Annotated in this window: 47 protein-coding genes and 1 tRNA gene (2 of these 48 cut by a window edge); 26 read left to right on the top strand and 22 right to left on the bottom strand. The window is 51.8% G+C overall.

Features of this window, described 5'->3' with window-relative positions; genetic code table 11:
* Window positions 1-548, bottom strand: the 5' portion of a protein-coding gene (locus tag FH871_RS14185; protein WP_138992091.1) for a hypothetical protein. 283 nt of this gene lie to the left of the window's left edge; 548 of the gene's 831 nt are visible here — the first part of the coding sequence; it begins with the start codon at window positions 546-548; the stop codon falls past the left edge of the window.
* 53 nt (window positions 549-601) lie between these two features.
* Window positions 602-1201: a DUF4255 domain-containing protein gene (locus tag FH871_RS14180; RefSeq protein ID WP_138992090.1), complete on the bottom strand. Its 600-nt coding sequence runs from the start codon at window positions 1199-1201 to the stop codon at window positions 602-604.
* A gap of 368 nt (window positions 1202-1569) precedes the next feature.
* Between FH871_RS14180 and FH871_RS14175 the strand changes: the two genes are divergently transcribed.
* The 4 genes from FH871_RS14175 (at window position 1570) to FH871_RS14160 (ending at window position 7880) form a co-directional block, all read left to right on the top strand.
* Window positions 1570-4893: a SusC/RagA family TonB-linked outer membrane protein gene (locus FH871_RS14175; protein WP_138992089.1), complete on the top strand. Its 3324-nt coding sequence runs from the start codon at window positions 1570-1572 to the stop codon at window positions 4891-4893.
* Between the two features lie 166 nt (window positions 4894-5059).
* Window positions 5060-6541 (top strand): SusD/RagB family nutrient-binding outer membrane lipoprotein, encoded by a 1482-nt coding sequence (locus FH871_RS14170; protein ID WP_138992088.1) that lies wholly within the window; start codon window positions 5060-5062, stop codon window positions 6539-6541.
* Between the two features lie 101 nt (window positions 6542-6642).
* On the top strand, window positions 6643-7206 hold the full coding sequence (locus FH871_RS14165; protein WP_138992087.1) for a phosphonate degradation HD-domain oxygenase: 564 nt from the start codon (window positions 6643-6645) through the stop codon (window positions 7204-7206).
* A gap of 53 nt (window positions 7207-7259) precedes the next feature.
* Window positions 7260-7880 carry a response regulator gene (locus FH871_RS14160; RefSeq protein ID WP_138992086.1) on the top strand — a complete coding sequence of 207 codons (621 nt, stop codon included), beginning with the start codon at window positions 7260-7262 and terminating at the stop codon, window positions 7878-7880.
* A gap of 124 nt (window positions 7881-8004) precedes the next feature.
* Here FH871_RS14160 and FH871_RS14155 read toward each other — a convergent pair whose 3' ends face one another.
* Window positions 8005-9057, bottom strand: a complete 1053-nt coding sequence (locus FH871_RS14155) for a hypothetical protein (RefSeq protein WP_229317288.1) — start codon at window positions 9055-9057, stop codon at window positions 8005-8007.
* Window positions 9058-9507: 450 nt separating this feature from the next.
* On the opposite strand from FH871_RS14155, the gene FH871_RS14150 reads away from it, so the two are divergent.
* Window positions 9508-10032 (top strand): POTRA domain-containing protein, encoded by a 525-nt coding sequence (locus tag FH871_RS14150; RefSeq protein ID WP_138992085.1) that lies wholly within the window; start codon window positions 9508-9510, stop codon window positions 10030-10032.
* A 33-nt stretch (window positions 10033-10065) separates the two neighbouring features.
* Here FH871_RS14150 and FH871_RS14145 read toward each other — a convergent pair whose 3' ends face one another.
* Entirely contained in the window at window positions 10066-10932 is an 867-nt protein-coding gene (locus FH871_RS14145) for a DMT family transporter (RefSeq protein WP_138992084.1), read from the bottom strand.
* A gap of 197 nt (window positions 10933-11129) precedes the next feature.
* Between FH871_RS14145 and FH871_RS14140 the strand changes: the two genes are divergently transcribed.
* On the top strand, window positions 11130-12008 hold the full coding sequence (locus tag FH871_RS14140) for an SDR family oxidoreductase (protein ID WP_138992083.1): 879 nt from the start codon (window positions 11130-11132) through the stop codon (window positions 12006-12008).
* A 68-nt stretch (window positions 12009-12076) separates the two neighbouring features.
* Here the strand turns inward: FH871_RS14140 and egtD are convergent, their stop codons facing one another.
* The 5 genes from egtD to FH871_RS33130 form a co-directional block, all read right to left on the bottom strand.
* Complete coding sequence (gene egtD / locus FH871_RS14135) at window positions 12077-13075, bottom strand: L-histidine N(alpha)-methyltransferase (protein ID WP_229317286.1); 999 nt, start codon at window positions 13073-13075, stop codon at window positions 12077-12079.
* 14 nt (window positions 13076-13089) lie between these two features.
* Complete coding sequence (gene egtB / locus FH871_RS14130) at window positions 13090-14292, bottom strand: ergothioneine biosynthesis protein EgtB (RefSeq protein ID WP_138992081.1); 1203 nt, start codon at window positions 14290-14292, stop codon at window positions 13090-13092.
* A 3-nt stretch (window positions 14293-14295) separates the two neighbouring features.
* Window positions 14296-15693: a mercuric reductase gene (locus FH871_RS14125; protein ID WP_138992080.1), complete on the bottom strand. Its 1398-nt coding sequence runs from the start codon at window positions 15691-15693 to the stop codon at window positions 14296-14298.
* 185 nt (window positions 15694-15878) lie between these two features.
* Window positions 15879-17903: an NAD(+) synthase gene (gene nadE, locus FH871_RS14120; RefSeq protein WP_138992079.1), complete on the bottom strand. Its 2025-nt coding sequence runs from the start codon at window positions 17901-17903 to the stop codon at window positions 15879-15881.
* 320 nt (window positions 17904-18223) lie between these two features.
* Window positions 18224-18391, bottom strand: coding sequence for a hypothetical protein (locus tag FH871_RS33130; protein WP_171062846.1), 168 nt, complete (start codon window positions 18389-18391; stop codon window positions 18224-18226).
* Window positions 18392-18828: 437 nt separating this feature from the next.
* On the opposite strand from FH871_RS33130, the gene FH871_RS14115 reads away from it, so the two are divergent.
* A complete protein-coding gene (locus FH871_RS14115) occupies window positions 18829-21279 on the top strand; it encodes an outer membrane beta-barrel protein (protein WP_138992078.1) in 2451 nt (816 codons plus the stop codon).
* 304 nt (window positions 21280-21583) lie between these two features.
* On the opposite strand, the gene pgk is transcribed toward FH871_RS14115, so the two are convergent.
* A complete protein-coding gene (pgk, locus tag FH871_RS14110) occupies window positions 21584-22771 on the bottom strand; it encodes a phosphoglycerate kinase (RefSeq protein ID WP_138992077.1) in 1188 nt (395 codons plus the stop codon).
* A gap of 461 nt (window positions 22772-23232) precedes the next feature.
* On the bottom strand, window positions 23233-25233 hold the full coding sequence (locus FH871_RS14105; protein ID WP_138992076.1) for a S9 family peptidase: 2001 nt from the start codon (window positions 25231-25233) through the stop codon (window positions 23233-23235).
* 111 nt (window positions 25234-25344) lie between these two features.
* Here FH871_RS14105 and FH871_RS14100 point away from each other — a divergent pair, with 111 nt between their 5' ends.
* Window positions 25345-26169, top strand: coding sequence for an alpha/beta hydrolase family protein (locus FH871_RS14100; protein ID WP_138992451.1), 825 nt, complete (start codon window positions 25345-25347; stop codon window positions 26167-26169).
* 77 nt (window positions 26170-26246) lie between these two features.
* Here the strand turns inward: FH871_RS14100 and FH871_RS14095 are convergent, their stop codons facing one another.
* Complete coding sequence (locus tag FH871_RS14095; RefSeq protein WP_138992075.1) at window positions 26247-27014, bottom strand: MerR family transcriptional regulator; 768 nt, start codon at window positions 27012-27014, stop codon at window positions 26247-26249.
* Between the two features lie 118 nt (window positions 27015-27132).
* On the opposite strand from FH871_RS14095, the gene FH871_RS14090 reads away from it, so the two are divergent.
* Together FH871_RS14090 and FH871_RS14085 are read left to right on the top strand one after the other, a co-directional pair.
* A complete protein-coding gene (locus FH871_RS14090; protein WP_171062845.1) occupies window positions 27133-27600 on the top strand; it encodes a GNAT family N-acetyltransferase in 468 nt (155 codons plus the stop codon).
* A gap of 42 nt (window positions 27601-27642) precedes the next feature.
* Window positions 27643-27963, top strand: a complete 321-nt coding sequence (locus FH871_RS14085; RefSeq protein ID WP_138992073.1) for a hypothetical protein — start codon at window positions 27643-27645, stop codon at window positions 27961-27963.
* A gap of 2 nt (window positions 27964-27965) precedes the next feature.
* Here FH871_RS14085 and FH871_RS14080 read toward each other — a convergent pair whose 3' ends face one another.
* Window positions 27966-28418, bottom strand: a complete 453-nt coding sequence (locus tag FH871_RS14080) for a hypothetical protein (protein WP_138992072.1) — start codon at window positions 28416-28418, stop codon at window positions 27966-27968.
* Window positions 28419-28486: 68 nt separating this feature from the next.
* A complete protein-coding gene (locus FH871_RS14075; protein WP_138992071.1) occupies window positions 28487-29203 on the bottom strand; it encodes a hypothetical protein in 717 nt (238 codons plus the stop codon).
* 257 nt (window positions 29204-29460) lie between these two features.
* Here FH871_RS14075 and FH871_RS14070 point away from each other — a divergent pair, with 257 nt between their 5' ends.
* From FH871_RS14070 to FH871_RS14055, 4 genes are all read left to right on the top strand, one after another.
* Window positions 29461-29817, top strand: a complete 357-nt coding sequence (locus tag FH871_RS14070) for a hypothetical protein (RefSeq protein WP_138992070.1) — start codon at window positions 29461-29463, stop codon at window positions 29815-29817.
* A gap of 185 nt (window positions 29818-30002) precedes the next feature.
* A complete protein-coding gene (locus FH871_RS14065) occupies window positions 30003-31205 on the top strand; it encodes an MFS transporter (RefSeq protein ID WP_138992069.1) in 1203 nt (400 codons plus the stop codon).
* A gap of 190 nt (window positions 31206-31395) precedes the next feature.
* On the top strand, window positions 31396-34947 hold the full coding sequence (locus tag FH871_RS14060; protein WP_138992068.1) for a carboxypeptidase-like regulatory domain-containing protein: 3552 nt from the start codon (window positions 31396-31398) through the stop codon (window positions 34945-34947).
* Between the two features lie 261 nt (window positions 34948-35208).
* Window positions 35209-36345 carry a hypothetical protein gene (locus tag FH871_RS14055; RefSeq protein ID WP_138992067.1) on the top strand — a complete coding sequence of 379 codons (1137 nt, stop codon included), beginning with the start codon at window positions 35209-35211 and terminating at the stop codon, window positions 36343-36345.
* Between the two features lie 597 nt (window positions 36346-36942).
* Here FH871_RS14055 and FH871_RS14050 read toward each other — a convergent pair.
* The 3 genes from FH871_RS14050 to FH871_RS14040 all read right to left on the bottom strand — a co-directional run bounded on the left by FH871_RS14050 (window position 36943) and on the right by FH871_RS14040 (window position 39309).
* Window positions 36943-37788, bottom strand: coding sequence for a hypothetical protein (locus FH871_RS14050; protein WP_138992066.1), 846 nt, complete (start codon window positions 37786-37788; stop codon window positions 36943-36945).
* A gap of 647 nt (window positions 37789-38435) precedes the next feature.
* Window positions 38436-38507 (bottom strand) — tRNA-Arg (locus FH871_RS14045).
* A gap of 127 nt (window positions 38508-38634) precedes the next feature.
* Window positions 38635-39309, bottom strand: a complete 675-nt coding sequence (locus FH871_RS14040; protein ID WP_138992065.1) for an NUDIX hydrolase — start codon at window positions 39307-39309, stop codon at window positions 38635-38637.
* A gap of 252 nt (window positions 39310-39561) precedes the next feature.
* Here FH871_RS14040 and FH871_RS14035 point away from each other — a divergent pair, with 252 nt between their 5' ends.
* The 5 genes from FH871_RS14035 (at window position 39562) to FH871_RS14015 (ending at window position 45142) form a co-directional block, all read left to right on the top strand.
* Entirely contained in the window at window positions 39562-40287 is a 726-nt protein-coding gene (locus FH871_RS14035) for a peptidase (RefSeq protein ID WP_114406081.1), read from the top strand.
* Between the two features lie 36 nt (window positions 40288-40323).
* The gene (locus FH871_RS14030; RefSeq protein WP_138992064.1) at window positions 40324-41166 is read left to right on the top strand and encodes a transglutaminase family protein; all 843 of its coding nucleotides are present in this window, start codon (window positions 40324-40326) and stop codon (window positions 41164-41166) included.
* Window positions 41167-41343: 177 nt separating this feature from the next.
* Window positions 41344-42753 carry a phosphoglucosamine mutase gene (gene glmM, locus FH871_RS14025; protein ID WP_138992063.1) on the top strand — a complete coding sequence of 470 codons (1410 nt, stop codon included), beginning with the start codon at window positions 41344-41346 and terminating at the stop codon, window positions 42751-42753.
* An 87-nt stretch (window positions 42754-42840) separates the two neighbouring features.
* The gene (locus FH871_RS14020; RefSeq protein WP_138992062.1) at window positions 42841-44010 is read left to right on the top strand and encodes a cysteine desulfurase family protein; all 1170 of its coding nucleotides are present in this window, start codon (window positions 42841-42843) and stop codon (window positions 44008-44010) included.
* A gap of 271 nt (window positions 44011-44281) precedes the next feature.
* Window positions 44282-45142 (top strand): SDR family oxidoreductase, encoded by an 861-nt coding sequence (locus FH871_RS14015; protein WP_138992061.1) that lies wholly within the window; start codon window positions 44282-44284, stop codon window positions 45140-45142.
* Here FH871_RS14015 and FH871_RS14010 read toward each other — a convergent pair.
* Window positions 45139-46266 (bottom strand): PLP-dependent aspartate aminotransferase family protein, encoded by a 1128-nt coding sequence (locus tag FH871_RS14010; RefSeq protein ID WP_138992060.1) that lies wholly within the window; start codon window positions 46264-46266, stop codon window positions 45139-45141. The genes FH871_RS14015 and FH871_RS14010 overlap by 4 nt on opposite strands.
* A 132-nt stretch (window positions 46267-46398) precedes the next feature.
* Between FH871_RS14010 and FH871_RS14005 the strand changes: the two genes are divergently transcribed.
* Window positions 46399-47283, top strand: a complete 885-nt coding sequence (locus FH871_RS14005; RefSeq protein WP_229317284.1) for an SDR family oxidoreductase — start codon at window positions 46399-46401, stop codon at window positions 47281-47283.
* Between the two features lie 41 nt (window positions 47284-47324).
* Here FH871_RS14005 and FH871_RS14000 read toward each other — a convergent pair whose 3' ends face one another.
* Entirely contained in the window at window positions 47325-48092 is a 768-nt protein-coding gene (locus FH871_RS14000) for a bifunctional 2-polyprenyl-6-hydroxyphenol methylase/3-demethylubiquinol 3-O-methyltransferase UbiG (RefSeq protein ID WP_138992059.1), read from the bottom strand.
* A 209-nt stretch (window positions 48093-48301) separates the two neighbouring features.
* Here FH871_RS14000 and FH871_RS13995 point away from each other — a divergent pair, with 209 nt between their 5' ends.
* From FH871_RS13995 to FH871_RS13985, 3 genes are read left to right on the top strand one after another with little or no spacing between them, the layout of a single operon-like run.
* On the top strand, window positions 48302-49642 hold the full coding sequence (locus tag FH871_RS13995; protein ID WP_138992058.1) for a GWxTD domain-containing protein: 1341 nt from the start codon (window positions 48302-48304) through the stop codon (window positions 49640-49642).
* On the top strand, window positions 49615-50433 hold the full coding sequence (rlmB, locus tag FH871_RS13990) for a 23S rRNA (guanosine(2251)-2'-O)-methyltransferase RlmB (protein ID WP_138992057.1): 819 nt from the start codon (window positions 49615-49617) through the stop codon (window positions 50431-50433). Before FH871_RS13995 ends, rlmB begins: the two co-directional genes overlap by 28 nt.
* Window positions 50434-50452: 19 nt before the next feature.
* A complete protein-coding gene (locus tag FH871_RS13985; RefSeq protein ID WP_138992056.1) occupies window positions 50453-51076 on the top strand; it encodes a Uma2 family endonuclease in 624 nt (207 codons plus the stop codon).
* 132 nt (window positions 51077-51208) lie between these two features.
* On the opposite strand, the gene FH871_RS13980 is transcribed toward FH871_RS13985, so the two are convergent.
* A complete protein-coding gene (locus FH871_RS13980) occupies window positions 51209-51589 on the bottom strand; it encodes a c-type cytochrome (protein WP_138992055.1) in 381 nt (126 codons plus the stop codon).
* A gap of 216 nt (window positions 51590-51805) precedes the next feature.
* On the opposite strand from FH871_RS13980, the gene FH871_RS13975 reads away from it, so the two are divergent.
* Window positions 51806-52546 carry a class I SAM-dependent methyltransferase gene (locus FH871_RS13975; RefSeq protein WP_138992054.1) on the top strand — a complete coding sequence of 247 codons (741 nt, stop codon included), beginning with the start codon at window positions 51806-51808 and terminating at the stop codon, window positions 52544-52546.
* Between the two features lie 79 nt (window positions 52547-52625).
* Here the strand turns inward: FH871_RS13975 and FH871_RS13970 are convergent, their stop codons facing one another.
* Window positions 52626-54317, bottom strand: coding sequence for a VRR-NUC domain-containing protein (locus FH871_RS13970; RefSeq protein ID WP_138992053.1), 1692 nt, complete (start codon window positions 54315-54317; stop codon window positions 52626-52628).
* A 59-nt stretch (window positions 54318-54376) separates the two neighbouring features.
* Here FH871_RS13970 and FH871_RS13965 point away from each other — a divergent pair, with 59 nt between their 5' ends.
* Window positions 54377-55327, top strand: coding sequence for a DUF2157 domain-containing protein (locus FH871_RS13965; protein ID WP_138992052.1), 951 nt, complete (start codon window positions 54377-54379; stop codon window positions 55325-55327).
* Window positions 55328-55361: 34 nt separating this feature from the next.
* The gene (locus FH871_RS13960; RefSeq protein WP_138992051.1) at window positions 55362-56531 is read left to right on the top strand and encodes a hypothetical protein; all 1170 of its coding nucleotides are present in this window, start codon (window positions 55362-55364) and stop codon (window positions 56529-56531) included.
* Window positions 56532-56535: 4 nt separating this feature from the next.
* On the opposite strand, the gene FH871_RS13955 is transcribed toward FH871_RS13960, so the two are convergent.
* A protein-coding gene (locus tag FH871_RS13955; RefSeq protein WP_138992050.1) for a replication-associated recombination protein A crosses the window boundary here: on the bottom strand, window positions 56536-57671 show its 3' portion. It continues 136 nt past the right edge of the window; 1136 of the gene's 1272 nt are visible here — the last part of the coding sequence; the start codon falls outside the window, past its right edge — the gene reads right to left on this strand; it ends in the stop codon at window positions 56536-56538.

Raw genomic sequence — 57671 nt, 5'->3', positions numbered from 1 at the left:
TCTAGCCGCCCGGTCACCGCATGTTCCGGTGGCTGGTCTTCCAGATCGGCCATCCGAATTGTTTCTCCGGTATCCAGCACGTTTCCCGACGGATCTGCCAACGAATTGCGGTTTTTGAGCCGGAAACCGCGACCCGGCCGTTTCAATTCGTTCATGACTTCGGGCGTCAGGTTCGTATAGAGCATGAAAAACGGATCGGTCGGATACACCGCGAAGGCGAACTTCAGACCCGAAGCAATGGGCAGGAAGGGCGTTTGGCTTCGGGGATTTTCGGTAGCTGCCAGCACCGCAAACCCGTCAGCCTGTTTTTTGAAGAGCATCCGCTGGTTTTTCAGGCGTTGGTGGGTCGGGGCATCGGGCAGAAAAGCCAGGAATTGGGCGACGTCATACACCCGCCGGATCAGCCCGATTTTCTTTTGTGCTTCAGCCGATGGCGCAGTCGTGTCGAAAGGCGTGGTGCCAAAATCCAGGAAATACCGGTGCAGCACCCGGACGGTGAACAGAACCTGGTAGCTGATGCCAAACGATTCGGGAAGAAGCGGTTTCATCGGGAAAAGCGTAAAGAGGTGAGGATGAAAGGGAGTCAGGTTGCGAAGGACGTTTACTCCGAAGAAACCGGGATCGGTTTTCGAATGCCTTCAATCGACAGAATCTGGGTTCCGGTGCCAAGTTGCCCTTCGGCCTGTTCTTCCACGACCCGTACTTTATACACGACCGATGGCACCTGCTTGCCGCCGAGGGTTCCCCAAAGTTGATTCAGTTTCTCGAACGAGAGGCTGTACAACTCGACGGTCATGCGCAGCATCAGGGCCCGGGGGTCGTCGAAGATCTTGTCGGTGAGGGTGTTGGCAATTGTAAACTGGTTTTTTTGCTGAAAACACTGAACCGTTCGCGAGAGCAGTTTCAGGGCGGTTTCGTAGTCACCACTTCCCGAATAATTGGCACTGATCAACACGTAGAGATTCAGGAAAACGGGCGGGTTCCGGAGGTCGAAACCACCGGTGAGGCTGTTGCGCTGGTAAGGGCTGGTATTTTTGAGCGTGGCTTCTTCTTCAAGATGGACCAAACCGATCAGAATCGTGTTGGCCTGCGTGCCGGCAACCGCGGCAATGCTGCCCAGATTGACCGTTATGCCATCCGCGAGCGGTTTTACATACGTCTCCAGTTCGGAGCGGATCAATTCCAACGCTTCATAGACCATAGCATGACAGAGGTTTAGGACCGGACAGAAAGGTATTCATCCTGCTGTTCAGAACCCATGAAGCATTTATTTAACGGCAAACCGTTAATTAAGCGGTCATTTTGCGCCGAAGGCTTTTCCGAATTATTCAAATATTTTTTTAAGTAATTCGATATACTATTTTTAATTTTAAAACAGAACCCCTTATTTATGCTGCTAATCAGGGTATATGGCAAATTTTGTATTATTCTTTCCCTGGGTAGTATAAAGTTCATAATTCGGTAACAATTCCGACACAAGTGCCGGGTACTTTTGCGGTTTCGTAAAAGGATCCATCGTTTCTTATCCATCGTTTAACTTTCCGCAAACCGGAACATCCAAACTACACTATGACACAAAAGCTACCTTCTTCGATTCGGTCAGGAAGGGTCAGTTATCGTCGGGCTGTCCTGACACTGGCTATTTTATTGATGGGCCTGCCAATGCTGGCCCAGACCATTAGCGGCAAGGTTGTATCGTCGGAAGGCGGGCAGGCGCTGCCGGGCGTTTCGATTCTGGTGAAAGGCACCACGTCCGGTACGACCACCCGCACCGACGGAACGTATACACTGAACGTTCCGAATCCGTCATCGGTTTTGATTTATTCTTTTATCGGTTTTGAAGCGCAGGAAGTACCGGTCGGTTCTAAAACGACAATCAATGTTACCCTGACGGTTTCTACACAAGCCCTGAACGAAGTAGTCGTAACGGCCTTGGGTATTTCCAAACAGCAACGCAACCTCGGCTATGTAACCCAGAAAATCGACAATTCGGCGCTTTCGCAAGCCCGCGAAACCAACCTGGTGAGCCAGCTGGCGGGAAAGATTGCGGGGGTGACCGTCGTCAACAGTCCATCCGGGATCGGCGGCTCGTCGCGGATCACGATCCGGGGCGAAAAGTCGCTGAACATCAACGCCAACCAGCCGCTGTTTGTGATCGACGGTTTGCCGATCAACAACAACTTCGTCGGTTCATCGGGGCGTAACAACCAGGATGCCGACTACGGAAACGGGGCCGGTTTTATCAATCCGGACGACGTCGAAACGATGACGGTTCTGAAAGGAGCCAGCGCCACGGCCCTCTACGGTTCGCGGGCGGCCAACGGCGTGGTGGTGATCACGACCAAAACCGGCAAGGGCACCAAGGGCATCGGCGTCAGTGTCAACTCCAACGTGACGTTTGAGTCTGTTCTGCGACTGCCTGATTATCAGAATGTTTATGGGCAGGGTTTGAATGGCGAATTCGCCTTCAAAGACGGTTCCGGTGGTGGTTTGCGCGATGGCGTCGATGAAAGCTGGGGACCCAAGATGGACGGTCGGCTGATCGTTCAGCACGATTCGCCCACCGATAAAGGCTACCGGGCCGGTGACACGAAAGTGCCGGGTGGCCCTGGTGTGGCCACACCCACGCCGTTCATTGCCCACCCGAACAGCATCCGCGATTTCTTCGAAACCGGTCGCATCGTAACCAATAACGTTGCCGTAACGGGCAGCAACGACAAGGGCGATTTCCGGATGTCGTTTACCAACCTGGATCAGAAAGGCTTTGTTCCGAACACGGATTTGACGCGGAATACTTTCAACGTCAATGCCGGTTACAAACTGACCGACCGCTTCACGGCGCGGACGAATGTGAGTTACATCCGCAACCACAGCGACAACCGCCCGAACCTGAGCTACGGAACGGAAAACATCATGTATTTGCTCAACTGCTGGTGGGGCCGTCACATCGACATGGCGTCGATGCGGAACTACTGGCAACCGGGTCTGGAAGGCATCCAGCAGTTCAACTTCAACTATAACTACCACGACAACCCGTACTTTAACATGTACGAAAACACCAACGGTCAGGACATCAACCGGGTGATCGGAAACGTCACACTGTCGTATCAACTGACGGATTGGCTGTCGGTGCAGGGCCGGACGCAGGTCGATTACCAGGATGAACTGCGGGTGCGCCAGCGGGCGTTCAGTACGCAGCGGTATCCGTATGGTTCGTACCGGCGCGAAGCCGTGAAAACGATGGAGCGCAACACCGATCTGTTGTTTCTGGTGGACAAACGACTCAATGACGCCTTTACGCTCAGCGGCACATTGGGTGGAAATCAACGGCTGAACAAGTACGATTACATCGACAATTTTGCGCCCCAGTTGACGGTTCCGGGCGTTTATAGCCTGAACAACAGCCGGGTTCCGCTCGAATACTCGCAAAACCGCTCCGATCGCCGGATCAACAGTATGTTTGCATCGGCCCAATTGACGTATCTCGATAAATTAACGCTGGAAATGACGGGCCGGAACGACTGGTCGAGCACGCTGACCTTGCCGCAGGGTGTGGCTGGCATGGCCGATAATTCGTATTTCTACTGGTCGGGAACGCTGAGTGCGGTGGTGAGCGACTGGGTGAAACTGCCGGAATGGGTATCGTTCGCCAAAGTTCGGGCGGGCTATGCGCAGGTTGGAAATGATACCGAACCGTATCAGTTTTCGCAGCCTTTCAACCCGGGAACACCCTGGGGAACAACGCCGACCTTCAGCGAATCGACGCGGATTCCGAACCTGAGCCTGAAACCGGAAATCAGCAGTTCGCAGGAATACGGTTTTGATCTGCGGTTTTTGAAAAACCGGGTGGGTCTGGACTTCACCTACTACAACACGATCAGTAAAAACCAGATCATCTTCCTGCCGCTTTCGGGCACCACGGGTTACAGCCAGATTGTGCAGAATGCGGGCCGGATTCAGAACAACGGGATTGAGGTGATGCTGAACCTGACGCCGATCCGGATGGATAACATTGGTTTCCGCTGGGACATGAACGTCAATTTCTCGCGCAACCGCAGCAAGGTGCTCGAACTGGCCAACGGCGTTTCGACCTATGAACTGGCCAGCCGGTATTTCTCGGTGCAGGCCCGGGTCAACGAGCGCATGGGTGACATGTACGGCTACGCCTACGAGCGCGTCAGCAGCGATCCGAAAAGCCCGTATTATGACCCAACCGGCCAGAATGTGGGCCAGATGGTGATCACCGCCGATGGCCGGCCGATTTCGACGACGACCCTGCAAAAGCTGGGCAATTACAACCCGGACTGGCTGGCGGGGATCAACAACTCGTTCAAATACAAGGGCTTTAACCTGAGCTTCCTGTTCGATATTCGCAAAGGCGGAGAAGTTTATTCACATACGTATGTGGTGGGGCGTGAAGCAGGTCAGTTGGTCGAAACCCTGCAGGGCCGTGAGAATGGCTATTACGACAACTCGGTTGACAGGACGTTTACCAATGCACCGGCCGGGACGTATTATGTGGTGCCGGGTGTGGTGAAAACCGGTGAAGGGCAGTTTGCCACCAATGCCCGCCGGATCTCGGCCCGCGAGTGGCATACGGCCTTTACGCTGGGTCGCCGGGTGCTGGAAGACGCCATTTTCGATGCGTCGTTTACCAAGTTGCGCGAAGTGAAACTGGGCTATTCGCTGCCGAACTCGATCATGGGCAGAAAACTGCCGTTTCGGAACGTAACGGTTTCGCTGGTGGGCCGCAACCTGTTCCTGTGGACCAAAGTGCCGCACATCGATCCGGAAACCGCTTCGGTATCGGGCGGAACCATCATTCCGGGTTCGGAATCGGTCGCCATTCCGTCGGCGCGTAACTACGGTGTTAACCTGTCGTTTAATTTATAATTGCTTGAGGGTTAAACGGTTTTGATGGTTAAAGATGGATAAATGGTTTTAATGGTTAAAAATGGATGGATATTTCCATACCCATCCAGCCATCAGAACCATTTAACCACCCAGCCATCAGAACCATCTGACCATTCAGCCATGCACCTTTTAAGCCATTACTTCGATGAAAAAAACATATCTTAAATTAATCGCCTGCCTGACCCTGCTGATTGCCGGTAGCACGTCCTGCGACAATGAATTTGAAGAGATCAATACCAACCCCAACGTTCCGAATACCGTCACGGCGGATCTGCTTCTGCCGAACATCATCCGGTCGACGGTCAACGAGAACATGGGGACGGCCTGGGGCATTGGCAACAGCGTCATGCAGTATACGGCCAAAATTCAGTTTGTAAACGAAGACCGGTATCTGTGGGGGGAACAGAATGGAATCTGGAACACGACGTATTCGACGCTTCGGGAAGTGCAGAACATGTACAACATCGCGTCCAGTACGACGCCGGTTCAGAAAAACTACCAGGGCATTGCGCTGGTGATGAAGTCATGGATGATGTCGCTGGTGACGGATGCCTACGGCGATGCGCCCTATACGGAAGCCACCAAAGGCAAAGAGATGGCCTATTTCCCGAAATACGATACCCAGGAAACGATTTACAACGGGATATTGAAAGACCTGGCCGATGCCAGTGCGTTGCTGGCCCCCGAAAATGGCGTCGTCAACGGGGATATTCTGTTTGGGGGTGACGTAACGAAATGGAAGAAAATGGCCAATTCGCTCCGGGTACGGTATCTGATGCGGATTTCGAACAAGCGCGATGTCAAAGCGGATTTGCAGGCCATTGTCAGCAACCCAACGACGACGCCGATTTTTACGAGCAACACGGACAATGCGGCTTTGCGATATCTGCCGACGGTTCCGAATCAGTTTCCGCTCTACACCGCGCGGGTGGGTTCGTTCGATGAGTTTCGGTTGAGCAAAACGCTGGGCGATAAACTGATCCAATTGAATGACCCGCGTCTGGCGATTTTTGCCCGCCCAACGGTGGCGTCGGTGACCGCCGGAAAACCCGCCTACGTCGGCGTGCCCAATGGTCTGGACGATAACTCGGCCCTGACCTATAATGGGGGTGCTCAGAACGTTTCGCGGGTGGGAGCCACGTATTACATCGACGGTTTTGGTACGCCGACCGAGGCTAACCTGAACATTGCCAAGGGCATTATCATGACCTACGCCGAACTGCAGTTCATTCTGGCCGAAGCCGCCCAGAAAAAAATGATTACCGGCGATGCCAAAAGCTATTATGAAAAAGGCATTGCAGCCTCCTTCGGCTATTACGGTATGGACGTTCCGGCGGGCTACCTGGCTCAGGCGGATGTGGCTTTCACCGACGCAAAAGCCCTCGAATTGATTGGAACTCAGAAATGGATTGCGTTATTTTACAGCGGTCTGGAAGGGTGGTTCGACTGGCGCCGGACGGGTTTCCCCGCTATCAAACCGGGCCCGTCGAATCTGAACGGCAACAAGGTTCCGGTTCGGTTTCCGTATCCAAGTTCGGAACTGAGCCTCAACAAAGCTTCTGTTGAAGAAGCCATCGCCCGCCAGGGCGTTAACGATATCAACACCGCCGTATGGTGGGACAAATAATTAATTGTGAATGAGTGATTGAGCGATTGAGTGAATAACCTGCCGGCTTCCTGGCACCCTATTCACTCAATCGCTCAATCACTCATTCACTCATTCAAAAAATGAATACCGAGCAGACAATTACTGAAATCACCCAGCTGTTTGATCAGCATGGGTCGGATGATTATTACGGGGAGCCCGTTTCGCAACTGGAACACATGCTGCAATCGGCGATGCTGGCCGAGCGTGCCGGGGCCGACGATGAAACGATCATTGCGGCTTTTCTACACGATATTGGTCATTTGCTGCCGTCAGAGCTGGCGGAAGATCATATGGATGAGTACGGTCGTGTCGATCATGAAAAGCTGGGAGCAGACTGGCTGCGGGAACGCGGTTTTTCGGAAAAAATCGCCCAACTGATTGAGCAACACGTCAATGCAAAGCGGTATTTGACCTTTAAGCATCCGGCCTATTTCGACAAACTCTCGGAAGCCAGTCTGAAAACGCTGGAATTTCAGGGCGGACCGATGTCGGCGGAGGAAGCTCAGGCATTTGAGGCCAATCCGTATTTTCGGGGAATTTTGCAGGTCCGGGGCTGGGATGAACTTGCCAAGGAAACGGAGGTGGAAATGCCGCCGGTTGGTCAGTATCTGGAAAAATGCCGATTGTATCTGGAAAGTAAATAAAATACTTCGTATAAAGGACCCATTTCGGTTAGTTGTGGGGAGATGACGTGAAATTGTCTACCTTTACCCAGATCGCCATCGACATCATGCCTCTAAATCAAACGCATTTAACTCTCATTGTGGAGGAAGATGAAAATTATTCCAGATTGTTGGTGAAAGCCTTTCGTAAAAAAAGTCCTCATTGCCAACTCGAATTTTTTCTCAATGGGCAGGCTCTATTGGACCGGCTGAACCAAATTGGTCGTATTCTTCCCGATTTGATTCTGATGGATTTAAGTGCACGAGACTTAGGCGGTTTGTCGGCTTTGCGACAGGTGAGGCAAGATCAACGACTCAAGTGGATTCCTGCACTAACGTTAAGTGACTCCCATTCTCCTTCGGATATTGCTCTTTCCTACGAGGCAGGGACTAATTCACACGTCATCAAACCGGTCAGATTAAAAGAGCTTTATCAGTTCGTGGAAATGACCCGGCGCTACTGGCTCGAAACCATCAATACTCCTTTTGGTGTCGGGCAGTCGCATCAGAAAAAACATTGCCTCTCTGATCGCGCTTTATTCGACAATTGTATTGACTTCCTGCCGGTTTCAAAACCGTTCTCCCAAAAGAATTGGGCTATGTTTTATGTGTACGGAGCAAAACTGAATGAAGGAGTTTTCGTCTCCATCAACTAAACCGGCTGTTCTTATCGAATGACAATAAAAAATCCCCGACTTTTCAGCCGGGGATTTTTTATTGTCATTCCGTCTCCTGAAAAGGAAGCTAAAAGATAAGCCAGCGAATGAACCAGACACGGTTTTACGCTGCAATCCGAAGTTCCTGTTGTTCTGGCCGCAGCATCGGTTCGATAACCGTGTTTAGCCGATCGCGCAGGAACCCTTCCTGAAGGTAGGAGGGCAGTTTGGCAATCAGGTTTTTATACCCCTGCAAGCCGAGTGCTTTGGTAATGTAGGCTTCGTGAACGGCATTGATGTGCGATACGATGTTGACCAGGCTCTCGTGAAACAACCGAACATCGATCTCCGATTCGACAAACCGCTCGATTTCGCGGTTGCTCGACGAAATCCGCAACCGGCTCAGCGCATCGAAATAGGTGGTGTAGCCAATCTGTTTGCCCAGTTGCTTGTACTGATCAGCGCCAAATTTTTGGAGAATCTTGCCCGTCCGCGCACTCCGCAAGGCGGTTTTGGGATTGTTCTGAATTGCCTGCCGCAGGGCTTTGATGCGCCGGTCGCGGGAGGTTTTCAGAAACTGGGCAATCTCGATCTGGGCCGCCGACTCGCGCGAAGGCAGCGTCAGATCCGGTTTCGCAATGTCGAACTTCGCCAATGGCAACCGCATCGTCCGGTAGCCATTCAACGGGCCGGATGCGTAGAAACCCACCGAAGCCGGATAATAGCCCCGTACAACCATGTTTCCGATGCGTCGGCGAATGATCTCTTCATTGATGACCGGTTCTCCCATCGTGTGGAGAAAAGCCCGTACGCTGAACAAAACGCTGTAATAGGCCTGCGGAAAGGTCCAGTGCAGCGAACTTTGCAGGTACTGGTTGTCATTCACCACGGGTGTGATGCGAAGTGCATATTCGGCACTCCAGCTATTGAGTAGCAACTTTTCCAAAGCCTTGCGCTGCTCGTCGGAAACGGCGGGCGCAAAGTCCTGAAAGAGCGGAAAACGACGCAGATCGAACAGGTCGTTTTGTCGTTGAATGTGAAAATCAATCGCGAAGAAGTGGTTCAGAAACACCTGCGCCGGAATGGATTTCCGCCAGGTTTCGTCCACGGGCTGGGCTGGCACAAACGACACCAGTTTGCCCTCTTGAGTCGTCAATTTTTCTGTGTTCTCGTTCATACAATAAGAACATAAAAGCCGCAGGCAATGTTCACAAAATCAGAATTATTTTATGGGTTTAATTGTTTGTCAGTCAGCGGATTACAATATATTTTTTGATCCTTGGAATGAGCGTTGAAAGGCGGCCCGAAAAGTCGGTTTCCGCTGACAAAAAAACACTTCTTACCAATCCGGTTTTCAGGCCTGTTCGCCCTGGTTTTCCTCTGTTTTCCATCCCGCAACGCCCGGTTTTGAAGCTGTTAACGTATTTTAATGTTGCTGAAACTGACGACGCGGCAATCTGCCAATGCGTTGATCAAGTCGTTTTCAACCAAGCCGGTTTTTCTCCGTATTCAAATGCTCACCCAATCTCCATCCAGTCCCATGCAAAAGCTAAAATTTCTCCTTATTGTGCCTATTCTGGCCCTCACGACGGTTTTGTGTTCTTTTTTATAACCCGCCGAAAACCGGTTGACCGTTCAACCCCAGTCGGAAAAACCGGAAAAAGGGACGCCCATTGGCCGCATGAGCTGGAAAGGCAATACGGTTTATTCGACGGCAGAATTGGCGAAAACGCTGGATTTAAAACCGGGTGATCAGTATGATAAAAGTGATCTGAATGATCGTCTTTTTAACCACATCGGAACGGATGTTTCCTCGCTTTATATGGACAAAGGGTATTTGTTTTTCAGCGTCGATGTTCAGGAAAACCGGGTGGGCAACGTAGTGAATCTGGTTCTGACGGTTTTTGAAGGCAATCCGGCCACCATTGGAAAAATCACCATCAAAGGGAATAAGGACATAACGGAAGCGCAGATTCGTGAATGGATTGCGATCCAGCCGGGCGAGTTGTTTAATCGTTCAAAACTGATAAAATCGCAGCAGAAACTGGCGAAATCCGGCTATTTTAATCCGAAAATGATCGGCATCAATCCTGTTCCAAATCCTGAAATGAAAACCGTTGATCTGGCGTATGTGCTGGATCGGAAACCCTGAGAGGGTCTGCAACCGTACGACGGCCCGGCGCTGTCAGGGGCGCTTGAACTTGTCGCGCTGCCCCAGATACAGGCCCATTAATACCAGCATCGTGCCAATTAAGGTGTAAATCGAGAGGGGTTCGTCCAGCAGAACGGCGGCATAACCGAAACCGAAAATCGGGCAAAGGAAGAGCCACAGCGATGCCTGAACGGCATCCTGCCGGACCAGATAAAACCAGAGTTGCAGGGCAACGACGGAAACCGGAATGATCAGCCAGAAAATGGACCACCAAAACCGGGCGTCGAAATGCGAATGGCCGAAATCGGCAAAAAGAAGCGTGAAGGGCAACAGCAACAAACCGCCAATCAGCACCTGCCAGCCATTGATGACCAGACTCGGGAGCGTCCACGTAAAACGGGCGTAATAGACCGTTGCCGCCGACACCGAAACCATACCGCCCAGCAGAATCAATAAACCCGGAATGGTGGCAAAACTGTTCTGGAGAAGCGGGTAAGTGACCACCCAAACCCCCGCCATGCCAAACACAATACCGGCGACTTCGTACCAGCGGATGGGGCGACTCAGCCAGACCGCAGAAAGCAGCGTGATAAACAGCGGGCTGGTGGCCGTCGACAGGCTCCCAATGCCGGCAGAAACCTGTTTGATGGCCAGAACGAAGGCACCGAGGTAGATGGTGGTGTTCAGGAGGGCAAAGACCGTTAAACGCCCGAATTCAGTGCGGTTGGGGAGCGATTTGCGTTGAAGACCGTGGGCTACGAGTAACATCAGCGGTCCGGCAATCAGGAATCGAACGTTGGCCAGGATGAGCGGGTCGGCAGACAGGACACCAAATTTAGTGGCAGCAGAAGCGGAGGCCCACAAAGCGGCAAACAGCAGGCCGGGCAGGAGAAATTTCATGCCGCAAAGGTACAGTGAAGCATTCGCTTGTACCAGTCCCCCTTTTTAATTTCAGGTAAGAGAAAAAATTGATTCGGATAAGGAGCCGGGAGAGAAAACACTTCAACCCCGGCTTTTTCCGTTTCGTGGGTTTACTGATTGGGATGGCGGGCAAAACCGCCCACCTTTGAAGCCGTAAACAACACAAACCAGACACCATGAAAACCTTAGTCATCGGCGGAACAGGAACCGTCGGAAGCCAGATTGTCAACGAACTCCTGCGCCACCGGCAAGCCGTCCGCGTGTTGGTCACCTCTGCCGAAAAAGCTGCTTTGTTGCCCGAAGGTGTAGAAGCCGCCATCGGTAATCTGGACGAACCCGCCACTTTACCCAAAGCGTTTGACGGCATTGACCACGTCTTTTTGCTCAACCGCCAAAGTCATACCGAAATCGCACAGGGCTCGTATGCTGTGGCAGCAGCCCGGCGGGCGGGTGTAAAGAAAATCGTATACCAAAGTGTTCACAATGTTCACGAAGGCGCGCATATTCCCCATTTTCACACGAAAATTGCCATTGAAAAAGCCATTCTGTGGTCGGGGTTGAATTACGTTTTCATTTGTCCCAATAACTTTTTCCAGAACGATTTCTTTTTCAAAGCAGGCATCACGGACTACGGATTGTATACCCAGCCCTACGGCAGTGGTGGGTTGAGTCGGGTCGATGTGCGCGACATTGCGGAGGCTACTGTCCGGGTGCTGCTGACGGATGAATACGACGGGCAGAGGATTCCGTTGGCGGGACCGGAAATTTTAACGGGAGAATCCACCGCCCGGATTTTGACGGAACACCTCGGATACGATGTCCACTATGCGGGCAATGACCTGAAGGCGTGGGCCACCCAGGCGAAACAATGGCTGCCGGGCTGGTTGGTAGATGACTGGGTTCAGATGTACGATCTTTTCCAGACGCAGGGCCTGAAAGCATCTGCGGATCAACTTGAGGTGTTGACGAAACTGCTGGGAAGAGTACCCCGTTCGTATGGGGATTTTGTCAAAGAGCACGCGGGCGCGTTCCGTCGTGCGGCTGAACTGGTCTGATGAGCTGCGTATAATGAATCCCGTAACACCCCCGGAAACGATTGCAAACCGGCGTTTCCAGGGGTGTTTTATTTCCGGAAAATGACATCGGCAAAGTAGTGTTTACAATCCGTAAACCAGTTGGTCAGTTCAAAACCGCTTTGTTCGGCCAGTTGCGCAATGCCTTCCCGGGTAAATTTGCGTGAAATTTCGGTGTGAATGATCTCGCCATACCCAAACGGCATGGTCAGGTTTAGATCCCGAATCGTTACGGTTTGTTCTTTCTGGCTGACGAGATAACTCCGGGCTTCACCGGTTTCGGGATGATACATTTCGTAGTGATCGAAGGCCGAGAGGTCGAAATTGGCGTTCAGTTCGCGGTTGATTCGGCGGAGCAGATTCAGGTTGAAAGCGCGCGTCAAGCCTTGCCGGTCGTTGTAAGCCGCATGAATGACCGCGGGATGTTTTTGCAGATCAAAACCCGTCAAGACCAGATCACCCGGTTGCAGCGACTGGCTGATTTGACGAAAAAAATCGCGGGCCTCGGCGGGAGAGAAGTTGCCGATGTTCGATCCCAGAAACAGCACCACCAGCCGGGGACGGTTCTGGACAGTATCCGATCGGTTCGATAACTGTTCGATGGCGTTGAAATAGTCGTCATGCCGGGGCTGAATCGGCATTTGAGGCCACTTTTTCCGAATGTCAGCCGTCAGGTTATCGATGGCAGCCTGGGAAATATCGACGGGAACGTACGTAAAATCCGCCTGTTCCGACCAGAAATGGTTCAACAGGATTTTGGTCTTCAGACCATCGCCAGCCCCCAGTTCGATCAACTCGAAAGGGCGACCGTCGGCGGCAAAGAGCCGGAGCAGTTCCGCCTGATTGGTATCCAGGATCTCGTATTCGGAGCGGGTCAGGTAGTATTCGGGCAGGTGCATGATTTCCGCAAACAGGCGGCTTCCTTCGTCATCATAAAAGAAGCGCGACGGCAACCGCTTCGGCGTTTTGGTCAGGCCACTGCTCACTTCATTCGCTAGGTCGCTTTGCAGCACCGGCGAGTCATTCAACGATGAGTCTATTTTTGTCATGGAAAGGTCAGCATTCAGAGGGCTCCCAGCCGAATGCCGGTGAATTGCCATCGTTTGTCGGGTTGGAAAAAATTTCGGTACGTGGGGCGGCTGTGTCCTTCCGGCGTAGCAATGGACCCTCCGCGCAAGACCATCTGGCCGCTCATGAATTTGCCATTGTACTCGCCCACAGCCCCTTCGGCGGTTTTAAAACCGGGGTAGGGCAGGTAAGCCGATCCTGTCCATTCCCAGCGGAGGCCCCAGGTCAGGCGGTGATCGGCGGGCAGAAGGGCGGCCACTTCCCATTCGGCTTCGGTGGGCAAACGCCGACCGCGCCAGCGGGCGTACGCATCGGCTTCGTAATAACTGACGTGGCAAACCGGCACAGTTCGATCGACGGGTTGAAGGCCGGAAAACGTGTAGGTATGCCATTGACCTTCAACCTGGTGCCAGTACAACGGTGCTTCAATCCGGTTGGCGTTTACCCAGGCCCAGCCATCCGACAACCAGTGCTGGAATTGCTGATAACCGCCCGCTTCGATAAATTCCAGGTAGTCGGCGTTGGTAACCAGTTGTCCGTCGAGGGTGGTTTCATTCAGGTAAACCCGATGGGAACCCAGCTCATTGTCAAAACAAAAACCGTCCGATTCTGCCTGAAAACCAATGGAATAAATTCCTTCCGGTATGTTCACTGCCGAAATTGGCAAATCCGCAAGCTGCTCTTTGACCGGTATGTCGATGGCCGGAAAAAGCGGATTGTGTCCCAGAATGTATTTGATGTCGGTGATCAACAATTCCTGGTGTTGCTGCTCATGGTTCAGGCCCAGTTCGATCAGCTTTTCGAGTTCAGTGCTTGCAGAATGCTCAGCCAAAAACCGGGTCATGGCTTCATCGACGTAGGCCCGGTAGCGATAAACTTCGGCCACCGTTGGCCGACTCAGGTTCCCGCGCTGGGTCCGCAGCACCCGCCGACCCACCGATTCGTAGTAGCTATTGAAAACAAAGCTAAAATCATCGTGAAAAATGCGGTAACCGGGGGCGTGTGGTGTCAGGATGAAATGCTCCCAAAACCAGGTGGTATGGCCCAGATGCCACTTGGGCGGGCTGACATCGGCCGTGGGCTGCACGACATAATCCTCCGTTTCCAGCGAAGCACAGAGCTGCTCCGTCCAACTCCGGACGCGCTGGTAAGCATCAGTCAGGGTAACGGTTTGGGGTAAAACAGGTTCCTGTAACATTATTTAGTCCATCCTCGTGAATAACGTATTGAGTCCTTCGGCCAGCGTCGGGTGGGCAAAAATGGCATCCCGGAGTTGCTGATAGGGTACATGACCCATCATGGCAACCTGAAGAATGGTCATGATTTCACCGCCTTCTGAACCTAAAATGGCCGCACCGAGGATCTGACTGGTGGGAGCGTCGATGACGACTTTCATCAGACCTTCGCACTGGTTCATTTGCTGGGCGCGGGCCACCAGAGACATTGGGATTTTGGCAACTTTAATCGTTTTTCCCTGCCGCCGGGCTTCTTTTTCGCTCAAACCGATGCGTCCCAGTTGCGGGTCGGTAAAAACCGTATACGGAACCGGGCGGTCGGCCTTGCTGGCGTTGCCCTTCTCCAGCAAATTTTGGTTCACCACCCGGTAATCGTCGTACGAAATGTGGGTGAATTCCGGCCCGCCCTTGATGTCGCCCAACGCATACACACCGGGTTGGCTGGTTTCCAGCCGGTCATTTACCCGGATAAACCCTTTTTCGTCCGTTTCAATTCCGGCCACCTCCAAACGAAGTGGTTCGGTATTGGGCGTTCGGCCTATGGCAACCAGCAGGTGCGTACCCCGGAGTCGGCTGGCCAGTTTATTCGTCGAAACCTGCAACTCGATGGTGCTGCCCCCCGCCCGACTTACCTGGTGAACTTCCGTGTCCAGAAAAACCGTTATGCCTTCCTGTTCCAGGATTTTGGTCATTTCGTCGGACACATCGGCGTCTTCGCGGCTCAGGAGTTGCGGACCTTGTTCGATGATCGTGACTTCACTGCCAAACCGCCGGAACATCTGCCCAAATTCCAGACTGATGTAACCGCCCCCGAGGATCAGCAGGTGTTCAGGCACTTCCTCCAACTCCATAATTGACGTCGAGGTCAGCCACGAAACCGTATCCAGGCCCGCCAGATCCGGTTTTGTCGGGCTGCAACCGGCATTGATGAAAATAGTGTCGGCTGTCAGGGTCTGTCGGGTTCCGTCGGGCCGTAAAACGTCAATCCGTTTCTTGCCACTAAACCGGGCCTCTCCGAAAATAAGCGTCAGGTTTTCCGTCTCCGCAAAATGCGTTTCGATGTTTTTGCGGGAGGTTTCCACCATCCGGTTTTTGCGCGCCATGACCTTTTTCAAGTCAACCCGAACGTCGCCAATTTCGATGCCGAATTCGGCCGAACGCCGGGCCTGGTGGGCCATCTGAGCGGAAGCGATGAGGGTTTTGGTTGGGGTACATCCGTCGTTGACACAGGTACCGCCCACGTATTTCCGTTCAATAACGGCGGTTTTCCTGCCTTTTTCGGCCAGGGCGGTCGCCAGCGGGTTTCCGGCTTGGCCTACACCAATCACAATCGCATCAAAATGCTCAACCGTATCTGAATTCATACCAACGTCTTAATTAAAGCACTCCTGTAAAGATCGATTACGGTCCTTACGGCTGAACAGATAACAACGTTGATCCAGCTATTTGTTTTACATTCTGTTTAAATGGATTGTTTGTGCGTTGGCATATTTGGCAGAACAACGGTCGAACCAGGTTTGAACCTGCTCTTTACTCCGGATAAGGACGCTTAAAACCCGATTTTCCCCTTCCGGCCCCGGCCTTCGTTGCCTTCGACGTATTCCTTCAACTCGGCCAGTTCTTTCTCGAAACCGCTGCTCAGGATCGGGAAACGGCACCAGGTTTTGGGGTCTACGTTTTCGTCGTCGACGTGGAAGGAGGGCGCATACCGTTCGCGTTTCCACTGGTTGCGGCTCCAGAGCCGGAAAAACCGGTCGACGGAGGTGTAGAGCACGTCGCGGTCATACTGGTTTTCAAACACCACTTCCACCTGCTGCATGACTTCTTTTGGCGACAGTTTGTCCCGAATTCCGAATTTCTCGATCGCATTCAGTACGTCATACGGCATCAGGTCTTCTTCGTCGGTTTGCTTCTTGTCGAGCGGGCGGAGTTCGGCTGTGGGTTGCAGGTTGTTCACCTTCTGCAAGCCTTCTACCTTGATTTTGCCGCCCACGCCGATGGTTTCGAGCCAGCGCAGCCAGCTGCGGAGGTAGTGTTTGTCGATGCCGGCAATGGGAGAGATGCTCCCCGCCGTGTCGCCGTCCATCGTGGCGTAACCGACCGACGCTTCCGAGCGGTTGGAGGTCGAGAGCAGCAGCGCATTCTGGATGTTGGCGAGCAGCCACGCACTCGGAGCGCGCACCCGCGCCTGAATGTTTTGCAGGGCCACGTCGTCGGTTTCCCAGGTCAGCGGTCGGCCCAACTGTTCTTCAATCAGCTTCGTGTACGTTTCGACCAGCCCATTGATGTTGATGTTATAAAACGTGGCGCCCACCGACTTTGCCAGCGATTCGGCCGACTCATAGGTGTCTGTCGAGCTGTTTTGGGTTCCCTGGTAAATGGTCGTCAGCAAGGCTCCGCAGATTTCTTCGACGGTTTTCAGCTTCTGGATGCTTTTAATGTAACCCAGTTTCTTTTTGAAAGCGTCCAAACCGATGCTTTCGTCGGCCATCCGGATCATGAGCGACACCAGGGCCGCAATGGCCGACGAGTCGGCCCCACCGCTGAGCGACAGCACAAAACCGTGGGAGCGGCTTTTGCGGAGGTAATCGAACAATGCCAGCGCAACGGCCCGCGCAAATTCCTCTTCTTTCAAATGGTTGCCATGCTCCCAGTATTCCAGCTCAGCTTTCTGCACCACCGGTTTTACAAACGGAAAATCGAACTGGGCGACCACCCGCAGGTTCGGGAACAGGTACGCCAGATTTACTTTTGTCTGCGTTTGACTCAGCCGCGTGTCGTCCACGTCGATGACGGCAGTAACGATCAGGTGGTCGGCATAGCTGAAACGCGTTCCCGACACCAGCAACAGGCCGTTGGACGCAATCATGGAGTCGCCGTCGAAAATGGCGCGGCCCGATTCGTTGCCCACCAGATTGCAGTAAATATAACTCACCCCAAACGCCCGCGATCCGTCGATCACAAACCGTTCCCGTACGTGTGATTTGTAGAAGGCAAAGTGGCTCGCGCTGGGATTCAGGATGATATCGACACCCCGCTCGTGGAGGCTGCGGCCCGGCCGGTTCGAAATCCAGGCATCTTCGCAAATTTCGAAGCCGATTTTTACGCCTGAAACATCGAACAGCAAGTCGCCCACCGGATACGAAAATTCGCCGATCTGGATTTCGTCACGCACGCCGGGCGTCCAGGGCTGAAACCAGCGGGTTTCGTAGTGAATGCCGTTGTTGGCCAGCACCTGCTTGCAGACGAAGCCCAGAATGCGCTTGTTGGCGATCAGACAGGCCGTGTCGTAGGTGCGGTTATTGGCCAGACGCAACGGCAGACTGACGGCCACAATGATGCCATCGGTGTGCGGCACAATTTCCAGCAGGCTTTGCTTAGCCTGTTCGAGCAACTCGTGGGAGAAGAACATGTCTTCGCAGCCGTAGCCCGTGATGCACAGCTCAGGGAGACATAAGATACTGACTTTCTGTGATTTCGCTTCCTCGATGGCGTCGATGATATTCCGACGGTTGTGTTCCCAGGCCATTGGGATCTGGTTGACAACACCAGCAGCAACTTTTATCAGTTTCATGAATGGGGCTTTCTGTTGAACGAATCGTACTGTAACTGGTAACTCACGACTTTTTAGCTTCGTGTTACGGTCTACTGAATGAACACGTTGCGGTGCACTTAAGTTGTCGTGATTTTAGCGTAGAACCGCAAAGTAAAGGGAATGGCGCCATTCAGCAAAGTCAGGGTGAGCGCTTTCCGGATAGGATGACGGCAGCCATACCCGGTAATCCGGTTGCTTCGAGCCAATAAAATACTTCGGTCAGACAGTTTGGGAAGAAATAGGGCACTGAAAGGAACACAACCACCGGTGTGATCGCTCTGAAACGGAGGAGAGGGATGTTACCGCCGAAGAGAATCCGCTTCTAATTTCGGTCGGTTCAGCTCTTTTTGAACCTGCGCTTTCTGCTGGACATAATTGAAGAACATTGAGCCAACGAAGGCCAGAAAGGCTACGACCGCCGATACACCCAGGGGGTGCATTTTGTTTCGGGAACTGTTAAGTGCCATATCAATAGGCGCCGGTAGGGCGCATGTAACCAATTGTTCCATTTTGACGCAGAACCCGTCGTCAGGTCACTCTCAGCCATTGATTTTTAAGAACGTTTGCATCACAGGGCGAAACTGCACCCTGATCTGGGTTGGAGGAACGGACTAAGCCCGGACCGGTGTGGCGGAATACACCCGTTTAAACCATAATACCGCCCGTTGACACCTTTTTGATTGGGGAATGCAACCTTCCGGCTAATCTTTGCATCAGTCAATCACAGCCTGTAACATACAAGGGCTCTCCGAACCAGTCATCATCAAAAAATAACCATCTATGTAAGATAAGGTTCTATGTAATACCTACTACTTAACTTTGCCACGTACCCCGGATCTGATCCGAACTGTAAACAACACTTTTGAAGCATACTCCGTAAACAACAACCTACTAATACATCACTATGAAAACGTTTATCACCGCTGTGGGTGCGTGGCTGGTTATGACGGCGGCAATCGCCCAGACCCCGACGAAAGGCAAAGTTCGTGGACTCGTCATTGACCCCACTCAAAAACCGTCCGAATTTGTCACCATCCTGCTGGTAAAGGCCAAAGACTCGACGCTGGTGAAAGGCGTGATTACCAATGACAAAGGACAATACGATTTCGACAATGTGGCCGATGGCGGCTACCGGGTGGCCACTTCGCTGGTCGGTTTCAAGAAAGTATATTCAGAACCGTTCGCGATCGATGCCGCCAATCCGGAGGTGCAGGTGAAGACGCTGACGATGGTGGAAGAAGCCAAAAGTCTGAACGAGGTGAAGGTGGTGGCCAAGAAACCGTTCATCGAACAGGAGATCGACCGGACGGTGGTCAACGTGGAAAACAGCATTGTGGCCAGTGGAAGCACGGCCCTGGAAGTGTTGGAAAAGGCACCGGGTGTCACCATCGACCGCCAGAATGACAACATCCAGTTAAAAGGAAAAGCGGGCGTTATCGTCATGATCGACGGCAAACAGACGTACCTGTCGGGTCAGGAAGTGGCCAATCTGCTGAAAAATACGCCGAGCGATAACATCGAAAAAATCGAGATCATTACCAATCCTTCTTCCAAATACGATGCCGCCGGCAACGTGGGGATCATCAACATCCGGATGAAGAAAAATAAGAATTTCGGCACCAACGGAACGGCTACCGCCGGGCTGGGCTACGGTCGGTATGAGAAAGCCAACGCCAGCCTGAACCTGAATCACCGCGTCGGCAAAATCAACGCCTTTGGCAATTACAGCTACTTTCACAACCGGCGGTTTCAGGAAAACAGCCTGGACCGGATTATTCCCTACAACGGCAAAATTACCTATTTCGACCAGTCTTCTTTCCGCCCCAACCGCTTCGACGGGCATACATTCCGGACGGGTGTCGATTATTTCATCAACAAGAAAAGTACGATTGGTGTGCTGGCGACCGGTTTTATCAACGACTGGCGGCAGGATAACGGGATCAACAACTCGATTATCCGGAATGAACTGGGCCAGATTACGCTGAAACCGACCACCGATGTTTCGGTAAAAAACAAGTGGTCGAACGTGACGGGAAACCTGAACTACAAGTACGATTTCGACGGCAAAGGCCGCGAATTGACGACCGACCTCGATTATTCCCGCTTCAACGGGGATTCGTATAACAACCTCAGCACGACCTACACCAACGCCAACGACAGCATCGTTCAGCCCACCGCCAAGGTTCGCAACGACATGCCGTCGACCATCGAAATCTGGGCATTCAAGTCGGATTACGTGCATCCTTCCAAAATCGGAAAGTGGGAAACCGGGGTGAAAACCAGCTTTGTCAACTCGGACAACAACCTGACGTACGAAGATTATGTCGACGGTCGCTGGGTGTTCAATCCCAATCAAAGCAACCAGTTCAAATACACCGAAAACATCAACGCGGCTTACGTCAATTTCGCGGGCAAACTGAACAGCAAAACCAGCATTCAGGCGGGTTTGCGACTGGAAAACACGCATTCCCGGGGCAATTCCGTTACGCTGAATAAAATTGTCGACCGGAATTATACGAATTTGTTCCCAACGATGTTCATATCCCGACAGATCGATACCAACAACGTGCTGAATCTTTCGTTCAGCCGCCGGATCGACCGTCCGAATTACCAGAATCTGAACCCGTTCCGGTTCTACCTGGATCCGTACACGTACCAGCAGGGCAATCCGTACCTGAAACCGCAGTTCACGAATTCGTTTCAGTTGACGCACGTCTACAAGGGCAAGTTCTCGACGACGCTGGGCTATAGCCGGACAACGGACGTGATTGTCAATGAAGTACCGGGTCAGATTGCCGAGGAGAATATTACGTATGTCACCACCGACAACCTGGCCACGCAGAACAACGTCAACCTGACGGCGAGCTTCCCGGTGGCGGTGAACAAGTGGTGGAACATGCAGAACAACATTGGCGTGATTTACAACCAGTATGATTCGCCTTACCTGGGAGCGCAGTACAACGTGAGTTTTGTGTCGTATAACCTCTACACGTCCCAGAACTTTGTGCTGCCGAAGGGGTTCAGCGCCGAAATTGCCGGCTGGTATAACTCGAAAAATCTGTACGGTTTTTACGAGGCTAAACCAATGGGGGCCTTCAGCATCGGGGTGCAGAAAACGCTGATGAACCGGAAGGCCACGCTGAAACTGAACGTGAACGACCCATTCTGGCTGAATAAGTTTGAAGGGAGAGCGGTCTACCAGGACATTAACTTCCGGGTGCGGGCCCGCTGGGAAAGCCGCATTGCCCGTCTGACGTTTACGTACCGGTTTGGCAACCAGAATGTCAAGGCGGCCCGTCAGCGCAGCACCAGCACGGAGGCCGAGCGCAACCGGGCCGGCGGGGGCAATAATTAAATAAAAGTTAAATAAAGCAAACGGCGGACGGTATTTGGTCCGTCCGCCGTTACTTTAATAGATAATTAGTTTAGGTTAAGAAAGCAGAAAGCCACTCCCACCTTGAGGAGTGGCTTTTTTGATTTTTAAAAGTACGGTAACCTTCACCCATTTCAAAATTTCAATGGTGACATGATGTATATACATTTAATATATTTATACCACAGACGGGGTTTTGATTAAAATGTTATAAAAAAAGGTCACTTTTGGTGACCTTTTTTGTGATTTTCTAAATGATAATTACTATTCGATTAATTGTAGTTTCTTAGTCCAGAGCGGCCACACCCGGCAACACTTTGCCTTCCATATACTCCAGCAAGGCACCTCCGCCCGTAGAAACGTAACTCACCCGGTCGCCATACCCGGCGTTGTTGACGGCCGAAGCCGAGTCGCCACCGCCGATGAGCGAGAACGCGCCGTTGTCTTCCGTGGCTTTTACGACCACATCCGCAATGGCGTTGGTGCCGATGGCGAAGTTGGGGAATTCGAACACGCCCATCGGGCCGTTCCAGAGGATGGTTTTTGACTTGGACAAGATATCGCTGAAGAGGGCAATGGTGTCAGGGCCGATGTCCAAACCTTCCCAATCATCCGGGATTTCGCCGGTTGCAACGATTTGGCGGTTGGCATCGTTCGAAAAACCGTCAGAAATAACATTATCGACGGGTAAATACACCTGAACACCTTTTGCTTTTGCTTTTTCGAGCAGTTCCAGCGCCAGTTCCTGCTTATCAGCTTCGAGCAGTGATTTGCCGATCTTGCCACCCTGAGCTTTGGTAAACGTATAGGACATTCCTCCGCCAATGATCAGGTTATCGACACTGTCGAGGAGCTTCTCGATGATCAGAATTTTATCCGAAATCTTGGCCCCGCCCATGATGGCCGTGAACGGACGGTCGGCGTTGTCGAGCACCCGCTGGGCGTTGTCGAGTTCTGCCTGCATGACATAACCACAGACCTTGTCCGTGAAAAACTGGGCAATCACCGCCGTGGAAGCGTGGGCGCGGTGGGCCGTTCCGAAGGCATCATTCACATAGACATCGCCCAGTTTCGACAGTTTCTCGGCAAAAGCAACGTCTCCTTTTTCTTCTTCCTTGTAAAACCGCAGATTTTCCAGCAACAGCACCTCACCGGGTTGCAGCGCATCCGCCATTTCTTTGGCCGATTCGCCGATGCAATCGTCGGCAAATTTTACGGATACGCCCAGCATGATGGACAATGGTCCCACCAGGTGTTTCAGCGAATATTTATCTTCAGGACCGCCTTTGGGCCGGCCTAAGTGCGACATCAGCACGCACGAACCGCCGTCTTTCAGGATTTTAGAGATGGTCGGCAACGTAGCCTTCATCCGGGTATCGTCCGTAATCTCAAATTTGCTGTTCAGCGGAACGTTAAAATCAACCCGAATCAGGGCGCGTTTACCGGAAAAATTGTAAGAGTCTAAAGTTTTCATACGACAGATTTCCTGTTAGTTGGCAAAATCCGCCCGAACTTAGGGGTTTTTGCTTAAACGTAGCAATTTGGAGAGTAGCTTATTTGATTTGTTCTAATTTTAAAGGTTAAGTTGCAATTGCAAGTGTGAACTTTTGGATTTTGCGGGTAATATTCTTTGGTGATTTTTAGTGCAGGTTGATACAGAAACGACCCATTTTCTGCCCCGTCAGGGGCAATACAGCGCAGCGTCGGTAGCCCAGCCGAGCTCTTTTCCAGCAGCGTGCCGTCAGGCACGCGACGATTCTCCGCATGGTTGCGTACCCAAAGGCACGCGCGGTTGGTGAAATTTACATTTTTGGCTACCGACGCTGCGCTGTATTGCCCCTAACGGGGTCGGAAAATACCTCCGTGCAAATCTTTGACCGTAGGGCGGGTTTGACTGCAGATCAAATTCGGGGCAAAAAACAACACCTGCACCCATCATTTGCCGCTGCCTAAAACCGCTACCGACGTCTTCAGATACTGGTCGAACCATTTCAAATACCGGTCGAAACGGTCGGTTTGGTAGCTCGGAACCGAAAGGCCGTGGAACTGGCCGGGATAAATAATGAGCTGCGTCGGTACGCCCAACGACTTGAGAGCCTGGTACATCTGTTCACTCCCGGCAATCGGCACGTTGAAATCTTTTTCACCCCCCATGAACTGCGTCGGGGTTTTGATGCGGTCGGCTTTCAGGAACGGGTAGGAGACTTTCAGCCACTTGTCGGTATTTTTCCAGGGCGTTCCCAACTCGTTTTCGTATTGGTTGACGTACTGGTCGGAACCGTACATCGTCATCTGCAACGAACTCCCGGCCCCGCTGGCGGCTGCCTTGAACCGTTGGTCGGTGGCGATGATGTAGTTGGTCAGAATACCACCGTAGCTCCAGCCGCCAATGCCCAATTTAGCCGGGTCGGCGATGCCTTTGGCAACGAGGTAATCGGTCGCTCCCAGAATATCCGCTACTTCTTTGTTGCCCCAGTCGCCGTAAATGGCTTTGCAAAACGCCAGTCCGCGACCGCTGCTGCCCCGGTAATTCACTCCCGCGACCACGTAACCGCCCCCGGCCAGAATTTGCCGTGAAAGGTCGAAACCGAAATTGTCCTGACCCACCGGGCCGCCGTGAATGAAGAGAATCGTCGGCATTTTCTGACCCGCCGACACGTTGGCGGGCTTGAAAAGCATGTTTTCGACCTGCGTTCCGTCTTTACTGCGCGACGTAAAGCCCTCAACCGTAGCGAGTTGAAGCGGAGCGACAAACGCATCCTGAATGGTGGTTAATCGCCGGACATTTCCGTTTTCGACGGCATAGAGTTCGGCCGGCAATTGCGGTTTGCTCATCAGCGTTGCCCAGCCGCCTTTCGGGTTCTGCTCCAGATCGGCATAGGCGCAATCGTCGTGGGCCACGCGGTTGAGTTTGCCGGACGCCAGTTCATACGCACCAACGTAGGTTCGGCGGTCGTCGTCCACCAAAACCGCAATGGATTTGCCATCGACCGACCAGCGCGGATTCCGAACCGGGCGATCCAAAGCCGCTGAAATCAGTTTGGGTTCACCGCCGTCGGCCGAAATGACCGCTAAAACCGGCTGATCGTACATGATAAAATTGGTCGAAGCCGTCGAGCGCAGGTAGGCAATTTGCGCCCCGTCGGGGCTCCAGACCGGGTTGTTATCAACCCCGGGCCAGGTCGTTAGTTGCTTCATCGGGGCTTTGGCCCGGGCTTCGATCACGAACAGGTCGGTATTTTCGTTTTTGTCAGGATCGGCACTGCGGTTGCTGACGAAGGCAATCTGCCTGCTGTCGGGCGACCAAACCGGGGCGGTTTCGTCGTAGGTACCTGCCGTGAGCGTATCGAGTTTTTTGGATTCGACGTCGAATACATAGAGGTGAGCGGCCCGACGGTCGAGATAACCCTTTCGATCTTCTTTGAAATGATGGCGGTCGATGACGTATGGGGTTCGGATTTTGGTTTTCGCCGAATCCGAATAGTCTTTGTCGCGAATGACCAGCGCAACGGTTTTGCCGTTGGGAGCCCATTCATATTCTTCCAGTTCTCCTTTCAGATCGGTGAGTTTTTTGCCTTCACCACCCCGGCGGTCGAGGAGCCACAACTGGCTGTCTTTGTCGCCGTTGCGGGTAGCGACAAACGAAATAAACCGCCCGTCGGGACTCCAGCGGGGGGAAGATTCGCCGTCGGGGCTGCTCGTCAGCTGGACCGACTGTTTGCCGTCCCAGCTAATCATCCAGACGTCGGAATTGCGTTTGTCTTTATCCTTGTCTACCGTCGACAGCGTATACGCCACCCACTGACCGTCGGGCGAAACCTGCGGGTCGGTGATGTTCTGTAATCTCAGGATGTCGGAAGGAACAATAGGGCGTTTGGCGGGTGTCTGCGCCAGAACCGTGCCGGATAGCAGGCAAAGAAAGAAAATGAACTTCATGCGTTTGTTTTGAAGAGGAATAAGCCCATGAAGATACAAAAAGTTTGGAAATGGTTTTATTTTGCAGCCATTTAACGAATGAAACGACTTCCATATCGAACCAGCTACAACATGACCTTTTCCCGTTTTTTATTTCTTCTGACCAGTTTTGTTTGTCTCCACCAATCGGTTTGGGCAACCAAAATCGATACCGTCGATACCTACAGCCCTTCCATGAAGAAAACCATCAAAGCGGTGGTGCTTACGCCGGATTCGTACGCGGCTGGCAAGGAATTTCCAGTGGTGTATCTGCTGCATGGACACGGCGGTTTTTACGGCGATTGGGTCAAAAAAGCACCCGCTACCCGCAACCTGGCGGACACCTATCAGGCCATAATCGTTTGCCCCGATGGCAACGCTTCAAGCTGGTATTTCGACAGCCCGGTCGATCCTGCTTCCAAATACGAAACCTACGTTGCCAAAGAGTTGGTGGCCTGGGTAGACAGTCATTACAAAACCATTAAAAACCGCACGGGCCGGGCCATCACGGGGCTGAGCATGGGCGGACACGGCGCGTTATACCTCGCCTTCAAGCATCAGGATGTATTTGGCGCTGCGGGCAGCATGAGCGGGGGCGTCGATATCCGGCCGTTTCCGAACAACTGGGATATGGCGAAGTGGCTGGGAACCTACGCCCAAAACCCGGAACGCTGGGAACAGCATACCGTCATTAACCTGCTTCATTTGCTGACGCCCGGCTCACAGGCTTTGATCATCGACTGTGGAACGGACGACTTTTTCTTTCGGGTCAATACCAACCTGCACCAGAAAATGCTGGACATGAACATCGCCCACGACTACATCACCCGCCCCGGCGCTCACAACTGGAATTACTGGAACAACGCCGTTCATTACCAGTTTTTATTCATGCGGATGTATTTTGACAGGAAGGGATAGTTTACGGTATACGGTTTTCAGTAGCTTGCGAAGGGTAATGCGTCAGCTACTGAAAACCGTATACCGTAAACCGCTTACTACCTCCCGTCCACAAAAAGCTTCATTGCCTTGCTTAAAAACTGGGCAAAGTCGGAGTTGGGGATGCCGTTGTGGCTGGTGTAGCGGAGGTCGTCGACATACAACTGGGCAAGTCCCCGGTAAGCCGCCAGCCTGTCGCCGTTGCAAACCGAATCGCCCCACATCCGTTGAATGAAGGCATAATGGCGGGCGACTTGTTGCTGAACGTCGGCATCCGCCGGATCACGGTACATCAATTCCGCCAGTTTTCGGGCAATTTCCTCGCCCTCGGCTTTGGCAGTGGCCCACTCGGTTTTGCTGAGTTGACGGATGTTGTTCTCCGATTCTTCCACGACTTTGGCGCCGTAGGTATCGACGGCTTCCTGTCGGTAGGCTTCTGCTTTTTCTTTCGGGAAGCCTTCGTATAATTCTTCGTCTGTTAGCATGATGGATTCTCCTTTTAGTTTTGAAATGGTTTTGTCAATCGTACTCAGCAAGGTCGTGAGTCGGTCGCGTCGATCTTTCAATGCATTTTGGTGACTTTTTAGCGCATTGACGAGATCGAAATCGGGGTCTTCCAGTACCTGCCGGATTTCCAGCAACGGAAAATCCAGTTCCTTGTAAAAGAGAATCTGTTGCAGTCGGATGAGCTCTTTTTCGCCGTAAAGCCGGTACCGGGCTTCCGTGCGAACGGACGGTTTGAGAAGGCCCAGGCGGTCGTAGTGGTGGAGCGTGCGCACGCTGACCCCCGCCAGATTCGCCAGTTTTTTGACCGAATACGTTTTCATTTTCAGGACGTTGCCGATGTTGACGGTGTAAAGGTAGGCTATGACGCAAGGGGAGAGTCAAGAAAAAAATGAAGTATTTTTTAAACTTTACCGTATTTTACCGAAGTTATCAACTCCCTTGGAAACCCACGCACCCATTCCGGACCTAATCCGACTTGCCCGAACACCCGCCGACGCCGATGCCGTTCTGTGGATGATGGAAACGTTTTGCCGACATTTCAACTACCCGTTCGACCGGCCACTCCGCCAGACGCTCATTCGGCAAGTCCTGGAAAATCCGTCGCTGGGCTCGCTGTGGTTGGTTGAGTTGGAGAATAAACCGGTGGGCTACGCGGCCCTGACCTACGGTTTTGCTTACGAGTTTGGTGGCAAAACCGCCCTGATCGACGAACTGTTCATTGAAGAGAGACACCGGGGCGGAGGGAAGGGGCGACAGGTTTTACAAAATCTGCAAAAAGCCGCCGACGAACTCGGTGTGTCGGTCATCCTTTTACAAACTGAAAAGTACAATACCCGCGCTAAACTGTTGTACGAATCCGCCGGTTTTGTCGACCAGGAACGCAGTACGCTGATGTGGAAGAAATAGGGTTACGGAAAACCGTATACCATGCACTCTAAACAATACACAATGAAGTTTTTTGTTCCCGCTACCAAAAATACCGAAGAAGCAGAAAAGGTCCACGGCATTTTGCGGAAGGCCATGCTGAAACACCGCTACGAAACCACTGATTTACGCATTTATTCTATCACGTTCGATGATAATGGGATGCGGATTACGGAAACCGTGGGCAAACCGTCCGAGACCTCCGGCGAAACGATCGTGGCCATCTTCCAATCCGGCGATCTCTATTTGATTTGTACGAATAACCGGGGCGTTCTGCGGGGCATGCCCATGATTGCGGGCGAGTGGGCGGTGAACAATGTAGAGTTGTTTGAAGGAGCGGAGTGAAATCAATTTTTCCGCACAAACTTCACTTCATATCCTTCCGGCACTTTCGGAATCACCACGTAGTTCCCGCGTCCATCTGAGGGAGAGCAGCGTCTGCAATACCGCTCGGTCACCGTGTAGATGACACGTTTGGTGGCATCGTCACGTTGCACATCCAACTGATAAGTGCTTTTGCACCCCCGGTTGACGGTCGAAAGGCCGAGGACGTCGTTTTTGGAAAAATCGATGGTTTCCAGACGCCCGGCGCAGCAATGGTCAAATACCCGCTGGAATTCCTCCGCTGTTGAAATCCGCAGGCCAAATCTGCCTAAATCGCCAATTTTCTGATCATAGGCAACACGGTCAGACAAAACGGCGGTAATAATCCCGGTTGTTTCATCCTCCATTGTTTCGCAATCGACATCATGCTTGCAAGCCAGAAAACCGATCAGCAGAAAGAAAAAAAGTGGTTTCATTGTTGATAGATAATTGAGAAAGGCCGGGAAAACTCAGGGTTGACATCGCATGTATCGTTATGTATTCCTCACTGAAATCCGTCATAATACGCGACCGCATTGACGAGTTGTAAGACATCCAGTTTCCGTTGGGTGAGGTACTGATTGAGCCGGCTGGTCGGATCATCCAGCACGCTCAGGACGGATTTGCGGGACAAACTCACCGTCCGGGGTCTGTCGTTATTTCGTTGAATAAAATAGGTTTTCTGGCGCCGGAACGTCCCGTCGAACGGATCATCGAGGGTATACGCTTCTCTTTTCGGCACAATCAGGTTGCAGCGAAGCTGTTTCAGCACCCGGGTTTTACCCGCGTACAAAACCTTGTAGTAGGCCCGGCTGGTCTGGCCGCCCTTCTGGCTGACCTGACTGATAAACTTCATGTCATTGACCGTAAACGCATCCGGCTGAACCTCGTATTCCTGCTCATCGCCCTCAAACCGGCACTTGACGACGTTGGTGGCGATGTTAAAGGCGATCAGGCAGGGGATGGGCTTTTTCGAATCACCGGTTTCCAGCGTACCGGGTTGCCAGACGGGAAAGGTCAAATACTCACTGCCCAGGTAGGTCACCTGCGTTATGCTCTGACTGCGATCCGGCCGGTTCATGAGCAATCCGCCTTTGGAATCATAATAGCGACAGGTGGTGATTACCCGCTTTTGCGCATCCTGCGTAACGACACACTGGCTATGGCCACGAACCGGCAGCGTGCCCAGCAAACCAATCAGGAGGAGAAAACGATACAACATAGGAACAGCCGAAAAGGGTTACAGGAATAACCGAAGCGGTTTTAATTCCAGCCTTAAGTTACTCATAATGCGGGAAAGATTTTCAGTGAGGAGGGCAGATTCGTTGAGGTGGAAAGGAAGGAAACCGATTTAGTGGGCTTATCCATTTTATTTGATACGAGCTAAGTTACTGTATTTAGTAATTTATATATAAAAATAAGTACTTTAGTGGCTCATCCCCGTTTTTAATTACACCACTAAACTCCCCTTCTTTACAGATGAAAAAAACCTTTACGCGTGTCGCCAGTGCCAGCCTCAGTGTTGTATTTTTGACTGGTTTGTTTGGAAGCTGTTCCCGACCTGATCACCGGCCGGATAATTGCCTGGGGGTAAGTTCGCTGATCGAAGGATGTCCGAACGGCTTTACTTTATTTGCTGAAATTGTTAAATCCACTGGCAATGCCACTCCCGCTACGGGTACACCGCTGGTGATTGCGCCGGGTGATATCATGAGTGGAGAAGACGGTTGTTATTACAAAGGGAACCTGATCGAACCCTTTGAAAATAACAGCAGTTTGCGGATTACGACGGCAATCCACTGGCAACAGTATAAATGCACTGATACGTCCCGATAAAAAGGGGCAACGGTATTGGTAGTGAAACCGCTTCGAAAATGGTCAACATTTCTGGAGCGGTTTTTTTGCTGTATTTTCCTTAGGGCCAGCCTTCCATCCGCGTCCTGAGTAAAAATCTGCCCAAAATGACTTTAGAATTCGATTGAACACTAACCGATGAAGTCCTTATCTTCCTTCGTTATTCCATGAATGTAGCCCTACCATCTGGGCAGGTGTTGAAAGCCCGTCTGGCCACTCAATTGATTTTTCTGGTTTGCGGTTTGGGCATGTCCAGTTGGGCTCCGATGGTTCCCTTTGCCAAAGATCGCTTAGCCTTGAATGACGCCAAGCTGGGCTTTTTACTATTGATGCTGGGTGGGGGGTCTATGCTGATGATGCCCATCTCCGGCTGGCTGGTGGGACGTTTTGGCAGCCGCATCGTCATAGCTGGTTCTGCGCTGGTTATGGCACTGGCCCTACCGCTGCTGGTCATCCTTCCCTCCACATCGGCGATGGCCCTAATGCTATTTATATTCGGTGCCAGCATTGGCACCATTGACGTTGCGATGAATGCACACGGTGTTCAGGTGCAAAACCTCTACGGAAGGCCCATCATGTCGTCCCTACACGGCCTTTTTAGCGTGGGTGGACTGCTGGGTTCCCTCGGTTTGGGCTTTTTGATCAAACTGGGACTCAACCCCGTTTATGCCGCCATCAGCATTGCCACCTTGATGATCCTGATCACGCTGACTCAATTCCAATCCTTGTTTCCTTTAGCGGTAGAGCAACAGGCGATCGCCCACTTTTCGGCAACCGATGAGAAACCGACGGCGGTTAACCGGCGGTTTAGTTGGTTGGACGGCAGGGTTATCTTTCTGGGACTGATGTGCTTCGCTATTTTTCTGGCCGAAGGGGCCGTTCTGGATTGGAGTGCCATCTTTCTGAGGGATGACAAAGGAATCGAAGCGGAATTTGCGGGTGTCGGCTATTCGGCCTTTTCGATTGCCATGGCGACGATGCGGTTAGTGGGGGATAAACTGGTGGCCCGTTTGAACGAAAAAACGGTTGTGGTGGGAGGCAGCTTGCTCGGGGCTGTGGGTCTGGGCATCGCCGTCCTGAGTCCCTGGGTCCTGGGGGCGCTAATCGGCTTCGTTCTGTTAGGCCTGGGAGCCGCCAATATTGTGCCCGTGTTTTTCAGTCAGGCGGGAAGGCTGCCGGGTATTTCGCCGACCGTGAGCTTACCGGCCATCACAACCATGGGCTATACCGGAATGCTGGCCGGTCCGGCTTTATTGGGTTTTATCGCGCAACATGCTTCGTTGCGTATTGCTCTGGGCTGCCTGGCCGTGCTGTTGTTGTTGGTGGCCGTGAGTTATGGTATGAAAAGAAAAGCGGCTTCAAAGGGATAACTGCACTTACGGGCTTTTTGCTCAATGTTTTCAGGACAAACCAGTAAGCCTTAAAGGTAATGAGGCCAGTATTGAACGGATTGAGCAGATTGCGTACCCGAGGATGCTGGTGTTTAATTGTCTAATAATCAATCAACAAACCTCAAAATTATAAAGTGAAATTCTTTTTAGACAGGGTGATTTAAGAATTATGCGTGGCTCTTTTTTTATCGGCTGGATTACGGCCGTTCTACTTCTAAGATCGACACTGCTGGCTCATGGACAAACGACTGCCGTCTTAACCGGCTATGTAACAGATGCCACGACGGGAAAACCCATGCCATTTGCCAACGTTTATGTGAATGGATCAACGCGGGGTGCAGTCACCGACGAAAAGGGCTTTTATACGTTGGCCGGTGTGCCATTGGGTACGGTCGAAATAGCCGCTTCATTCGTTGGGTATCAGCCCGCCACACAAAAAATTCGATTTGATAATGCGTCTCCGCAAAAAGCCAGTTTTCGGCTGGAACCCAGTGTACAAATGCTGGATGCCGTCACCGTACGGGGCAATCCGAAGGGCTGGGAGCGGCACCTGCGTCAGTTTAAAAAGCTACTCTTCGGCGAGCCTTTTGGCGGACAATGTTTGCTGGTAAACAGCGAAGTTCTCCATTTTAAAGAGGATAAAGATCATCTGTATGCGATGGCTAATGAGCCGTTGATCATTGAAAATCAGGCACTGGGCTATCGGCTGATTTATGCATTGCAGCATTTCGATGCCACGCCGTCAGGAAATGTTTTTTCGGCGGGTACGGCGCGTTTCGAAGAAGTAAAACCCGAGAACGAACGGCAGGCCAACCGGTTCCGCCGAAACCGGCTGATGGCTTACCAGGGGTCGATCAGGCACCTGATGGCCAGCCTGATCGATAATACGTTCGAGCAGGCCGGCTTTAAGGTTTATCAGGAAGATGTCACCAGGCTGATCCCCCCCGAACGTCGGTCCATTACGCTGGCCGCTGCGGTTGGCGACTACAAGCGATTGATTCCCGTTCAGGTTTCTACGTTGATTCAACCCGGCCGATTACCAACCGAACGCCGGTTAGTTTCGCCCATGAAACTGATCGTATTCTATACGAATGCGGTTTCGAATTTCTCGCCCTATCCCGATGCCCGTTACGCCTATACGGAAATGAAACTACCGGGCGGTCAAATGCAAATGACCGTCAATGGGGTGATTACGATGCCGGAAGGGATGGAAGCGAAAGGGTCGATGGGTAATGACCGGCTATCGACAATGTTGCCCGCCGACTGGAAACCTGACGGTACTGAAAAGGTGTCCCTGACAAACGCCCCGTTGGCTACCCAGGGAAAATTCCTGCCCCCCGACACTGCCCTGGGACGGATCACGGCGGCCTTCAATGAGCGATTCAAGTTGCTGGCTCCCAGTGTGTTTGTGCACATCGACAAACCCTTTTACGCCACTGGTGACCGGCTTTGGATGAGTACGTACTTGCTCGACGCGGCTAGTCACCAGCGAGCCGGTGGCGAAACGGCCCTGCAGATCGACCTGCTTACGTCAACCGGCCAACTCGTGCAGCACCAGTGGGTACGGATCGTGGACGGACGAGGCCAGGGTAATTTCCGCCTGTCGGATACCCTCACGACGGGAACGTATCGCCTGCGTGCCTATACCGATGAAGATGATGCCCAGCGACGCCCGGCTTTCGAGCGGTCGGTGGCGATCTATAATCTGCTTCGGAACGAGGTATCGATCCGTAGTGATTCGGTTTCTCAGCCATTAGACATTCAGATTTTGCCCGAAGGGGGGCGCTGGATTGCTGGATTGCCAGCGCGTCTGGGCGTAAAAATTGTTCAGCCCCATGGGCACGGTTTGTCCATTGCGGGACGGATTGTGGATGATTCAGGCGTTGAAGTCGTTCGTTTCAAGACCAATCAACAGGGCATGACCAGTGTGTCGATGGAGCCTAAACCGCAGCGGACGTATTACGCCGAAGTAATATATAACCACCAGCCGCAACGCGTGTCTCTGCCCAAAACCGAAACGGACGGTTTGTTGCTTTCGGCCGATGCCGTTAGCGATACAACCCATCTGGCGTTGACCATCAGGAATTCTAACCGGGCCGTTAGCGACTCCGCGTATATGCTGATTCAGCAGCATGGCCGGGTGGTCGATCAGCGAAAAATTCTCCTGCAAAATGGGGTGGCGAAGGTAAATTTACCCATGACGACCTGGTTGCCGGGTCTGGCGCAAATCACCCTGTACGATGCCACCGCCCGGCCGCAGGCCGAGCGATTGATTTTTGTGCCTGAGGTTATTGCGCCGGTTCGTGTGCGGATGGGTTTCAACAAAAACCGGTATCAGCCCCGCGAACCGGTTACCCTGAGCATTGCGCTGAACGATAACGGCTTACCGGCTTCAGGTGCTTTGTCGGCGTCGATTACCGATGCCGGCCAGGTGCCGGATGATACTGCCGACGCGACGTTGCAGGCACACTTGTTGCTAACGGGAGAGCTTCGGGGACGGATCGAAAATCCCAATCGCTACGTTGAGAATCACTCGGCCGAAACCCGCCAGGCGCTGGACGACCTGCTATTGACGCAGGGCTGGCGCCGGGTAAGTGGCACGCCGGAAACAGACTCGCTGGGCGGAGTATCGCTCAGGGGCCGGATTTTGAATGCGAAAAAGCAACCCATACCCGGCGCGCAAATTACCGTGGTGTCGACAGCCGCCAAGCAATCGTTCGTCAAATCAGCCGACGCCGACGAACAGGGGCGGTTCCGATTGGCGGGGCTGGCCCTTACGGATACCATTCAGTTGATGACGCAACTCGCTGATCGTTACAAAAAAAAGATCACTACCAAAGAAGCCTTTCTGGTTCAGGAAAGGCCCGGCCAACAATGGGAATCCAGTCAACTAACGACTGCGCCCAACGGGTCAATGTTGCGCGCTCACCTGGAAGCGGTCCGCATTCGGCAGGGAGCAAATGCCGATTTTTACCGGGATAAAACGACGAAAGTGCTGGAAGAAGTGACGGTTCGGGCGCGAAAAAATGAGGAGAGGCCCGAGGACATTCAACAACGTAGTTTGCACAACGGGGCTGATGCCGTTCTGGTGTTCGACGATAAATCGCCAACCTATTCGAATCTGTACGAAATGATTCAGGGACGCTTGCCAGGTGTGACGATTACCCGTGAGGGAGCCTCACAAGCGCGTAGCTACAAGGTCTTTATCCGGGGTGTAAATAGTTTCAAAAGTGGAATGCAGCCCTTGTATTTGATCGATGGTATTCCCGTTCAGGACCCTGATGGAACCGCTTTGATGCAATTCAATTCAGGGGATATGGAACGGGTCGAATTGTTGAAAAATGGGGGTACAACCGGTATCTACGGGGTTCGGGGCGGGAATGGCGTGATTGCTTTTTACTCCAAAAGCAAACGGTCCATGCAGGGCAAAGCCAAACCCCAGGCGGGCATGACGCCGATTCAATTTATCGGGTATCCGTCGGTGCAGCGCGAATTTTATGTGCCCCGCTATGATGCGGACGCAGCGACCGGCGCTGTTGCTGGCGCCGTCGATTACCGGGACGTCTTATACTGGAAACCCATGATGCAAACCGACGGTCAGGGGCACAGCCAGCTCCGGTTTCCGTTATCGGATGTCGTCCGGACGGTACGCGTGGTGATACAAGGCATTACGGCTGATGGACGTCCGGTTTTGGGCATTCAGTTGGTTCAGGTGCAATAAGGTGGCCGCCCGCTTGCCCCAATTCGGATGATGTGTTCACTGAACCGGCCATTGCCCTAGGAAGATGCTATCAGGAAATGATTCGGGATCTTTGCGGGATTGCTGAGCGTGAAATGGAGGATGCAATGGGAAGATGATAATCGAATCCGTAATTGACACAATTGATAAAGTAGAACCATGATTGCGAAAAATCTAATTTCAACAGCGTCTTGAGTAACATTCTGCCTAAAAGGATTTTAGGGTTCGATTTAAACCAAAACGATGAAGTGCTTTATCCTTTTTTCGACCTTGCTGTATGTGAGTATTGTCAACGCGCTGGGGCAATGTACGGTTACCAAAGACGTGCATGGGCAAGTAATCACGACGTGTCAATCAAGTAATTTTACGTCTGAAACTACCCCGCGCTATAAACAGGTTTCCATTTTAGGCAGTGAATATGTCAGCTTCCCGGTATGGCAGGAAGGCCGAATTCGTTTAGACCCATCGGGACAAGCGGTCGCTTGCGTGCTGGCTTACAATGTAGTAAGCCAGGAAGTATTGTGCCGTTTCGAAGGCGATTTAACGGAGAAGACAGTCACCCCTCATTCATTTGTCATTAATGGTATTGAGTACATTCGTCAGGTAAAGAGTGTAATGGGCATTAAGTACCCGCTGTATACGACGGAGCTTACTGGAGGGCAAACGAAGCTTTTAAAAAGTGTGAAAGGCCGTTACGTTAAAATGTCGATCAGTAATGGGTACGATAAAGACAACCCCTTTGTCGGTTATTATCAGGTTGATCAACGGTATTTCCTTCAAAAAGGAGATGCCGTCCCCCAACCCATTACCTTGACAAAAAGCGCTCTGCTCTCAGTTCTGGAGGATCAAAAAGACATCCTTGATTCCAAACTGCCGAACAGGCAGCTTACCGTCGAACAGGTAATCAATGTCGTGGGTCTGTATGATTCTTTGAGGGTAGCAGCTCAACTCAATTCAACCTCCTTGTCTACGGATGCTGTTTTTAAAGACCTGCTTAGGACGCACATCAAGTATCCCGCACGGGCCTGGAATGCACAGGTATACGCTCGGGTGTATGTCGGTTTTGAGATCACAAAGGCGGGGCAACTGGCTAACGTCCAATTACTAAGTCCGGAAAATGTCGGGTTTGGATTTGGGGAAGAGGTTACAAAAGCTTTAAGTAATCTGACTAAAACCAAATCGGAGTATGCAGGTCGGTACGCTTTACCGGTGACCTTTATGTTTACCACGGCATTGGATAAGCGAACGAAATTCGTGCCGGTAAATACCTTGTCGACGGATCTTTTGGAAGGACGTACGGTGTTAGATGAATTGGTAGTCAACCAGGTAATGGGGAAAGACGTGGCTAAGAATCGGGAAGTTTGGGGGTATTATAAATGATTCCTTTACATAAGTCTAGTTAAAAAAGAGTCTGGAGAAACGGAAAAATCAGACTTTGATAACTCAATAATACCACAAAAACCGAGCATCATCGTATTTTATTCTTTTATGATCTGAGTAAAGACCAGCCGAAATACAGTCGTAAAATTATCTACACCTGGTATGTGACAGGAGTACTTCTTTTGACCACGAAGAATAAACCTGTACTCAGTGAAAGGTTGCCAAGCAGGATCGGCTAAAGTAGGATCACAAAGCTCTATTGGTACGATATGATTGGAATTCTGAGGATCAATATAATGAAAGGTGCCATTCTTGAATAAGCGGCTTTCACCTTGGATAATTCTTGATAAAACGTGCTGTCACAACCGCAATCTGGCGTAATGTCTCTCTTGGTACAGGATACCAGCAACGTTGCGATCAGTAGAGAGAAGAGAAGGTTGATCATTTCACGGTGCTAGAGGGGTGATCAACATGAGCTTAAAATGGTATGGCCAGGTATAAGAAAGCTGAAAACTAGATAATTATTATCAGTCAAGAAAGCTGCGATAAAAAAACCGGTTATAACACAACCGGTTTTTTTATCATTAAATGGTAAGCCTACTCTTTGCAATTAATAGTATAATCGATTACCTGAACAGAGGTCCTGCTTTTCGAACCGTTAGCCGCGTAAGTATAATCGACTTCAACTTGACGCTTTACCTGGCCATTGCTGTCGAAGGTATAATGGTATTCAAAAAGGAAGGACCCGTTTGCCGGGCTGGAACCGTAATAAAGTGTCATTCGGGTAAGAAGATTTTTGCTTTTTTTTACGGCAAACCAATAAATCGAAGGAAGGTTGGGTTTGGAAAGATCATATTCATAGAGAGTGGTACTTTTAAGACCTGACTGGGGTTGGTAGGTTGTATATTTGACGATGTTACCATTCTCTATTGTATACTCCGCTACGCCATCACCAAACGATTGTTTGTTCCAGGAATAAGGAAACGTAGATTTCACAATAAACCCATCGGAGTTATACTCGTATTGATAGGAGGAGGTAGGATTTACAGTATTGCCGTGCTCATTGACCGTAGCGGTAGATTTGCTTTCCGAGCCGTTTGGGTACGTTATGCTATGGACGATTTGATTGGCGGGATATTCGTAGCGGTCTGTCCGGACATCCTTTAATTGCGTGGGCGTTGGCAGATAACTCACTTTGGTGACCCGGCCCTGGTCGTCATATTCGTACTGCTCGTGTGCATAAATCCCTATCTCAATCTTTTGCCCATCGATTTCAAGGTTCTCTTTTGGATTTTTCAGGTCGATCGTGGAGCTTTGGTAGACCATATCCGCAATCTTACATTGTTGGCTTGTAGCGGGTACCAAATGGTCCTGCACTGAACAGGAACCAAACAGAAATAAAAAAGTCCCAGGAATTGCAAAGCGGGTAAAAAGTAGCTTCATCGGAAATAAAATTTAGTGAATAGTTGGCTACGAATAGAATTATGACCCTAATATATGTTCAAAAGTTGGAAGGTACATTCTATAAAATTCAGAATGTATATAGAAATAATCTGCCAGGCTCACTTCTTATCGAAACGAGCCAAATTGACTGACAGTTTACTGAATACGTTGAATTTTTGATGCTATTATGGTAAATATATGACCTCGAACGGCCTTACTATTGTCATATGGAAGCCGGTAACGTTTTCAAGGTCACATACGTAAAAACAATGCATGTGAAAATTTAAACTAGAATGGACCACATTACTTTAGTTCGGGATGCTTACTAAGGAAGAACCTTCCAAAAACAGATGAAGGAGATGTGACTTTCCATCTTCAAAGTCTGCGTACATTTCTTTAAAATTTATCGGCAATGGGTAGACTATTTTTAACTCAGGCGTTGATTTGTCCAATCTACTACTTTCCAGAATGTAATCGTTGTAATCTGCCGTTTTGAGGGCACTCTTCGGCTGCTGCGGTTTAGCGCATGTGATTAATTTCCCTACAGGAAAAGGGTGGCAAATCGAATTTGCTGCGTTGTAGGTGCAGGCTTAGTGATCCTGAATAAAAATGAAAAAGCCCTCTACGCTATCGTAGAAGGCTTATCGTGAACCCGAAGGGATTCGAACCCCTATCGTCGGTACCGGAAACCGAAATTCTATCCATTGAACTACGGGTCCATTCGCGGGCTACTGCCCGTTTCGGGTTGCAAATATAGTGATTGTTATGCCTTTTTCGCAAGCCCGGCTTTTTCTTTTTTATTCATTTGCCCCTTTTTTTGGGAGCCTTGGCGCCTTTCTCCCTCACTTACAGCAACTTCATGGTGTCATAATCACCCACCGCGTGGAGGTATAAAAAGTGAATCAGCAGCCCGTTGATGTTGGTGATGAGCTTGTGGGCTTCGGGCAAGGTCGTTACGGCAGTGGTAATGCGTTCCAATTCGGAGGCCACACCCATGTCCTTGTGGTGAAAATCCATGATTTGCTGGCGCGGCAGTTCGCGCTCCACAAAGAAATAATGCATGGCTTCGTCGCTGGTGCCGGTGCTGGGAAACCAGAGCCGGTTGTTGAGTTTGGTCAACTCCTCCGGTTTGACATCCAGACCGATTTCTTCGCCCACCTCGCGGGCAGCCACCTCCTGCGGGTCATCGGACGCGTCGACCATGCCCGCCGGATGTTCGTAGGTGTGTGAGCCGTCGCAGATCCGCCGTTGGCGCACCAGCACCACGTATTTCTCCTTCGTTTCCTGGTCGATTAGGCACACCAGCACCGACGCTGCGTGGCCTTTCAGAAATAGCGCGGGTGGTATTTTGTCGCCTTCCGGTGTGTTGGCATCCACTTCCAGCATGGCGAAAAGTACCTCGCCGTTGTGGCGTCGGCGGATGTAAAACTCGTCTATTTTGTTGATGGTCAGTCCGTTGGTTTCGGCCTGTTGTTTCCAGAACCGGTATTTGGGCGCATCAGCCAGCGATTCTTTTTTCATATTTATTCGTTTTGGAGGGATTGTTTTCGGTTATTGCGACCCGGCAAAGTAGCCGTACCGCATCCGATACGCAAGTAACAAACCCTTTTTTAAAGTCCGGTAATTTTTAATCCAGACCTGATCTTTTGCTGTTTTCCACTGCCTTGTCAAAACAAAAACGAGTTGTTTTTGTAAAAACCGGTTTAAATCGGGGGGCAAATTTCGGAAACGTGTATATTTGCCATTCGCCATAGCTTGTAGTTTACAGATTCAATGACGTATTGTTTAGGTATCAAAGTAGCCTCCGGCTTAGTCGCCATTGCCGACACCCGACTTACCTCCGGCTCCGAAGTTTCGAGTAATCGTAAGATTTCGGTTCACGAACTGGAAAATCACTCTCTGTTCATCATGACCTCCGGGCTGCGCTCCGTCCGCGACAAGGCCATCACCTACTTTCGGGAAGTGATTGGGGAGAAAGACCGGTCCTTCAACAAATTGTACAAGGCGGTGAATGCCTTCGGTGAGCAGGTCAGGCGCGTGGCCATTGAAGATAAAGCCGCGCTGGAAGCGTCCGGCATGCACTTTAATCTGAACGCCATTGTGGGCGGGCAACTGGAAGACGACGAAGAACACAAACTTTTTCTGCTCTATCCGGAAGGAAACTGGGTGGAAGTCGACCACGGTTCTCCGTTCAAGATCATCGGCAATTCGGGCTACGGAAAACCGCTGTTGTACCGGAATCTGACCTACGAATCCTCCCTGCAGGATGCTCTGAAAATGGGCTTCCTGGCGTTTGATGCCACGCGGGTCAGCGCCAATGACGTGGATTATCCACTCGATGTGGTGGTATACGCGAAAGATAGTTTTCATCTGACCGAGCACCGACTCGAAAAAGAAGATATGGAAGGCGTGTCGAACCAGTGGAGTGCGTTACTGAACAATTCAGTTCGTAAACTCCCAACGGCCTGGATGAATCCCATATTTGACAAAATACTCTAATTCGGAAAGCCACGCGTTAACCACCTCTACGCACCAATGAAACTTCGGGTAAGGCATGAACTCCGGTATGACTATTCAGCAGCGGTATCTCTGGAACCGCATACCCTGTATTTATACCCCAAAATTTACCCGCACCAACGGCTAAACCACTACACGCTGCACATTGATCCGCTGCCCAGCAAGCTGGTCAGCAATGTCGATATCGAAGGCAACACGCAGCAAGTGATTTATTTCACCAGCCAGACCGATACGCTGGTCGTGAGGGCCGAGACGGAAATCGAATCGGACCTGTACAACGCCTACGACTTTTTTCTGTTTCCGTTCGAAACGCAGCGCATCCCGTTCAATTATTCGGACGCCGACCGGAAAATGCTGGAACCGTATCTCGAACGAACCGCCGTCACCACGCTTGTCGAACAATATGCCCGGCAGATCGCGTCGGAAGCCAAATGGCAAACCGTACCGTTTCTGTCGCACCTCTGCACGACAATCCGCAATAATTTTGTGTATGAAACCCGCGATGAAGGACCGGCGACGTCCGCCGAGATGACGCTGATTTCGCGCAAAGGCTCCTGCCGTGATTACGCCGTCTTGTACATTGCGGCCTGTCGGAGCATTGGGCTGGCTGCCCGGTTCGTAAGTGGGTATCTATACGGAAATCCGCAGCAGGACCACGAACTCCACGCCTGGGCCGAGGTATATTTGCCCGGTGCGGGCTGGCGCGGTTTCGATCCGACGGAAGGCTCGGTGGTCATCAATCACCATGTTTTCCTGGCGGCATCCTTTTTCCACGATCGGCTGGCCCCTTTAGCCGGTACGTTTCGGGGGCAGGCCCGCTCGACCATGACGACGACCGTTTCGATAACCGGAACCGAATAGGCTGAGGATCGGAAAAAGAAGTTATCTTTGTTTCAATGGCTGCGTGGTTGGAAATGGGTGGATGGCAAAAAGGATTATACATTCGTTACAATTGAGTAATTGTTTAATAATCAAGCCATTCAATAAATAAAACCATTTATACGTAAACCATTCAGTATATTCATTATTTCTTTCAACGTGGCATTAATAAAGTCGATTTCCGGAATTCGTGGAACCATTGGTGGGCGTAGTGGCGATGGCCTTACACCCCTGGATGTAGTGAAGTTTGCAGCAGCGTACGGACAGTGGGTACGGCAACGCCATCCCGATAACCGCACGGTCGTGATTGGGCGGGATGGTCGGTTGTCGGGTGAGATGGTTTCAAAGCTGGTAGCCGCCACCCTTCAGGGGCTGGGGCTGAATGTGATCGATCTGGGTTTATCGACTACGCCAACGGTTGAACTGGCCGTGACGGGTGAGAAAGCCGCCGGTGGGATTATCCTGACGGCCAGCCACAACCCGATTCAGTGGAATGCACTCAAGTTGCTGAACGAGAAAGGGGAATTTATTTCCGAAGAAAATGGCACCGACGTGCTGGCAATAGCCGAATCGGAAGCGTTCGACTTTGTGGACGTCAAGAAATTAGGCTCCTACCGAACCGACGACACCTGGCTTCAAAAGCACATCGACGCCATTCTGGCCCTGCCGCTGGTCGACAGGGAAGCCATTGCGGCCCGAAAATTCAGGCTCATCGTCGACGCCGTCAACTCAACTGGTGGTATTGTCGTTCCGATGTTGCTGGAGGCCCTGGGCGTGGAATCGATTCAGCGACTGCACTGCGAACCCACGGGTCAGTTTGCCCACAATCCGGAACCGCTGCCCGAAAACCTGCGCGACATCATTGTCGAAATTGAGAAAAACGAATACGATCTCGGCATTGTAGTCGATCCCGATGTCGACCGGCTGGCACTCATCTGCGAAGACGGTTCTCCGTTTGGTGAAGAATACACGCTGGTGGCCGTGGCGGATTATGTGCTGAAAAACCGGTCGGCGGATCAAAAACCGGGCAACACGGTTTCGAACCTGTCGTCGACGGTCGCCCTGCGCGATGTGACGCAAAAATATGGTGGAAAGCATTCGGCTTCGGCGGTTGGTGAAGTCAATGTGGTGGAAATGATGAAAGAAGTCGATGCGGCCATCGGTGGTGAAGGCAACGGCGGTATTATCTATCCGGATCTGCATCTGGGCCGTGATGCGCTGGTGGGGATTGCCCTTTTCCTGACACACCTGGCCAAATTTGGCAAATCGGCATCGATGCTGCGCCGAACGTACCCGAATTATTACATCTCCAAAAATAAGATTGAACTGACGCCAGACATCAACGTCGACGCAGTGCTGGACCGGATCAAGGCCAAATACGCCAAAAATCCCATCAACACCATCGACGGTGTCAAGATCGAATTCGACAAAGAGTGGGTGCATCTGCGCAAATCCAATACCGAGCCCATCATCCGGATTTACTCCGAATCCGATACGCTTTCAACGGCGGATTACCTGGCCAACAAAATCATTTCGGATATTAAAGAAGTGATTGCAGCCAAGTTATAATCGGCATCCGATTCACCCCCAGCCCGATTCGGAGGTTGGGGGCAATTTCTAATTTAGTACCTTTGTGGTGTATTACACAACATCACAATGCGCGCTTACTTTGACAATGCCGCCACCACCCGACTCGACCCGGAGGTGCTGGAAGCCATGCTTCCGCTCATGACTGAGGAATTCGGCAATCCTTCTTCGATTCATTCCCACGGACGGAAAGTCCGGACGGCCATCGAGCGGGCCCGCAAAACCGTCGCTACGCTACTCAACACGTCCCCGGCCGAAATATTCTTTACCTCGGGTGGAACCGAAGCCGATAATACCGCCATCCGCAGTTCCATCGAAACCTACGGGTTAACGCATGCCATCACGTCTCCGCTCGAACACCACGCCGTGCTGCACACGCTCGAACACCTGCATAAGCAGGGTGCGGTCAAGCTGAATCTGGTGGAAGTGGATGAAGCGGGACGCATCAATCTGTTGCATCTGGAAGAATTGCTCCGGGCGCATCCCAACACCCTCGTGTCGCTGATGCACGGCAACAACGAGATCGGCAACCTGCTCGATCTGGAAACGGTTGGCCGGCTTTGTCAGGAACACAAAGCGGTTTTTCATTCCGATACGGTACAGACGATGGGCCATTATCGGCATGATTTACAGCAGCTTCCGGTCGATTTTATCGTCGGTGCCGCCCATAAATTCCACGGCCCCAAAGGCGTCGGTTTTCTGTACGTGAATGCGCATACCAAATCCGGTCGTGGCCCGATTCATCCGTTTATTCACGGCGGTTCGCAGGAGCGCAACATGCGGGGCGGAACTGAAAATGTCTATGGGATTGTGGGGCTGGCCAAAGCGCTGGAAATTGCGTATGCCGAGATGGAAAGCCACCGGCAGTACATCGAAAGTCTGAAAAGCCGGATGATTGGTCAACTGCGCGAACGGCTGGATGGCGTATCGTTCAATGGGCTGTCGGCTAATCTCTCCGAAAGTTTGTATACGGTTTTGAACGTCGGTCTGCCGTCGTCCGAAATGAGCGATATGCTGCTGTTCAACCTCGACATTGCGGGCATCTCGGCTTCGGGCGGCAGCGCCTGCACCAGTGGTTCCAACCTCGGCTCCCACGTGCTTTCGGCTCTGCCCCACAACGATGCCGAGCGGGGAGCCATCCGGTTTTCGTTCAGCAAATACAATACTGTCGAAGAAGTGGATTATGCCGTTGATACGCTGGTCGAGCTGTTCAAACGCGAGCAGGCGGCTGTGAAATAAGGAATTATACCTGTAAAATGGTGAATATCAAATGTGAAAGTTAGAAGAACCAGCCACTTTTACATTTGATATTCACCATTTTACAGGTATAATTAAAGCAAATATCGAACACTGAATAACGAATATTGAATAGCGAAAGAAGGGACGCTGACCAGCGAGGAGGCATCGTTTCGCTATTCGGTATTCAACATTCACTATTCGTTATTACCGCATTCTCAAAACTTCTTCCTTCCTCAGCGGGTTACCATTCCTGTAACCCAAACAAACCACCATGCAGTCCCGAACGTGTCTGATTACTGGTGCCAATTCCGGCATCGGGCGAATAACCGCAATAGAATTAGCCAAAAAAGGTTTCAATATCATCATGCTTTGCCGGAATCTGGAAAAAGCCCGGCCCGTTCGTCAGGAGATCAAGAGCGTCAGCAAAACCGGGTATGTCGATCTGCTCTGGTGCGATCTGGCCAGCCAGTCGTCCGTGATTCAGGCCGCGCGGGAAGTCATCGACCGCTTCGACCGGCTGGATGTTTTGATCAACAATGCCGGTTTATATATTGAAAAAGAACAATATACGCCCGAAGGCATCGAGCTAACCTTTGCCACCAACCACCTGGGGCCGTTTCTGCTGACCAATCTGTTGATCGACCTGCTTCGGAAAGGAACAGATTCCCGCGTCATTACCGTCTCCTCCGAAGCGCATCGCTGGGATCGGGGTTTCAAATTCGATGAACTGGCCCAACCACGACATTACGAAGGCATGAAAGCCTACGGAGCCTCGAAGCTGTGTAATATTCTGTTCGCCAACGAATTGGCTGAGCGTCTGGCCGATGACGGCATCACGTCCAACAGCCTGCACCCCGGCGTGGTGAAGACCAATTTTGCCCAGAATTACAGCAACCTCAAAGGTCTGCTTTTCAACCTGGCGCGTCCTTTTTTCATCAGTCCGGAGGAAGGCGCCAGAACCGGTATTTACCTGGCCTCGTCGCCCGAAGTGGACAAAGTGACGGGTTTGTATTTTGCCAAAAACCGCCCCAAACAGCCCAGCGAAGCCGCCCAAAGCCGGTTCAATGCCACAAAGCTCTGGACGCTGAGTGAACAGTTGACCCACCTGAAAAAACACCAGGTAACGGTTTAAGTCAGCGCATTTAACGCTTGTTCCAGATCAGCGATCAGATCGTCGGCGTGTTCAAGACCAACCGAAATCCGTAGTAAGTTCTGGGGAGTCGTCGTGTTGGGGCCTTCTACCGATGCCCGGTGTTCGATCAGGCTTTCGATTCCGCCGAGACTGGTAGCGCGGGTAAAGAGCTGGACGCGACCTGCCACCGTCATGGCTGCGTCGGAACCGCCCTTGATCTGAACCGACAGCATGGCCCCAAACTGCGTCATCTGTTTCTGCGCGATGGCGTGTCCCGGATGGCTTTCCAGACCCGGATAATGAACCGCTTCAACGGCGGGATGCTGATGCAGGAATTGCGCCAGTTGCGAAGCCGTCGCCGATTGCGCCTTCACCCGGATTGTCAGGGTTTTAATGCCGCGTAGCAGCATCCAGCAATCGAATGGGGCCGCAATCGCACCGCCCAGGGTTTGATACCGCCGAACGCGCTGGTAGAAATCACCGTCTTCCTTAAAAATCAACGCGCCACTCAAAACGTCGCTGTGGCCGCCGATGTACTTGGTCGTGGAATGCATCACCACATCACAGCCTAAGTCAAGCGGGCGTTGCAGAATCGGCGTTGCCCAGGTATTGTCGCAGGCACACCACGCCCCGGCCTGGTGCGCCAGATCGGCAATCGCCTGAATATCGGCAATTTTCAACAGCGGATTGGATGGCGTTTCGATCCAGATCAGGCTGGTATTTTCGTGAATGGAACTCCGGATGGCTTCCAGATCCGTAAAATCGACGCGGGTGTAGGTCAGTCCCCAGGGATGAAAAAGTTCTTCGAGCAGGGCCGGAGTTCCGTGGTAAGCATCATCGCCGAGAATGACGTGATCGCCCGGTCGCAGGGCCAGTAGCAGGGTCATCGTGGCGGCTTGCCCGGAGCTAAAGGCCAGTCCGGCAAAACCGCCTTCCAGTTGAGCCAGGGCGGTTTCGAGCAGATCGCGGTTTGGATTGCTGGCCCGGCTATAAATGTGTCCGTGGGGGAACGAGCCATCGGCTTCCCGTTCGAAGGTGGTGCTGAGCGAAATAGGGGGGACGACAGCTCCGGCGTTGGCGTCGGCCATACGAGTTTGGTAGATGGCGAGTGTTTCAGGATGCATAGGGTTTCTAGTTGTGTATGAAAATAATTTAGCGAAAAGCCTTCCCGATTTTTTTATACAAAAGACGGCTTTTGTACTTTACCGCAAGTTTCCATCGGTCAATAACTGGCGGAAATATAACTAACCCGAATTATGATCAAAGCTGAGGGCATGCTTCGCGAAGGCGCGTTGAAAGATAAAACAATTATTGTTACGGGTGGGGGTACAGGGTTGGGGAAATCGATGTCCCGGTATTTTCTGCAACTGGGTGCCAATGTGGTTATTTGCAGCCGAAAATTACCCGTTCTGGAAGCCGCTGCCGCTGAATTGATGGACGAAACGGGCGGGCAGGTATTGCCGCTGGTCTGTGACGTGCGCAAACCGCTGGAAATCGAACAGGTGATTGCCCAAACCGTCGAACGATTTGGGCGGATTGATGCGCTGTTGAATAACTCCGCTGGAAATTTTATCAGCCCAACCGAGCGGTTATCCTACAAAGCGTTCGACGTCGTGGTCGATATCGTGTTGCGCGGGACGTATTATTTCACGCTGGCGGTGGGAAAATACTGGATTGAAAATAAGATTCCGGGAACGGTATTGAATATCTCAACGACCTATGCCACAACGGGTTCCGGTTATGTCGTCCCCTCAGCCGTCGCCAAAGGCGGAGCGTTGATTCTGGTCAAGTCGCTGGCGGCCGAGTGGGCGAAATACGGGATTCGTCTGAATGCGATTGCGCCCGGCCCTTTTCCTACCAAGGGTGCGTGGGATCGGCTTTTCCCCGAACCGCTGGTAAAGATGATGGATCCCATTAGCCGTATTCCGCTCAAACGGGCTGGCGAACACCAGGAACTGGCGAACGTGGCGGCTTATTTACTGTCCGACTACTCCGCGTATATTACCGGCGAGTGCATTACCATCGACGGTGGGGAAGTCCTGTCGGCGGGGGAATTCAATCACCTCGAAAGCGTGACCCCGGAGCAATGGGACGAAATCGGACAGGCGATCAAGGAGTCTAATAAGGCTGGGAAAGAGTAGTTCGTGTGTGAAACCGCTATCAGGGTTTCACACACGCGGGTTTATTTCCGGGCCAGATAAAAGAAATCCAGACTTCCGGCGGGCGTGTTGGTCAGCTCATAATCCGTATACTGAATCTCAGCGGCCAAACCATCCTGTTCCAGTAATTTATTGCGATTCAGGCGGTTCAATAGGTCATACGGCACCTGAAGCATCCAGCGGGGCAGACGGTGTTGCAGATTCAGCACATCGTAGCGCGTAATTTTCTCGACCGATTTCTTGTTCTGCTCGTAGTAAGTCATCACTTTTCCATTGCCGTGAATACCGCGGGTGTCGACTTTTGGAAAATACCGCAGCATTAACTTTTTCAGTTCGTCGGCGGTGTACTCGCGTACGTGCCACGGATTGCGGGTGAGCGAAAACAGGCGGTTGACGGTGGTCAGCAGCAGCGTTCCACCGGGCTTCAGCACCCGAAACGCTTCTTTAATGAAGAGTTCATCATTCTGAATGTGTTCGATGACCTGAAATGTGACAATATAATCGAAGCTATTGTCGGCTAACCCGCTCAGTGGAGGAATATTGGCCTGAATAAACGTAGATTGTGGGTATTCCTGACGGAGCGATTGAATCAACTCCTCATTTTTGTCGATGCCGGTGTAGTGGTCAGCCGCTTTGGTCAGCAATTCGAGTCCGCGTCCCCATCCGCAACCGATTTCCAGCACCTTGCCGCGCACGATTTTGGCGGCTTCGACGTACGGAAATAACAACCGTTGGTGAACGGGATTGTCGGATGCAATTTCGGCGGAGGTAATTTCGGTGGTTTTATACATAGGATGCCTGAGCGGTGACTCGGGTAGTTGGAAGAAGGATTCGGCTAAAACGAACGCGTGCTTAAAGCCGTAGCTTTCGAATAAACCGGGTCCTCATCGTTCTTTTTTTCGGTAAAGTTACTTGATTTGCGGTAGCTTTGAAAAAACGAATTGGAATTGATGGGATTGGGCGTTTTGTTCGTTTTAGGTATGAATAGAATTTAAGCCTTATGAGAATAGCGATTATCATACTCTGTGCGGCCTTGCTGGGAGCCTGTGCTTCCGGCAAGCGTACCAAAAATCCGGAAAGCAGTACCAGCCAAACCGAACGATCGGCGGATCGGTCGGCGCCGAGGTCGGCACCGGTTAGTGCCTCGGCTCCGGCCAGACCGACGGAAACCAGTTGGCGGGTGGTTTCGACCAAAGGCCGGTTTCTGGGAAAAGATTCCTCATCGATTCGGGTGTATATGAACCTGATGGTTCGGAAGGGCAGTGAACATGCCACGGTCGAGGATTTTACGTCCCGGTTTATGCTTAACTACGTCGTTTATCCGGACTACAACAGCCGCGAACGACTGGCTTATGGCAACGTTCCGCTGACGGCCGAGTCGGTAATCCGGGAAGCCACCCCCGAAGCGGGCGATGTGCTGACGGTTGCGTTTGATGTGAAGAAACCCGCCAACACCGTGAACGGAGTCATGTTGCTCGAAATTACCGAAATCAGTACGGGCCGTAAGGTGTTGAACGATTTACCCATCCGGTTTAAGACCGTCAAGCTGAGCGATCGGTTTGCATTTTTCGATCCGAAAACCAACCTGCCGCAGCAGCACCATTTTGTCAATGCCGGAGATACGGTGGTGGTACGGGATGTGTTGGGGGCGGTTTCGAAACCACTGCATCTGTTCCGGTACCGGCACGATTTCGATCCGGCACAGTCGCCGATGAACACCACACCCCGCCCGGCGACTAAGGTGATGGGCGTCGACTCGACCATGACGGTGATGACCAACCAGCCGTTTTCGCTACCGGACGAAGGGCTGTATTATTTTGTGGAAGATACCGCCGATGCCTTCGGTCTGGGTCTGGTCGTGGCCGACAATCGCTTTCCGAAAATGACCCGGCCCGAAAAACTGATCAAGCCCATTTTGTACGTCAGCACCAATACTGAAATCAATAGCCTGAATACGGCTGCAGATTATAAAAAAGCACTCGACCGGTATTGGCTGACGCTGATGGCCGGTGACCAGAATCTGGCAAAAGGTGCCATTCGGGCATATTATGGGCGCGTAGAAGAAGCCAACCGCCTTTTTACCACCTACAAGGAAGGCTGGAAAACCGACAAAGGAATGATCTACATCGTGCTGGGACCACCCGACCGGGTTCAGCGCAGCCGCGACCGGGAAGTCTGGGTGTATAACCAACGTGCGAATGTCTCGGAAATTAACTTTACCTTTAATCGAAAACCTAATCAATTTGTTGAGGATCACTATGAACTGGTGCGATATGTCGAGTATCAACCCGTCTGGTATCCCGTAGTCGAAGCATGGAGAACCGGAGCAATTCGCGAGTAAATACGTTTCATACCAAAAAGCCCAAACAGTACGCCAGCGACGAGATGGTGTTTGGCATCCAATCCGTTACCGAAATTCTGCGTTCCGGAAAGGACATCGACCGGCTGTATCTGGTCAAGGAAGGCAGCTTTCCCGAAATTCAGCAACTCGCGTTTGAGCGCCGGGTGACCATTCAGCGCGTGCCGGTTGAAAAACTGGAACGCATTACGCGGAAAAACCACCAGGGAGCGATCTGCTTCGTGTCGTCGATTTTTTACGCCAAACTCTCGAACGTGATTGTGGGCGTCTACGAAAAAGGGCAGGTGCCGCTGTTGCTGGTGCTCGACCGGATTACGGACGTGCGAAACTTCGGGGCCATTGCCCGGACGGCGGAGTGTGCGGGTGCGCAGGGCATTGTGATTCCGGCGCGGGGAGCAGCCCTCATCAATTCCGACGCCATGAAAACCTCGTCGGGCGCTCTGAGTCACCTGCCGGTTTGCCGCGAAGTCAATCTGGAAGAGACCCTGAAATACATGAAAGAGTCGGGCATTAAAGTCGTGGCCTGTACCGAGAAAACCGACAACTACCTGTATGACATTGATATGTCTGGCCCGACAGCCATTGTTATGGGCTCGGAGGATGACGGTATTTCGGATGAACTGTTGCGGCTGGCCGACCACCACGCCCGCATTCCGCTGGTGGGGCAGGTCGAGTCGCTGAACGTGTCGGTGGCCACGGGCGTGGTGTTGTACGAAGCGGTTCGGCAACGGATTTTTAGTGACAACGAACCGCCGGTTGATGAAGGGGATTGAGTAGTAACAGACGAAAGCAATGGCAGTAGCGATAGGACAAGCCCGGCAAACACCGGTTTCCCGTTCAAAACGTAAAATTCCGGACTACCTGATTTGTGAGGTGTTAGATGGCAAACCCCTGTATTACAGGGGTTATGAAGACGTGCTAGCCGGAAAAAAAACGTTGGAAGAAATTATGGGTTCAAGTAGCTTACAAGCCTTGCTTATTTCGTACTTAGCAAAAATTATCTTCTCATTTATTGACGATGAGAAATACTTTGTTCTCATTAGTAAACCAGGTGTTCATCTTAATAACCGGGATAATCTATCAAATGATATCGGTATTTATGATCAGGCTATTCTGACTCCGGCTAAGATTTCGAAAAAATACACCAATGTCCCACCAAAATTTGTCATTGAAGTTGACATCGGTATTGCGATTTCAGAACTTACTGAAACCGGCTATATTTACAAGAAAACCGGCAAGTTACTGGACTTTGGTGTTGAAAAAGTCATCTGGGTCCTTACCGAAGCACAAGTGGTTATGGTTGCTACCAAAGAACGTATCGAGACATTTAGTTGGGATAAAAGCATCGAGCTGATGGACGGGCAGGAATTCAATATTGGGGCTTTTCTGGTGAAGAAGGGGGTTGTTGTTGAATAAACAGTAAAAGCGCTTCGTTCCAGGCTGTTTTCGTAAGATTTGCAATCTGAAATAAAGTAATTCAAAAATATACCGCATAAAAAACGGAATCCCCACCAAAAGAAGGGATTCCGTTTTTTATTAGAGCGAACATTACGCCTTTTTCTTCGGAGCCGGTTTTTTCGCCGGAGCTTTTTTCGCACCACCATCGAGCGAGTTAATCCAGGCGGCAATTTTCAGGGCTTCGTCTTTCGGAACGTTTTTCAACGCAGCCATCGGGGGGTAACCTGGCCAGTGCTCCGGCTTGGGTTCGTAAATCAATTCGACAATCTGCGCATCGGTATATTTCTTCTTTGCAACCTCTTTATAAGGAGGGCCCACCAGACGGGTGTCCGGGTTATGGCAAGCCAAACAGATGTTTTTCTGAAGTAAAGCTTTAATGTCGTCGGGTATTACGGTCTGAGCTTGCGCTTTGCTGACGGAAATAAGGGCGGTCAGGGCAACCGCAATGAGCATTCCAAACGTTTTTTTCATGTAAATTCGATTAAAAGCTTAATGAGTTAAGACTAAAAACTGTGATCGGGCCAACAAAGTTATACGGCAATGCTAATATACGCCAACACTCTACCGGCTTTTTCCATAAATATCTTGCTCGTTTGACAAGGCAGAAAACCGAAAGTTTAACGGCTATTGCTGAAATGGAAGAAAAAGAAGAAAAAAAATGAGAATCCTGTATTCCTGAATTCAAATATGGCAACCATCGACCTTTTTTCGGGCCATGCCGATCTGTATGCGCAATACCGGATCGATTATCCGCCCGAACTCTATGATTTTCTCTTATCCATAACCGGTGGCCGTCAACAAGCGTGGGATTGCGCCACGGGCAACGGACAGGTTGCCAGCGTGTTATCGGCCCATTTTGACCGGGTGAATGCCACGGACATCAGCGCCCAGCAACTGGAAAAAGCTGTTCAGAATGCCAATATCACCTATACCGTCTGTTCAGCCGAGCAAACCCCTTTCCCGGACCAGTTTTTCGATATTATAACCGTCGCCCAGGCCCTGCACTGGTTCGATACCGACGCGTTTCACCGGGAAGTTCGGCGGGTCGCAAAACCGGGCGCGGTTCTGGCCGAGTGGGGGTACGGAAACGCCCAGATCGATCCCGTTATCGATCCGGTTTTCTACCATTTCTACGAGATCATCATTGGGCCGTATTGGGACAGCAAGCGAAAACTCGTTGATGAAGGGTATGCCAGCATCCCGTTTCCGTTCGATGAGGCCGTTCATCAGAACTTTACCATCCGGCGAAATTGGGATTTGGATCGCTTTCTGAACTACCTACGAACGTGGTCAAGCGTACAGAAATACATCCGCCAGCACGGAAACGACCCGGTTCTCTGGATGGCCGATCAACTGAAAACCATTTGGGGCGTCGGCGAACGGGAAGTCCGGTTTCCGGTTTTTCTGCGCGCGGGGAAAGTGAGTTAAGAATGATGAGTTAAGAATGATAACTTATGAATTTGCTGACGCAGGCTGAAATAATTCATCGTTCATAACTCATCATTCTTTAAGCCGTCCAAATCACTCGTAACACCCTTGACCGGACGCCGATGAGCTGAAAAAACTCCAGCCAGTGCAGTTGCTGCGCACCCAGGTGATCGGTCGGCGATTTCACTTCTACGAACTCATACGCCCCCTGTTCGTTCCAGATCAGGAGGTCGGGAAAACCGCGGGTGTTTTCACGAAGGTTCCGCGAGATTTCGAGCATGATCAGACCCAGTTGCGCCGGTTCCAGCAACGCGACCATCTGGAGATTCAGGCTCAACAGTTCCTCATTCCAGTCGACCAACACATTCGTAATCCCGTATTTTTCGAAGAAAACCGTCTCAATGTGTTTCTTCCAGTCGTCGCGGGTTTTCAGATCGGCCAGGCGCTTTTTGAGCAGTTCTTCGCGTTTTACGTAAAAATCGGGCAGGTAAAAATCCGAAGGCGTCCGTTGCAGCGGGTGGTGAATGGCCTGCACATTGGCGTCGTAAATAATGTCCCAGAACACCAGCCCGAACAGGCCGCGCCAGGGGTAATTTTCTGTAAACGAAGCCTCCCAGCCGGTTTCCAGAAAGTGATTCATGACCCCGGCTTCGACGTGGTGGCGGTAAATGGCCGGAATGCCGACGCTCTCGGCATCGGATAAAAACCGGGTGGTGGCTTTTCGGCTGCGCTTTTTCTCCCCGGCACTCAGAATTTTTTCCCGGAAATCGTTGGCAAAATACCGTTCGTCGGCATTCTGCGGATTCAGCGCAATTTCGTCGCAGAGGGCCAGTGCTTCTTCCGTCAGCCCCGACCGGAACAGCAGCCGCGCGCGTCGTTCACGCGCCGGCACCCGGTCGGTCAGGGAATAGACCTGCATAGCCTGTTCCGGCATTTTCTGCCGTTCCAGAAAACCGCCGACGTGGGCCACCAGTTTGGCATAACCGGGTTTGGCAATCTCACTGAGTTCAGGCCGGGTTTCGTCCCAGTTCATGAACCAGTTGAACACATCTTCCGGTGGCGTTACGGAATCGCGCAGCTCGTGAAATTCTTCGTTCGTGAGTGAAATCAGCAGCTTGTCTTCCACCTCTTTGCGGTTCACAAACCGGGCCGTCAGCTTCGCTTCGTCGTAGCGTTCGAAAGTCACCATGCCCAGGTCGCGAATCACAAACTCGGTCATGTCGCCGGAACGGTTTCCGAAAAACAGGTATTTCAACATCATCACCTCTGCATCGAAATGCGGTTTTACCACCGTTTCGAGCCGGGTCAGGCTTTCGACAATCCGGGCAAAATCCAGTTCGTGCAGCGCATACCGGACAATGTTTTCCTTTTTGGCTTTCCCCAGCGGTTTGACTTCTTCCGGTTCCAGCGGCAGCAATTCCAGCAACTCCGGTTTGGTAAAGGTGTTCAGCACCTCATCGCCCAGCACTTCGTGGTGCGGATTCAGCCGTTCGATAAAACCATTGATGAGAAGTTCGCCAACGGCCGCCGGGAGGTCGTCAATTTCTTTGTATTGTAGCTTCTGCACCCGAAAAAACGTGCCCCGCCGGTTGCTGAACCGGACGTAAAGGCACTGCGCATCTTCCGTCAGTTCGTCAAAACGGCGAATGAATTCCTGCTCCGCTTCATTCAGTAAATGGCCGTACATCCGACGGACAAAACCAGTCAGGTAGCGGAAATAATCAAGGTAATATTTCGGGGGAAGTTCGATCTGTTGCGGTCTGGTTGCCATTTTTTCAATCCATTTGCCCATCTTTACCGTTATAACTAGTAACACTATTTTTCGCTAATATGTCCCCGAAAAGGGTATTGCAGGAACTTACCGATCTGCACTTGCTTGACGAGCAACAACGCGTTGTGATCCAATCGGTTGAAGACCAGAAACTGTTTTCGGTACATTGGGAATTACGGTCGTTGCTCTATGCCGGTATTCTGCTTTTTACGACAGGAACGGGCTGGCTGATTTACAAATACATCGACCAGATCGGCCACAACCTGCTGATTCTGGCGTTGGCGGTGGTTTGTGCCGCCTGCTTTGCGTTTGCCATTCGTTTCAAGGGGCCATTCACCACCGCGCATGCCCCCAGTCGTTCGCCGTTTGGCGATTACGCCCTGTTGCTGGGCTGCCTGCTTTTTTTGACCCTCGAAGGATACCTGCAATATCAATATAACCTGTTTGGCGAGCGCTATGGTCTGGTAACTTTTCTGCCTGCCATCCTGTTTCTGACGCTGGCCTACCTGTTCGACCACCGGGGTGTGCTGGCGATGGGACTCACGGCTCTGATTTCGTGGATCGGGGTAACGGTTCGTCCGCTGGAGTTTTACTTCAAAGGCAACCTGAAAGACCTGACGGTTTTGCTGTCGGCCATTGCGCTGAGTCTGGTGCTCATGGCGGGGGCGCTGGTGTTGGATCGGCAACGGATCAAACGACATTTTACCATCACAACCCTAACGTTCGCGGGAAATCTGCTGCTGGTGGCGCTGGTGGCCGGGCTGTTCAATTTTAAAGAACAGGATTGGCTGTTTGCCGTTGCGCTGGCCGTTGCCTGCGTTGCGTTCGACTGGTATGCCAGGCAGGAACACTCGTTTTTATTCCTGCTGATGAGTACGTTTTATGGGTACATTGGCGTAACCTACCTGGTGTTCCATTATTTGCACCTGCGCGACGAAGCGACGTATCTCTACTGGATCATTACCGGCATTGGCATTACGGCCTACTTATCCAAAAGCCGGAAAGTTTGATAGTTTGCGCATACACTCCACACCCCTTGCCAAGATGAAAGCCTACAACGAAACCTGGGTTCGCAACAAATACATCACGGAGCATGCCGCCCGCTGGCAGCGTCAGGGGTTATTCGACGAACAGAAAATGCAGCAGATCCGGGAAAACTATCCGGTCGGTTTTCACGAATCCAACGGGTTTATAGAAATCGGCCTGTTCGTATTTTCCATTGTCGCCGTCAGTGGCGGGTATTTCCTGCTGGCAACGCTGTTGTCAAAACTCTTTGAAGTCGATCTGGTTTACCATTTCTTCAACATCGGTTTCGGCACCGCCATTGGCTTTCTGGCGGGTCACCTGATCAATAGCCGGAAACACTACCGGGCCGGCATCGACAATGCCCTGATCATTGCCGCTGTGGCGCTCGTCATCATGGGCATTATCGGTCTGTTTCCGGATAACATGCCACTCTGGCAATACTGTTTCATCGCCTTGCCCCTGGTTCTGCTCGGCGTTTGGTACTACAGCGATCTGCTGCTGACGCTGGCGGCTTTCGGAACACTCACGGTGGCTCTTTTCGACGGAATACTGGAGTTTTCATTCGGAAAACAGCTTCTGCCGTTTGTGTTGATGGGCGTGTCGGCGGGACTGTATGTATTGGCCCGGCTGTATGAAGACCGGGACAAACTGGTGTACTGGCGGGATAATTTTATTCTGCTGGAGTGGCTGTCATTGAGCCTGTTGCTGATCAGTTGCAACTACTATGCCGTTCGTGAACTGAACTACTGGATGATGGACCGGCGACCCGCCGAAGCCCCCGAAATCGCCTGGGCGGGCCTTTTCTGGACCCTGACCATTGCGGTTCCGGTTTTACTGTTTTACGTGGGTTTCCGGCAGAAAGAACGGCCGCTGCTCATCATGAGTGCCATCGGCTGGGGGCTGGCCCTGGCAACCTGGCGGTATTTTCATCCGCTGTTTTCGCTGGAAGTTTATCTGGCTATCAACGGATTGTCGCTCATTCTGGTGGCGGTTTTTCTGATTCGGTACCTGCGGGTTCCCCGGGCCGGTTTTACGGATCGGCCCGATGAGGATTCGCCCAACCAGTTCCTGATCAATGCCGAATTGCTGGCGAGTGTTCAGGCCACTTCGGGGCATCTGGGGCCCAAAGACGGAATTCGGTTTGGCGGTGGTGATTTTGGCGGTGGTGGCAGCGGAGACCGGTATTGACCGATTAATAGTCATACCATTCACCCCACCAGCGCTGCAACTGCTTCCGGATTTCGTTTTCCCGCGCATTCTGACCCGGCTGATACAATTTCGTCCCCTTCAGCTCGTCGGGCATAAAGTTCTGTTGCACAAAATTTCCCTCAAAGTCGTGTGCGTACTGGTAGTTTTTTCCGTAGCCAATCTGCTTCATCAATTTGGTCGGCGCGTTTCGCAAATGCAGCGGTACGGGCTGATCGGACGTCCGTTCGGCCAGCGCCATGGCTTCATTGATCGCTACATAACTGGCGTTGCTTTTGGGTGATGTCGCCAGATACACCGCCACCTGCGAGAGCACAATCCGGCATTCGGGAAAGCCGATGATTTTCACGGCCTGCATGGCATTGGTTGCCATGATGATGGCCGTCGGGTTGGCGTTGCCGATGTCCTCCGAGGCCAGAATCAACATCCGGCGGGCAATGAACTCGGGGTCTTCACCGGCCACCAGCATCCGGGCCATCCAGTACAACGCGCCGTTGGGGTCGCTGCCGCGCAGGGATTTGATGAAGGCCGAAATGATGTCGTAATGTTGTTCGCCCGATTTGTCATAGCGGGCAATCTGATGTTGGGCAACGGTCGTCACCAGTTCGTCATCGATCGTCATCTCCTGGTTGTCGGGTCGGGACGTTACGACCATCTCCAGCAGGTTCAGGAGTTTCCGACCGTCTCCCCCCGAAATCCGCATCAACGCATCGTAGGATTGAACGGTAATCTTTTTCTCTTTCAGATAGCTGTCTTTCAGCAGGGCATTGTCGACCAGTTGTTTCAGCTCGTCGACACCGAGTGATTCCAGAATATAGACCTGACAGCGCGACAGCAAAGCTGAGTTGACCTCGAACGACGGGTTTTCGGTCGTTGCCCCGATCAGCGTAATGGTGCCTTTTTCGACGGCACCAAGCAGCGCGTCCTGCTGGTTTTTATTAAACCGGTGAATTTCATCGATGAAAACGATGGGGGGGAACAAACCCGAAGGGCGGCTGAGTACGTCGCGGACTTCTTTGACACCCGCGCTGATGGCACTTAAACTGAAAAAAGGGCGTTTGGTGGCTTCTGCGATCAACTGGGCGAGTGTCGTTTTGCCGACGCCCGGCGGTCCCCATAAAA

The sequence above is a fragment of the Larkinella sp. C7 genome (assembly GCF_006149005.1).
Classification (GTDB): Bacteria; Bacteroidota; Bacteroidia; order Cytophagales; family Spirosomataceae; genus Larkinella.
The sequence above is the reverse complement of the archived record's forward strand: the minus strand, read 5'-3'. Positions and strand labels throughout refer to the sequence as shown.

Bases quoted from the DNA above. Each gene is read 5' to 3' on its own strand.
- FH871_RS13985 (WP_138992056.1), top strand. From the start codon at position 50,453: ATGGCAGTAGCGATAGGACAAGCCCGGCAAACACCGGTTTCCCGTTCA.
- FH871_RS13975 (WP_138992054.1), top strand. From the start codon at position 51,806: ATGGCAACCATCGACCTTTTTTCGGGCCATGCCGATCTGTATGCGCAA.
- nadE (WP_138992079.1), bottom strand. From the start codon at position 17,903: ATGAAACTGATAAAAGTTGCTGCTGGTGTTGTCAACCAGATCCCAATG.
- FH871_RS14050 (WP_138992066.1), bottom strand. From the start codon at position 37,788: ATGAAGCTACTTTTTACCCGCTTTGCAATTCCTGGGACTTTTTTATTT.
- FH871_RS14100 (WP_138992451.1), top strand. From the start codon at position 25,345: ATGACCTTTTCCCGTTTTTTATTTCTTCTGACCAGTTTTGTTTGTCTC.
- FH871_RS33130 (WP_171062846.1), bottom strand. From the start codon at position 18,391: ATGGCACTTAACAGTTCCCGAAACAAAATGCACCCCCTGGGTGTATCG.
- FH871_RS14055 (WP_138992067.1), top strand. From the start codon at position 35,209: ATGAAGTGCTTTATCCTTTTTTCGACCTTGCTGTATGTGAGTATTGTC.
- FH871_RS14030 (WP_138992064.1), top strand. From the start codon at position 40,324: ATGAAACTTCGGGTAAGGCATGAACTCCGGTATGACTATTCAGCAGCG.
- FH871_RS14095 (WP_138992075.1), bottom strand. From the start codon at position 27,014: ATGAAAACGTATTCGGTCAAAAAACTGGCGAATCTGGCGGGGGTCAGC.
- FH871_RS14000 (WP_138992059.1), bottom strand. From the start codon at position 48,092: ATGTATAAAACCACCGAAATTACCTCCGCCGAAATTGCATCCGACAAT.
- FH871_RS14145 (WP_138992084.1), bottom strand. From the start codon at position 10,932: ATGAAATTTCTCCTGCCCGGCCTGCTGTTTGCCGCTTTGTGGGCCTCC.
- FH871_RS14005 (WP_229317284.1), top strand. From the start codon at position 46,399: ATGATCAAAGCTGAGGGCATGCTTCGCGAAGGCGCGTTGAAAGATAAA.
- FH871_RS14040 (WP_138992065.1), bottom strand. From the start codon at position 39,309: ATGAAAAAAGAATCGCTGGCTGATGCGCCCAAATACCGGTTCTGGAAA.
- FH871_RS14170 (WP_138992088.1), top strand. From the start codon at position 5,060: ATGAAAAAAACATATCTTAAATTAATCGCCTGCCTGACCCTGCTGATT.
- FH871_RS13980 (WP_138992055.1), bottom strand. From the start codon at position 51,589: ATGAAAAAAACGTTTGGAATGCTCATTGCGGTTGCCCTGACCGCCCTT.
- FH871_RS14060 (WP_138992068.1), top strand. From the start codon at position 31,396: ATGCGTGGCTCTTTTTTTATCGGCTGGATTACGGCCGTTCTACTTCTA.
- FH871_RS13965 (WP_138992052.1), top strand. From the start codon at position 54,377: ATGTCCCCGAAAAGGGTATTGCAGGAACTTACCGATCTGCACTTGCTT.
- rlmB (WP_138992057.1), top strand. From the start codon at position 49,615: ATGGAGAACCGGAGCAATTCGCGAGTAAATACGTTTCATACCAAAAAG.
- FH871_RS14180 (WP_138992090.1), bottom strand. From the start codon at position 1,201: ATGGTCTATGAAGCGTTGGAATTGATCCGCTCCGAACTGGAGACGTAT.
- FH871_RS14105 (WP_138992076.1), bottom strand. From the start codon at position 25,233: ATGAAGTTCATTTTCTTTCTTTGCCTGCTATCCGGCACGGTTCTGGCG.
- egtD (WP_229317286.1), bottom strand. From the start codon at position 13,075: ATGACAAAAATAGACTCATCGTTGAATGACTCGCCGGTGCTGCAAAGC.
- FH871_RS14085 (WP_138992073.1), top strand. From the start codon at position 27,643: ATGAAGTTTTTTGTTCCCGCTACCAAAAATACCGAAGAAGCAGAAAAG.
- FH871_RS14075 (WP_138992071.1), bottom strand. From the start codon at position 29,203: ATGTTGTATCGTTTTCTCCTCCTGATTGGTTTGCTGGGCACGCTGCCG.
- FH871_RS14015 (WP_138992061.1), top strand. From the start codon at position 44,282: ATGCAGTCCCGAACGTGTCTGATTACTGGTGCCAATTCCGGCATCGGG.
- FH871_RS13960 (WP_138992051.1), top strand. From the start codon at position 55,362: ATGAAAGCCTACAACGAAACCTGGGTTCGCAACAAATACATCACGGAG.
- FH871_RS14080 (WP_138992072.1), bottom strand. From the start codon at position 28,418: ATGAAACCACTTTTTTTCTTTCTGCTGATCGGTTTTCTGGCTTGCAAG.
- FH871_RS14125 (WP_138992080.1), bottom strand. From the start codon at position 15,693: ATGAATTCAGATACGGTTGAGCATTTTGATGCGATTGTGATTGGTGTA.
- FH871_RS14020 (WP_138992062.1), top strand. From the start codon at position 42,841: ATGCGCGCTTACTTTGACAATGCCGCCACCACCCGACTCGACCCGGAG.
- FH871_RS13995 (WP_138992058.1), top strand. From the start codon at position 48,302: ATGAGAATAGCGATTATCATACTCTGTGCGGCCTTGCTGGGAGCCTGT.
- FH871_RS14035 (WP_114406081.1), top strand. From the start codon at position 39,562: ATGACGTATTGTTTAGGTATCAAAGTAGCCTCCGGCTTAGTCGCCATT.
- pgk (WP_138992077.1), bottom strand. From the start codon at position 22,771: ATGAAAACTTTAGACTCTTACAATTTTTCCGGTAAACGCGCCCTGATT.
- FH871_RS13970 (WP_138992053.1), bottom strand. From the start codon at position 54,317: ATGGCAACCAGACCGCAACAGATCGAACTTCCCCCGAAATATTACCTT.
- FH871_RS14140 (WP_138992083.1), top strand. From the start codon at position 11,130: ATGAAAACCTTAGTCATCGGCGGAACAGGAACCGTCGGAAGCCAGATT.
- FH871_RS14115 (WP_138992078.1), top strand. From the start codon at position 18,829: ATGAAAACGTTTATCACCGCTGTGGGTGCGTGGCTGGTTATGACGGCG.
- FH871_RS14165 (WP_138992087.1), top strand. From the start codon at position 6,643: ATGAATACCGAGCAGACAATTACTGAAATCACCCAGCTGTTTGATCAG.
- FH871_RS14070 (WP_138992070.1), top strand. From the start codon at position 29,461: ATGAAAAAAACCTTTACGCGTGTCGCCAGTGCCAGCCTCAGTGTTGTA.
- egtB (WP_138992081.1), bottom strand. From the start codon at position 14,292: ATGTTACAGGAACCTGTTTTACCCCAAACCGTTACCCTGACTGATGCT.
- FH871_RS14155 (WP_229317288.1), bottom strand. From the start codon at position 9,057: ATGAACGAGAACACAGAAAAATTGACGACTCAAGAGGGCAAACTGGTG.
- FH871_RS14175 (WP_138992089.1), top strand. From the start codon at position 1,570: ATGACACAAAAGCTACCTTCTTCGATTCGGTCAGGAAGGGTCAGTTAT.
- FH871_RS14010 (WP_138992060.1), bottom strand. From the start codon at position 46,266: ATGCATCCTGAAACACTCGCCATCTACCAAACTCGTATGGCCGACGCC.
- FH871_RS14065 (WP_138992069.1), top strand. From the start codon at position 30,003: ATGAATGTAGCCCTACCATCTGGGCAGGTGTTGAAAGCCCGTCTGGCC.